The sequence below is a fragment of the Paenibacillus germinis genome, from assembly GCF_013141785.1.
In the GTDB taxonomy this organism is placed as follows: Bacteria; Bacillota; Bacilli; order Paenibacillales; family NBRC-103111; genus Paenibacillus_E; species Paenibacillus_E phytorum.
The window spans coordinates 1-57,671 of the sequence record NZ_WHOC01000061.1 but is presented as its reverse complement, the minus strand read 5'-3'; the positions used below and the strand labels follow the sequence as shown (position 1 = coordinate 57,671).

Sequence of the window (57,671 nt, the reverse complement as noted above, 5' to 3'; positions counted from 1 at the left end):
TTATCGGGTATACACCCAGGTGTCACGATGGAAGAGGTTCTCGCCAACACGGAAGCGCGTTTTACAATTAGTCCTCTTCTTCAAAATGAACTTCAGATGAGCAAAGGAGATCGTTATGAGTAGAGAAGTCGTCATCGTTAGCGCAGTTCGAACAGCCGTTGGCAGCTTTCAGGGAGCATTGGCGGACATATCTGCTCCGCAGCTGGGCAGTACGGTTATTCAAGAGGCTCTGAAGAGAGCTAATCTGGTTGACAGCCAAGTAGACGAAGTCATCATGGGTAACGTGCTTCAGGCTGGACTTGGGCAAAACCCAGCCCGGCAAGCTTGGCTGAAGGCGGGGTATTCGCAATTCGTTCCAGCGATGACGATTAACAAGGTGTGTGGTTCGGGCCTGAAGTCCGTCATGCTGGCGGCACAGTCTGTGAGCCTCGGAGATGCGGATATCGTGGTGGCTGGCGGTATGGAAAATATGACGCAGGCGCCTTATCTGCTGCCCGGGGCTCGTTCGGGCCTGCGGCTTGGTGACAGCACCATGGTCGATTCGATGATTAGGGATGGATTATGGTGCGCGATGTGCGACATTCATATGGGCATCACGGCTGAGAATATAGTGGAGCATCATAACGTTACACGTGCAGAGCAGGATGAATTTGCTGCGTGGAGCCAACTAAAGGCGGAGCAGGCGATTGCATCCGGAAGATTCAAAGATGAGATCGTACCTGTAGCCATCCCGCAAAGAAAAGGCGATCCGTTGCTATTTGCGCAAGATGAGTTTCCTCGGGCGGGTACAACAGCTGAAGTGCTGGGCAAGCTCCGTCCTGCTTTCAAAAAAGAGGGAACGGTTACCGCTGGCAACGCCTCTGGCATTAATGACGGAGCCGCTTCGCTGGTTGTTATGTCTGCGGATAAGGCTAAGGTGCTTGGGCTTAAGCCGTTAGCTCGGATCAAAGGCTATGCGAATGCTGCCTTAGATCCATCCATGATGGGAATGGGACCCGTTGATGCTGTTCGTAAACTGCTCCGTAAAACGGGAGTCCCACTCGATAGCGTTGATCTATTTGAGCTGAATGAAGCATTTGCTTCGCAGTCTTTAGCCGTTGGCCGCGAGCTGGGCATCCCACGGGAGAAATTGAATGTCAATGGAGGATCGATTGCCATTGGACACCCGATTGGTGCAAGCGGAGCCCGTATTCTGGTTACGCTGCTGCATGAGCTGGAGAAAAGAGATGGTAAGCTGGGGATAGCTGCTTTATGTATTGGCGGCGGACAAGGCGTTGCCATGTTGGTGGAGCGTGGATAAATGGAAAGAAGCAAAAGAGCAAGCTGCTGTGGCTTGCTCTTTTGCTATATAGTGGAGCTTTTGGATTCCGATTAAAAAACGAAAACTAGTTACTCGTTAACCATGCGATTAGTTAAGCTGCCTAATTTCTCGATAGAAATCGTCACGACATCGCCGTCTTTTAAGTATACGCGCTTATCAACTGGATCGCCTAGCACAACACCTTCCGGTGTACCTGTTAGAATGATATCTCCCGGATATAGCGTCATATGCTGAGAAATATAGCTGACAATTTCGTCACAGTGGAAAATCATATCCGCCGTGTTCGAGTTTTGGCGTACTTTGCCGTTGACCGTGGTGCTGATCTTGAGGTCATTCGGATTGCCAACTTCATCCGCAGTCACTAGATAAGGACCGAGTGGACTGAAGTCATCGCACGATTTGCCAAGCAGCCATTGCTGGGTCCGCATCTGTAAATCACGCGCAGAAAGGTCATTCACACAGCAATAACCGTATACGTGTTCCAAGGCTTGTTCTTTGGAGATATACTTGGCCTGCTTACCAATTACGATAACTAGCTCAGCTTCGTAATCGACCTCCTTGGTTACACGAGGTAGTGCAATGTCATGCCCGTGCCCAGTAAGCGTATTATTAAATTTGTTGAAAAGAATCGGGTATTGCGGGATCGGGGCATTCGTTTCTTCAGCATGCTTGCGATAGTTCAGACCTACGCAAATGATTTTGTTAGGATGCGTAACGCAGGGGCCGTAAATCATTGTCTCTTCGCTTAGCAGCAAGGAAGCACGGTCATCGCGCTCTAGGACAAGATTAACAAGGTTAAGTAATGCATCGGTAGCGGATGCCCCGCCATTAATGGCTTCGTGAACAGTGGTAGGGACTGTGAATGCTGGCGACAGCTGTTTGACAGCTTGAACGACATCTAGCACGCCAAACTCGGTTTGGACGCCAAGGGTGAATGTATCCTTATTTTTAAAAGTAAGCAGTTTCATTAGAAAACCTCCTGAATAAATGGATGAGTGAATGTTTAAATGAGTAAATAATTGAATAATTGCAGGCCGTCTACTTAAGCGTTCTTGCCGAAAGTCACGCCTCCGTCAATATATAACGGTGAACCCATCATGAATTTGGAATCGTCTGAAGCGAGGAACAATGCCGCTTGTGCGACGTCTTCCGGACGGCCCAATTCGTTGCTTAGCTGTCTAGTTTTTAATGAGGCGATGGCAGCTTCTGGGTCGTCATAGGAAGTGCGGAGATAATTTTCTACGAATGGGGTTAAAATGGTCCCCGGCAGCAGCGCATTCACCCGGATGCCATAGGCGGCATAATCCACCTGCATGGATTTGGTCAATGCGAGAACAGCGCCTTTGGTTGCTGCGTAAGATGCCCGGCGGGCCAGACCTATTTCAGCGATACAGGAAGACATGTTAATAATAGATCCGGATTTGCGCTCCATCATGTGGGGCACGACATACTTAGAAGGTAAGAATACACCTTTGACATTAACGCTCATGATGCGGTCCCAAGCGTCAGGTTCCAGCTCATGAAGCGCGCCTACGCCGCTAATTCCGGCATTGTTGAAAAGCACGTCAATACGGCCATGTGCCTGTATGATTTGATCTACCATCTGACTGACGGAGTCCGCTTGGGTAACGTCCGCTTGTATATACGTAGCAGCTCCGCCAGCCCCGATAATTTCATCCGCTGTCTCCTGTCCTTTGACGACGTCGAGATCGTTCACGATGACTTGCGCACCTTCTTGTCCAAATAAGAGAGCAGTACTTTTGCCAATTCCTGATCCTGCACCTGTGATGAGAATGACTTTGTCTCGTAATCGCATGAGAATTCTCCTTTTTATTCGGATAGTTTATGAGCCAGATTACAAATTTCTTCTATACAGGACTGCTTCTTTTGTTCCCATTGCAGAGACATCATGGAGCAGCTGACAGCAGCAATGACTTGGCCTTGGGCATTGCGGATCGGAGCCGCCGCGCAGCTAAATCCAAGCACGGCTTCCTCCAAGTCTAGTGCATAGCCTTGTTGTCGGATTTGCTCTAAACTTTGCTTTAATGCTTGTAAAGAGGTAATGGAATGAACCGTTAAATGTGGAAATGGTTCTTGGTCAGAACGATAAAGCGAATCCATTTCCTCATCGCTCAGATCAGCCAGCATGACCTTACCGAGTGCGGTAGCATGTGCAGGCAACCGCATGCCTGGTTCAGAAGCGAGCCTAACAGGTGTGAGCGCTTCCTCTTTGGCGATATAGAGGACTTCTTTGCCATCTAATTTGGCAAGTTGGAACGATTCGCCCAGCTTCAGCTTGGATATGGCTGCTTCCTTATGGAAGGACTCATTCAAGTCTCCCTGCTGCATGGCGGCATGGCCGAAACGAGATAATTCTCTTCCTAACCGGTAGGTTTCTCCGGTCTCCTTTTCGATCCACCCCAAGTTCTCCATAGTTAATAACAATGAGTACATCGAGCTTTTGTTAATGGCGAGCGTTCGTGACAAGTCGATGAGCTTCAACTCACCGGGATGCAGAGAGATTTCTTTGAGAATCAGGTGTGCACGTTCGATGGCCGGAACGCGGTATTTATCATCCAAGTAAGGGCCTCCTTGATCGTAAAGCGATCGTTTGAATACATTGCTTTTCTGTTGTGTGGTTTTTTATAAAAAACCAAGTTTACATGATAGAACCATTTTATCATAATATCATCAAAAAAACGAGAACCCCCCGTGAGGAATTCTCGTTTTTTTCAGGATAGATTATTTTACCTGCCTGAATGTTGTACAGCGTACAACAATTTTCTTATTTTCTTCCCTCAAAGCTGGAGATGTTGTATCTTGTACAACAATTTTGCAGGATTTCGTGCAAAACGGTTACTTTTAGGCAGAATTATTGTATGTTCTGCAACATTTGGACGAGCTAGCACGGATTTGCTTGAGTAAAGTTGTAGAAAATACAACACTCTGGGTGAGGATGCGCTGAATGAAATCAGGGATTCCAAATTACGGAGTTACTCCACTTCGATTTAGCTCTCAGTCTCAGGCCACCCAGCTTACAAGACACCATTATACTTATCTGCCACCTGGAATGAACTGCTTAATCCACCCGCCGAAACCCTGCGGATTCCTCGTTTGAATAAGCACGACACCCTCGCCGCGGAATCGGCAGACAACGCCCTCGCCGCTCGTCAAACTGGATAACCAGCCTTTGGCCGCTTTTTCAATCGTATACTGCGTATAATCCGGCCAAGCGACGAGATGTCCGTTATCGATGATTACTTCTTGCCCTGGAGCTAGATTAATGGCATGAATAGCGCCGTAGGAGGAAAGGAAGACCGTGCCTTTTCCGCTAATTTCAACGATGAAAAAGCCCTCGCCTGACATAAACCCACTCATCAAGTTTTGCATTTTCGTATTCACCTGAATGCCGGATGTTCCAGCAAGAAAGCCGTCTTTTTGCACATACAGCTTGTAGGATCCGTCTAGTTCTACGGCCTCAATATCGCCAATGACAGTAGGTGCCAGTAAAACCTCGCCCGAACCTCTGGTTGGTGTTAGTTCTTGGAAGAAGAATTTCTCGCCGCTCAGCATTCGGCCTAAACCGCGCATGAGACCGCCCTCTACGGTTCCCTTAAGTTCGATATTGGGGGACATAGAGACCATGGCTCCTGCTTCCGCCTTGATGTTCTCGCCCGCCTCAAGCTCTACCTTTAACATAGGAAATGCACCTTTATATAAAATTTCGTGTTTCATAGTCATCCTCCAATTTTAAATGAAATGGTTGTGTTAAGCCGTTTTTGAATGGTAATGACTGTCTAAACTGCGATTCGTATAAACGAATCCAGCACAGAGCAGTAGAATGCCCATCGTGACATAGAAGACGGATGTGAAACCGTACGCTGCCGCAAGATGGCTGCCAATTAAGGGGCCAATCAGATTGCCTAGGAACAGCGATGAGGTATTAAAGCCGTAAGCGGTCCCTTGAATCTGAGTAGGCGCTAGCTTCATGACCAGCGCGTTCAGAGAGGGAATCATGCCGCCGATGAACAGCCCGAGAAGGAACCTGCCGACTAGGAGCATAGTGATGCTAGTGGCAAAAGCCTGCGGGATGAAAGCAAGTGCCGCCATCGATAAGGCGATCACGAGTGTTTTGCGCTGACCGATACGGTCGCCGAGTCTCCCTAAGGATGGAGCGCCGAACAAGTTCGCGATGCCGGTAATCGCAACGATTAGACCAGCGAACAGCTCCAAGTGGCTGCCGGTATATAAGGTCTTCGCGTACACCGTCACAATCGGCTCGATGCTCATCATTCCGATCTGTGTGATCAGGGAAGCGGCGAAGACGGGGAGCAAAGGCCGAAACAGCCGCCAATCGGTGCGCTGTCGTTCTTTTTTCTTAGAGGGAGGCTTACGCTCCTCTTTAATGAAAATCATGACGATGATGCTCGCGCAGAGCATGAGCCCTCCAGTAAAGAAGAACACATGGCTGTAACCGAAGAAACCTGCCAGCAAGCCTCCAAGTAAGGGGCCGATGAGCGATCCGGCGATCGCTCCTGTTTGTAAGGTGCCGAGCGATTTGCCCGAATGCTCCGGCGGTGTAACGGAAGCTTGAAGAGACACCGCCATGGAGATGAAGCCGGAGAAGATACCGTTGAGCAGCCGCAAAGACAGCAGCTGCCAAGGTGACGTGACGATGCCCATGAGTGCCGTCACAATCGCCATCCCGAACCCGGCGCGAAGCAGCATGATTTTACGTCCACGTCGATCCGCAATTGCTCCCCAGAGCGGCTGAGTGAGAAACGATGTGATGAACTGTGCTGCGACAATCCAGCCTGTCCAACGTACAATTTCGCCAAGATCTTGAACCCCGAGTTCTCCGATGTAGAGCGGCAGAAACGGAAGAACGAGATTCATGCCGCACATAACGGAGAAATTAGCGCCCCATAGAATCCATAGTGACTTTTTCCAATGTAAGGGGGAAGCCATGTTCGTAGACTCCTTATCATTTTTTTCCAGTATAACATAAAAAGAGCTATCCCCAAGCGGTTACGGCCGCATGGAGGATAGCTGTGCAGGAGAAGGTTTTATTGATTCATATTCGACATCATTGCGCCGAAGAAGAGTACAAAGAAAATAAAATAGAGACCGATTCCGATGAGAGCCCAGATTAAGCTTGCTTTGGCATAATTAGATTTTGTAGGGTTTTCTCCTTTGCTGAATGCCCACACGAATAACATCACAATATTCACAAGTGGAATCGCAAGGAGCAGGATTGTAATCATCCAATCTTTTACACTTAGGACAGGCGCATTTTGTTGTTCTTCCAAATCAAGTCAACTCCCTCTAAGTTATATAAGTTAACTGTATTTAGAAGTTAGCCTATATATGCCTTCGAGTTGTTGGTTAATTACCCCCGCGAGAACCGCTGCCTGTACTTGCGAGGAGAGATACCTTCCATTTTGGTGAAGCAGGTGGCAAAATAGGCAGGCTGCTCAAAACCAACATCTTCCGCTATGTGCGCGACGGGAAGATCGGTTTGAAGCAGCAGCAGCTTAGCCTGCTGGATCCTTAACCTGAGCAGATATTCCGTCGGGGAACAACCATATTCCTTTTGCATGCAGCGTGCAATGTAAACAGGGTGGAAATTGACGTGATCGCCGAGCTCTTTGGCTGAAACAGACGATTTGTAATGCTGCCTTAAATAGGAGGCCGCTTTTTCCGCGCAGGCCGTGGAAGGTGATGGATGATCGCTGTCTGTGGTGGCGGAAAACTGGCGCAATAGCTCATGAAAAAGCTGCTGCTGCGCAAAACGGACACTGCTCATATGAGCACTTGGTTGCAGCTGCTGAAGCTGTTCAAACAGGGCATAGGTTTTTTCTGGCTGCAAAAGTGTTGTGTATTGAGGGATCCGAATCGTAAAGGGCTCTACAGCAAATGGCTCAATTGGGGTTTGAGTTGGATCTTCCAGAGGTATAGGTTGGACCGTATGGTCTACCATAGCCCATGGTCCACCTGCGTGGAAATGCATCCAATAAGTACCCGTCAGCTCGGAACAGACTTCTGTAGCGAAATGATAGCTGTCCGGCCTTAGAATAACGGCTTGTCCAGCTGCTACCTCAAACCTAGCATCCTCCTCGCCTATGTATAAGCAGCCCGATGTGGTGATTAGTAAGTCAAATACTTGGATATTGCGTCTGCTCGGATGTTTGCTGCCTTTGGAGATCGTGCTGAAACCGCTTGTAATGTAATGCGGCAGTGGAGGGACAGTCATTTCGATAAAAGCCATCGGTGTCACCTTTCATCTCATGAATGGAGGTTGGAATTTTGAAACTTTAAGTTGCAATACTCATACTTGGAGTCAACTATAGCATCTATAATTTGAGCAGACAACAAAGTTTCATTTATACAAAAAGAGAGATGATAATCGGATGGTGAAAAACATGGTCAAAGAGAAAAATAAGTTTACACTATGGCTTCTAGCTTGGCCTATTTTCGTCGAATTGCTTCTGCAATTGCTTTTAGGAGCCGTCGATACCTTAATGGTGAGCCGCGTATCGGATGATGCGGTGGCGGTGGTTGGTTTATCGAACCAATTGTTCCAAGCGATGATGATCTTATTTATGACGGTTGCGAGTGGAGCCGGGATTTTGATTGCTCAGAAACTAGGAGCCAAGCAGAATGAATCTGCGCGCACCGTTGCCATTATGGCCGTAACCGTCAGCGCAGTGATAGGCAGTGTGCTGAGTGTGATTCTTTATATGGAGGCTCGCCCTCTAGCTAATCTGTTCCACTTGGAGGAGCGGCTGCTTCCTCTGGCTGAAACCTATATCTCGATTGTGGGGAGCGGGATGGTTTTAACAGCTTTGACAGCGGCACTTAGCACCGTTATTCGGAATACAGGAAACACCAAGGGGCCGATGATTACGGCTATTGGTATGAATGTTATACACATCGTGTTTAACTACGGATTTATATATGGCGAGCTCGGATTTCCTCAACTGGGTTTAACAGGTGTGGCCATTTCTACCCTCGTAAGCCGGTTGTTGGCGACGTGTTTGCTGCTATTTATGTTCGTTTCCGCGTTCGAGCGGAGGATGGAGTGGCGGGATCTTATCGTATTCAATCGAAAGCTGTTTGGTGATATTTTGAAAATAGGTTGGCCGCTCGGCGTGAACATGTCCTCCTGGGTATTGACGCAGTTGACGATCTACACGTTCCTAGCCACGATGGGAGCTAAGGAATTGGCTGCGAGAACGTATATGAACACGCTCGAGTCGATTTGCTTTATGTTAGGCTACTCGATTGCCTTAGCTGTTCAAATTCAGATTGCTCATCTGTATGGAGCCGGAAATATCAAAGAAGCTTATAAGAGCGGATATCGAGGAACATGGATTGGACTCGGTTTGGTTGGATTCAACAGCATCATTCTCTTTCTCATCGGCAAAAGCTTTCTCGGCTTCTTCACCTCAGACGCGGATATTATTAAGCTGGGACTCTCATGTTTGGTACTGACGCTCATCCTGCAGCCAGGGAGAATGCTCAATATGGGCTTCGGTAATGCGCTGAGCGCGGTAGGCGATACCCGTTACAATATGATTATCTCGCTGTTCTCGATGTGGGGAGTGGCCGCGGGCCTTTCCTATGTCTTGGGCTTGCACATGGGCTGGGGGCTGGCGGGTATTTATATCGCTATGATCTGCGACGAATATTTGCGCGGCATCCTCGTTGTCATTCGTTGGCGCCAGCAGAAGTATTTGCGCCGGGCGGAGGCGCGGGATAAGAGCGCTGCTGCTTCAGGTAGCGCTGAGGCTCCTGGTATGGGCATGCATGCTTAGCGTGAGTATGACGAAGTTGGTTGGACAAACAACACCATTTGTTTCTGAAAGGCACGGAATTGCTCTTCCGTGTCTTTTTGTTTCGAGAATGGAACGAACAGGCAGGATACACCAATACACCAAATTTGAAATGCGGACAAATGGCTGCATATAATGATGACATGGATAAAGTATTTAAAGCTCTTGCTGATTCAAGCCGAAGACAACTCCTTGATGAGCTCTTCAAGAAAATCTAGCATCGGCTGACATCGTGGATAGAGAAGATACGTTTGAGGGATTAAATAATGGATGGCCAGCCATTTTGAGCAACTTAAAGAGTTTACTCGAAACTGGGAACACCTTGACGCCTATGTCCATTTAACCAATCACAATTACATTGAAAGAGAGTTGATTTAGTATGAACACCCTTACGAAATTTAAAATAGTTAAGCCCGTTAATGAAGTATTTGAGGCTCTTATAGACCCTGTGAAAATGTCTAATTATTGGTTTTCTTCAGGTTCTGGAAGATTAGAGCAAGGCAAGACGATTACATGGAGATATGATGAATATGATGCACAAGTGGATATAAAAGTATTGGAGATTGAGGAAAATAAGAAAATCGTTTTCCAGTGGGGTGCAACGGATGAAGGTAATGTTGTTACCATTACGCTGAAAGAGTTCGATCATTCGAGTACCGTTATTGAAGTTAACGAAGAAGGTTTTAATGAAAATGATGGGGACCTAATCAGTCAATTGATAGATAATAAAGAAGGTTGGGTCTATATGTTGACCTGTCTGAAAGGGTATTTGGAATTTGGTGTTAATGGATTGAGAGCAGCAATTGTGAGATGAGATAAAAGAGGGTCTGAAGAAGTTCAAGAGAAATCCAATAGAAGTTCAAGTTCAAAGAGCCTAGGGGCTCTTTTTTACATAGCGCGCCTAGCCAAGCTAGGCACAACTAATAGTGACGAGCTGCGGGAGGGAAGCCTGCGGGGGTTGTAATACCGATGAAGTGAGGACAACAAAACCTCAAGGGGGAGGAACCCCTACTTTGTTCAAGCGTGTGGAGGAGGAATGAGTAGTGCAGTCGAACCTGCTAGCTACGCCAAAGTAAAAGCTCAAGAAAGTCTGTCGAGAAGTCGATTTCCGGCTTCTCTGACTCAATGGGCGAACTTCGGCTCGCAGAGCTCTCGCTGTAAGCGCGTTTTTCGCGCTTATTTGTTCGAGCGCTCCAGAATAAGCGCGCTTTCCGAGCTTATTCTGCACCGACGCGCGGGAAAGTCTGCCGAGAAGTCGATTTCCGGCTTCTCGGACTCAGTGGGCGAGCTTCGGCTCGCGGAGCTCTCGCTGTAAGCGCGTATTTCGCGCTTATTTGTTCGAGCGCTCCAGAATAAGCGCGTTTTCCACGCTTATTCTGCATGGACGCGCGGGAAAGTCTGCCGAGAAGTCGATTTCCAGCTTCTCGGACTCTGTCAAAGAGCTTCGGCTCGCGGAGCTCTCGCTGCAAGCGTGTTTTTCGCGCTTATTTGTTCGGGCGCTCCAGAATAAGCGCGTTTTCCGAGCTTAATCTACATGGACGCGTGGGAAAGGTCTGCCGAGAAGTCGATTTCCGGCTTCTCGGGCTCAGTGGGCGATATGACTTAGGACGGCTCCCTATTCATACGTGTACACAAGACGCCCCCTACCTACGGTAGGTGCGAAACAGAATGTCACGGTTGTAGTTGCCAAACCCCTCACCGTATAAGGTCAACCCGCCGACATGCGCCGCATGGTTCGGCACTTCGAGCCGCAGTGTCCACTCGTTGCGGGACATGGGGATATCCTTGATGGAGACAGCCGATAGCTGCTGTCCATCAAGGAACGTTCCCTGCTCCGTGACGCGGATGATCTTCAACCAACCATATTGGTTGATTGAATCCGGCCACCAGGCAGGAGTGAGTTGGCCGCGGCCTTGTCCCGAATCACCGGGACTCGTCCAATAGCCGAGCAGCGTATCATTGACGTAAAAATGAATATCGGACGGCCAATTTGCTTCAATTCCTGGTGCCTCGGATCCAATTTCTAGCGAAATCTCGATTTCCTCTAGTGTCTGACCGGGCAGCATATAGTTCGGAATGCGATACTCCACGAAGCCGCTGCCGAACCAAAGAATCTTGGCATGCATCCGCTCCGGCTCGAAGAAGAAGCGCGGATCATCATACTGACCAATCACATGATCAGCCGTAGCCAAACCGCAGGTTGGATGCACATCGAAGTGTGTGTAGTGGCCGACCGGAATCGCAACTTCATCGAACGCTCGCAGCTGCTCGATTGACTGCGGGAGCCGCATTTCGATGCGAGAGATGGCCAATTTGCACATTTTGTGCGTGCCGCCTTGCTTACGAACTAATGCTGTCTGAATAAGCCCTCCAGCCTCGAGCTTTTTTACATGCATAGTTACGATGGCGCTGCTTAATTCGAGCATATGGGCTAATTCTTTGACATTCATCTCTTTCTCAGCGAGCAGCTCCAGTATCTTAAGCCGCACATCGCTTGCCAGCGCTTCATACAACGGCAGCCATTTGCGGTCTGTTGTCGTTTGGATCATCGGACAATCTCCTCATAAGTAGACTAATTAATGAAAATGTGAATTCAACAGAAGGCAGATAAAAAGCTTGAAATCATCTTCTGATTATTGTTTAATATAGTCAATAGCATTATAAATATATTAACTGATTCATATTTTTATTAATCATATCATACTACGAGGTGAAAGCAATGTCTATGAAAGCGAGCATGATTATCGACAAAGATTTTAAAATCGGAGAAGTAGATTCTCGTATTTATGGCTCATTTATTGAGCATTTGGGACGCGCGGTCTATGGCGGAATTTACGAACCTGGACATCCGCAAGCAGATGAGCAAGGCTTTCGAGCAGACGTACTGGAACTGGTAAAAGGTTTGGATGTTCCGATCGTTCGTTATCCAGGAGGTAACTTTGTATCCGGTTATAACTGGGAGGATGGCATTGGGCCGTTAGAAGGACGTAAGAAGAGACTTGATCTGGCTTGGCGCACCATTGAACCTAACTTGGTTGGTCTGAACGAATTCATGGCTTGGTGCCGCAAAGCAAATACAGAAGCAATGATGGCCGTTAATCTGGGGACTCGCGGTCCGGATGAGGCAAGAGATATCATTGAATATTCCAATATCAAAGGCGGTACCTACTGGAGTGATTTACGGATTAGTCATGGGTACAAGACGCCTCATAATATCAAAACCTGGTGCTTAGGCAACGAAATGGATGGTCCTTGGCAAATAGGCAGCAAAACAGCCGCGGAATACGGACGCGCAGCTTGTGAAACGGCCAAAGTCATGAAGTGGGTAGACCCTTCGATCGAACTTGTTGCTTGTGGCAGCTCAAGTCTGAATATGCCGACTTTCCCTGACTGGGAAGCGACTGTACTTGAGCATACGTATGATCACGTTGATTATATTTCACTGCATCAATATTATGGCAATCGTGATAAGGATTCAGCCAATTTCCTCGCACAATCTATGGGCATGGATCGGTTCATTCATACGGTGATCTCGACGGCGGATTACATTCAGGCCAAAAAGCGCGGAAAGAAGAAAATCAACTTATCCTTCGACGAATGGAATGTGTGGTATCACTCCAACGAGGCGGACCGGCGAATCGAGCCTTGGTCCATCGCGCCACCGCAGCTTGAAGACATCTACAACCACGAAGATGCTCTGTTAGTTGGTTGTATGCTTATCTCCATGTTGAAGCGTGCGGATCGTGTGAAGATGGCTTGTTTGGCACAACTCGTTAACGTCATCGCACCGATCATGACCGCGAATGGGGGAGCAGCCTGGAAACAAACGATCTACTATCCATACATGCATACAAGTGTGTTTGGACGAGGGACTGTTCTTGTGCCGCTGATCAAATCACCGAAGTACGACGCGAAGGATTATACGGATGTGCCTTACTTAGAAGCTGTTGCCGTTCATAACGAAGACAAGTCCGAAGTGACGATCTTCGCAGTTAACCGTCATCTGGAGGAAGCACTTCCGCTGGAGCTGGATCTTCGCAGTTTTGGTGAGTGCCGAATTATCGAGCATATCGTTCTGGAGAACGATGATCTGAAAGCTTCGAACACCATTGATGCCCAGGATCGGGTTAAGCCTCACACAGGAGGTAATGCGGCCATATCGTCAAACAGCCAGATCCAGGCGATACTTGGCAAAGCATCGTGGAATGTCATTCGGTTGAAACTAGCTTAAAGAGACAAGTAGACGAGATTACTACATTAAAAAGACATGGCCAGGGACTATCGTCCCTACCATGTCTTTTATTTTGCTCAGTCCGCATAATCAATTAACGTAAGGATTTTCCAGATGTCAGATCTGATTAATTGCCTCATTAAGTAACATAATAACGGTGAATAGCGCTACTCCTTTATTTTACAATCTATGCTCTGGTATGATGAGAGAAATACAACAGATTGAAGGAGTTTCGTGCGTATGAAATTAAAGCTGTTTAGTGTAATTGTTCTGGCTCTCGTCTTATCTGCCTGTGGAAATAAACAAAATGAGTCGCAGCCGGCGGCGGTCAAAGTGGATGTTCCTAAGCTTTATCAAAATTTCTGCATCTCGTGTCATGGTAATCAATTACAAGGTGGACAAGGCCCTAATATCCAAAAAGTGGGAGAACGTTTAGATGAAGCGGAGATCATAAAGCGTATTCAAAAGGGTGGTGGCGGGATGCCGCCGTTCCAAGTAACAATGAAAGAGGAAGAATTGAAGGCGTTAGCGTCATGGTTGGCAGGACTTAAATAATGGATATTTATGGTAAAACTAAGCTTCCTTTAAGGTTAGCTACATAATTTCTTCACAATTGGTGTTTATAATAGGGGCAAGAGGAGAGTGATGCAATATGCACTTGAATTTGAAGCCCCGGAACCATCTTCCTAAGAAGATGAGACCAAAACGTCTGGGAGCGACGATTTCGCTTTTATTATTTATGATATGCTTACCTATACTTTCTGTAGCGGGAATGGAACTTCTCGAACGTGGTACTTTGCATGAAACGGTCCAATGGATAACATCTAACCGATCACTTTTTTTATTAAATGTAGCCATATCCTTCTGTTTATTAGCTTTCATTTATGCGGTTGTAGGATCATTAGCAATTTCCGGATCCATCGCAACCTTATTGCTTGGCCTTATGGCACTGATCTCTTATATGAAAGTGAAAATGATCGGGGAGCCCTTCTTCCCGTGGGATATTTTGCTGAACAAAGAAAGTATGGATATAGCTTCGCTTGTAACAGGGAAAGCCGCACTTCTCCGAATCGGAGCTGTGGTCATCGCGGTCATCCTTGTATTTTTATTAAAATGGGTACTCCCGCGTGTATCTTTATCTATCGTCAGTCGAATTGGTTTAGGGCTGTTCTCGCTCTATGCCTTGTATGCATTTGCAATCAAAACACCGTTAGCTGGCAAAATTCTTGACCATATAGGTGTAAACGAAATTGTATGGAATCAGAAAGAGAACTATGCGAATAATGGACTAGCGCTAGCTTTCACCCTCAATGTCAAAAATTCGATCGTTCAAAAGCCAGAAACGTATAGTGATCAAAGTATTGCCACCGTTGCAGCTAATCTCCAAGAGGTAGGCATGCAGAAGGCAGGAGTGAAAAAGTCCGTAGATGCTGATTCTCTAAAAGGGAAGAAGCCGAACGTGATTTTCATTATGAGTGAAGCGTTCTGGGATCCAACTTTGCTAACGAATGTGAAGTTCAGTGAAGATCCGGTACCCACTCTCCACCGTTTACAGAAGGAGTCGACATCCGGATACCTGTTGTCCCCCCAATTCGGTGGCGGTACAAGCAATGTGGAATTCGAAGTGTTGACGGGGAACTCGATGAGCTTCCTGCCAGGAGGGTCCATTCCGTATCAACAATATATAACGAAACCTGTACCGAGCTTGGCGAGTTATTTTGCCGATCAGGGCTACAAAAGTATGGGAATTCACTCCTATGAAGGCTGGTTCTGGAACCGTAATTCGGTTTATAAGGAGTTAGGCTTCCAAAGCTTCAAGAGCAGTGAACATTTCGTAAATCCGGAAATGAAGGGTTACTTTATCTCGGACGCCGAAGTGTCTAGGAGCATTATAGACGAAGTAGATAAAACCCAAGATCCTATGTTTATGTACACGGTAACCATGCAAAATCATGGGCCCTATGATGAGCCTCGGTACGGAGAAAATCAGTTCAAAGCGCAAGGTGACTTGACGCCTGAAGCAAAAACGATTCTTGAGACTTACGCGCAGGGCGCGCATGATGCGGATCAGAGCTTGCAAATGCTGATCGATCACTTCCAGGAATCAGATGAACCGACGATGATCGTCTTTTATGGGGACCATTTGCCGATGCTGGGATTAGATTATCAAGTATATAAAGAAGCAGGTTTCATCCAAACGAGTAACGCGAATGATTGGTCGCTGGAAGAAGTGAAGAAGATGCACAGCATCCCGCTTGTTACTTGGTCGAACTTCGATATGCCGAAGCAGGACATTCCACTGCTCAGTGATTCCTTCCTTGGTGCCCACGTGCTGGATATGCTGCATATGGAGAAACCAGCTAATTTCAAGTTGAATGCCGAATTGGCGGCGCAAGTGCCAGGACTACTGAGTAATCTTGTCGTTGATGCGAACCAAGAACTCCATGCTGAAGTCCCTGAATCGGTGCAAGCACTCCGTGATGACTATAGGAATGTGCAGTACGATTTACTATTCGGCAAGCAATACTTGGCTGAACATATCGATCATGACTATTTGACGAAAACCATTCAGGATAGCTATAACGCAGAATTTGATGAAGAACATGTTCCTCCGCAAACACAAGGAGTGAGCAACAATACTCCCACTGAGAAGCCGGTGAGCGCGCAGTAAAAGAAGTCCCTATTTTGTTGCTTTGAGCGACGAGATGGGGACTTTTTTGTTTTGGTGAGGGTGGAAGAGAGAGCGAGCGTGAATGAGAGCGAGAGACCGAGAAACCGAGAAACCGAGAAACCGAGAAACCGAGACAGCAAGACAGCAAGACAGCAAGCGAGGGATGGAGCACATTAACGTTGATAAACAGGCTAAGTAAGCGGAATTAGTGCTGATTCGTTTGAGAAGTGAGCTGAGAGGATGTTTTTCATCGTTAAATGATTGGGAAAGAGGGGAAGCAGCATTTTAACGATGAAAAACATGCTTAAGTAAGCGGAATCGGGGCAGATTCGCATGTTAGGTGAGCTGAGAGGATGTTTTTCATCGTTAAATGATTAGGAAAGAGGGGAAGCAGCATTTTAACGATGAAAAACATGCTTAAGTAAGCGGAATCGGGGCAGATTCGCATGTTTCGTGAGCTGAGAGGGTGTTTTTCATCGTTAAGTGGAGTGGAAAGAGAGGAAGTAGCATTTTAACGATGAAAAACATGCTTAAGTAAGCGGATCAGGGTTGATTCGCATGTTTCGAGAGCTGAAAAGATGTTTTTCATCGTTAAGTGGAGGGGAAAGAGGGGAAGCAGCATTTTAACGATGAAAAACATGCTTAAGTAAGCGGATCAGGGTTGATTCGCATGTTTCGAGAGCTGGGAGGGTGTTTTTGATCGATAAGTGGAGTGGAGCAGCATTTTAACATGGTTAATTGGTGGCGCCATCTGCAACAAAAAATAATCATTGCCATGGTTAGGGGAATTTTGGTAATATAGACTTCCGTCTCTACGCGGCGGCTGCAAAAAAAGCTAGTTGATAAGGATCAGAACAGCTCAGGAGGTGTTTTATGCTTTTCGCGGTTTTGGCGCGCAAGGCGTATGCGAGGAATTTGCAGTATCGCGGTTCGCATCTGCTGCACAATGCAGTGAGTGCGGTGTTTGGCTTCATTTATGCTAGCATCTGGACCGGCTTGGGGAGCGACTCGTCACTCGGCGAATATGGTGCGAAAGGGATTGTCGGTTATATTGCTTTTAACCAAGCCATCCTTTGGATTACGCAGTTCACAACGAATGGACTCGGGCTCGAGCAATCGGTACGCACTGGACAAATTGCGGTCGATCTCATGCGGCCTGTACACTTATTCTATCAGGCGATGAGCCGGGAATGGGGCCAGGTATATTATCAGTTTCTTTATAAATTTATCCCGATTTATGCCCTCTACTACTTCATTTTCTCCTTACAGCTTCCACATCACGCTTCGGTTTATGGCTGGACAGCGATTGCGCTCGTCTTGGCGGCATATATCTCCATTTGCACAAATTATTTGATAGGCGTAGCAGCCTTGTGGACCACAGAATCTCGTTGGTTTTACTGGGTTAATTATTCCTTCAGTACACTGCTCTCTGGTTTTTTCATTCCTCTAGAATGGTTGCCAGGTTGGCTCCGCACAATTAGTTTTTACACACCATATCCTTATCTACTCTATTACCCAACTCGTATCTACATGCAGCTTGAACAAGGAACTGTTGTGCTCGGCGCTCTTGCTTGGGGCATCGGGTTTACTTGCGTCTGTCTGGCGGTTACGCAGGGGGTACGCAGAAAGCTGGAGGTGCAGGGCGGATGATGTCAGTGAGGCTCTATATGCTGCTGATCAAGGCGAGCTTGCGAAGCCGAATGCAGTATAAGTTTAATTTCTTTTTTTCGACTGTGATGGCTTCCTTTGTACATATCTCAGAATTTCTGATGGTGGCGTTGGTGATGATGCGTTTTGGCAATATCAAAGGCTGGACACTGTATGAGGTGTGCTATCTGTATGGAGTCATGATGATATCCAAAGCGATTTATCGCACGCTAGCTTCCGATGTGCATCATCTAGAGAAATATCTCGTTTCGGGTGATCTGGATGCACTTCTCACACGGCCTGTCCCTGTACTGTTAGCGCTGATGACACAAAATTCACGGCTCTTATTTGCCGAAGTTGGGCAAGGCATCATTTTATTGTTTATTGCTATGAAAGCTTTAATGGCTGATGGACAAATCGGATGGTCAGCCGTTCCTTTAACGGTGTTAATTATCATGACGGGTGCCATTATTTTATTCGCCATAGGCTTGGCAACTGCGGCTGCTGGCTTTTGGCTGACACGGATTGAATCCCTGCAAAATATGACCGAAGACGCTTCCCAAACCGCGGCGCGCTATCCGCTTTCTTTGTATCCAAAGTGGCTGCAGGGGGCGCTATTGGTGCTCGTTCCGGTAGGCTTCGTCAATTACATACCTACTTTATATTTGCTGAGACATCAAGGCGGCATAGGGATGCTGCTAGGAACCATTGCTGTTTCATTCGCTGCGCTCTGGCTGGCTATGCGTTTCTGGAAGCTAGGATTATCTCGCTATCAAAGCACAGGAAGTTAACCGAGGGCTTCATACAAGGAGGGATCACAAGAAACATGATAACCGTAACGAATTTACGCAAAACTTTCCAAACTCCGATAGTCAAAGATGGTAAGTTCTCAGGTATTCGAACGTTGTTCTCACGAGCCTATAAAGAGAAGGAAGCTGTACGCGATGTAAGCTTCGAGATTGAATCTGGAGAGTTCGTCGGGTATATTGGACCTAATGGAGCAGGAAAGTCTACAACGATCAAAATGCTCACCGGCATTCTACACCCAACCTCCGGCGAAGTGCTTATTCACGGCTATAGTCCTCAGAAGCATCGAAGACGAGTCGTAAAGCAGCTTGGCGTTGTATTCGGTCAGCGCAGTCAGCTGTGGTGGGATTTGCCGGTTAAGGATTCCTATGAAATTCTAACGGCGATGTATCGGGTGGAGGAAAGCACCGCACGCCGCAGATTAGGCGAATTGACTGAGCTTCTTGAACTGAAGGAGCTGATGGATACACCTGTCCGGAAGCTTTCCCTTGGGCAGCGGATGCGGGCCGATTTGGCGGCTTCGATGCTGCATGATCCGGATATTTTGTTTCTGGATGAGCCTACCATCGGGTTGGATGTTGTCGCCAAGCGAAACATTCGCGGCTTTCTTCAGACATTAAATCGAGATTTCGGTAAGACGATTCTGCTGACAACGCATGATATGGATGATATCGAGCAATTGTGTAAACGAGTCATCGTCATTAATCATGGGCAAATTGGCTATGACGGGTCGATCGATGAGCTGCGGGATCGCATTGGCTTACCGACGATGATGAAGGTCACTTATCGAGGCGATATTCAAGTCCCAACTAGTTGGGAGCTTCCGTTTCGTGTGGTGGAGCAAGAAGCGAATAGTCTCACGATCGCTTGCAACCGCCAGGAGCTGAAAGCGATGGAAGTGCTGCGTATCGTCAGCAGCTGGGGCGATATGGACGATGTACATATGGAAGAGCCTGAGTTTGAAGAGGTGATCCACGGGGTATATAAATAGATAGAAGTGGAGTGAGACCGTATGCCTATAGAGAACGAAGAACGGGAGAGGGAAACGCAGCGCGTTGCCTCTGTACGTGCCAATATACAGCAGCGAATTGAAGAGCTGCGCCAAACGGTGGATGAGCGCCGATCGGAAGCGACAGCGATTGGCCGCAGCTTTTGGGATGATATCTCAGTGAATGCGGATAATGCGGATGATTTGATTGAGACGGCAGCGAGTATGGCCCAGCAGGAGCATGTGCTGCAGGGCCAAGAACGCAGCTATCGCTTGGCGCAGGATGCGCTGCGTAAGCTGCAGCGTGTTGTCGATGCGCCGTATTTCAGCCGCATTGATTTCAAGGAGCGCGGGGAGCAGGAGCGCGAGAAGATTTACATCGGATTGACATCTTTTATAGATGCAAAGACGGATGAAATTCTTATCTACGACTGGCGTGCGCCCATAGCCAGCCTGTTCTATGATTATCCGCCGGGTCCAGCGACATATCGGACACCGGAGATGGATGTCAGCGGCGAGCTGATGCTCAAGCGGCAGTACATCATCAAAGCCGGCGTGCTGCAGGATGTGTTCGATACAGGGATCTCCATCGGTGATGAGATGCTTCAGCAGATGCTGAGCCGCAGTGCCGACGAGAAGATGCACAGTATCGTCACGACGATCCAGCGCGAGCAGAACCAGATCATCCGCGATGATCGGCACAAGGTGCTAGTCGTGCAGGGGGCGGCCGGCAGCGGCAAAACCTCCGTCGCGCTGCAGCGAATCGCGTATTTGCTCTACAAATATCGGACAACGCTTAGCGCCGACAATATGATTTTGTTCTCGCCGAACTCCTTGTTCAGCGACTACGTCTCTCACGTACTGCCGGAGCTAGGCGAAGCTACCATGCAGCAGACAACATTCCAAGACTATTTAACACATAAATTAAACGACATGGGTCTGACGCTGGAAGATCCCTACGATCAATTAGAGTTCATCCTTACGGGGACGGATCAAGATCCCGCCTATGCAGCGCGGCTGCAAAGCATTCATTACAAAGCATCCGCTGCTTTTCTCAGCGTCATTGAGGCCTACGGAGAGAAACTGAAAAATGGCGGAATTCGTTTTCTCGATTTATCCGTAGGTAAGAAAGTGTTGATTACTGCGGATGAGCTTAGCGAACGGTTTTACAGCAAATCCTCTATTCTTGCTCTGGGTGAACGGATGGAACAATTATCGGAGTGGATGCTGGAGAAGCTGGATGAGTTTCAAGCGGATGTACAGAAGAGGTTTTATCGTAAAATGGTGCGGGAACCGAAATATTTGGGCACCGAGACAGAGATGAAAAAGATGAGCAAGGTCAAAGCGCATAAAGCGATCGCTCCACTTAAGGAGAAGGCGCGAAAGCTCGCTTATGTGGACGTGCTCGGGATGTATCAAGATCTTTATACGAATAGTGAACTACATCAAGAGCTTATGCGCCATTCGGAGCAGCGTCTACCCGCAGCTTGGGATACGATAAGTACCTTCACGGCTGATGCGCTTGCTGGGGGAATGCTGCATTACGAAGATGCGACACCTCTTGTCTATTTGAAGGGCCTTGTTGAGGGTCAACTGCGTGTAGGTACCATCCGTTATTGTCTCGTGGATGAGGCGCAGGATTACTCGCCATTTCACTATGCGTACTTGAAAAAGCTGTTCCCACGTGCTCGGTTCACCCTGCTCGGGGACTGGAATCAAGGGATCTTCACGCATGCAAACGCGAGCAGCAGTACGGATGGCGAGGGGCAAACGAGCGAGTACAGCTCCATTAGCGAGCTGATGAAGGAAGACGAGACGGAGACAATCCGCCTCGTCAAGAGCTACCGCTCGACGCGCGAAATCGTCGATTTCGCTAGTCGTGTGCTGCCGGGCGGCGAGCCGATCGAGCCGTTCAGCCGCAGCGGCGAGGCGCCGCGTGTACTGCGCGCGGCGGACGAGACCGAACTCAGCCGCCTCGTGGCTGAGGCGGCCAAGGCCAGACGCGACGGCGGCGCAAGCTCCGTCGCGATCATTTGCAAGACCGAGCGCGAGACGCGGAGTGCGCACGCCAGCCTTAAGCCGCTGCTGCCGGGACTCGCGCGGATCACCAAAGAGACGCTGCACTATGAGGCAGGCGTCATGATCCTGCCGGCGTACCTCGCCAAAGGGCTCGAGTTCGACGCCGTTATTCTCTACGATGCCGGGGCGGCTGTCTACGCGGAAGCGAAGGAACGCAAGCTGTTTTACACCGCTTGTACCCGCGCACTTCATCACCTAGACGTATTCTATCTAGGTGAATTGACACCTTTTCTCCTGAACAAATAGACATACGTCCATACCTATCTGCCCTGCCCGACATAGGATATATCGAGCAACAACAAAGAAAAGGTTCTTGCAGGCAGAAGGGAGGAAGCACCATGTCAGGCGTAGGATATTCTAGCACAGCTGTCGTATTGGTACTGTACATTCTGTTGGTCATCATTCTTGCAACATTCTAATATAAAAATAGGATGCACAAAGCCGCCTTCCGATTAATCGGAGGGCGGCTTTTCTTGATAGATAAGATCCGATTTTAGAGTCATTCAGCTTTCGTTAGGGCAAATGGGCTATAGTGGTTACAAATGTTGTATTTTATACAACAATTTGCACGCCTAAAGGCTATTTTGCAACTTGAAGTTGCAGTTTGTACAACATTTTTAGCCCAAGTTGTTGCGAAATGGCCTTTATAGGACCAAATTGTTGTTGTACATAATGCAACAACTAATGGAAAAAGGCGAGATGTAGGTAGCAATTGTTGCACTTTCTACAACATCATTCATCCGTGAACATGGATTTATTCATCTAGCAACCTCAATTGAGCATAGTTGCAACATTCGGTTGGAATACGCGGTTTAGCTTGCTTAAAGTTGTACAAAGCTCAACTTTACACGGATAAGTATGCGAATGCTTCAGGCGCAAGCCGTGTTTCTTATTTTAGACCTCATTACTGGTCAACTTTTTGAATTTCCCCAAGTCTCGCTGAATATCAAATTATTCAGGCTCCTGCGTTTTTCCCAGTTGGCTGTCTCCAAAATGGGCTTCTCTGGATAATTTTCTGTGAATCCAATGGATAGCAATGCTACAGGATCAATATGAGGAGGTATTCCTAGGATATCTCGCACATCATTTTTCTTATAGAAGCTTACCCAGCCCATAGCTAATCCCTCTGCACATGCTGCTAACCACATGTTTTGAATCGCGCAAGCAACAGACATGATATCGGTTTCTGGTATAGAATTTCTTCCTAGCACATGAGAACCGCCGCGTGTTGGGTCACAAGTAACACAAATCGTGATTGGGGCTTGTTTGATGCCTTCGATCTTGAGATTTAGAAATTCGTCTTGACGTGTATCTTCATAATGAATAGCCAAAGCTCGTCTCTCTTTATCTGCCGCCCAAGCCAAACGCTCTTTCACTTTATCCGTAGAAATGATTATAAAATTCCAGGGTTGCATAAATCCAACTGAAGGACCATGGTGCGCTGCATTTAACAATTTCATTATTGTTTCTTCCGGGATAGGATCCGATAAAAATGTTCGTACATCTCGTCTTGTATAAATGCTCTTGTACAAGCCTTTCTTTTCTTCTTCCGTAAACATCCTTTCACCCCACCCCTTCACCAAGCTCACGTACGATGTAATTATTCATTAAATTTACACCCTCTCTTCTCTTTTTGCAATCGATTGAAGACCTAATTTCGATAGGCGACTAAATCTAATTTGTCGCACCGCATAATTCCACATGAATAGGAAATCTTAACTTATAAAAAGTTTCCACCTAATACCAATGCGGGAGAATAGCTTATGTCTGGAACCAAGAAAATTACCGCGCTTCAATTATATTATATCTTAATCCTATCCATTGGCATTACGAACCATGTCTTATTAATTCCGGTGCTGCTGCATTTTGGTAAGCGTGATTCCTGGTTCGGCGCAGCGGTCGCCTTGATTCCTTTGCTCATATGGGTATGTCTACTTTATATCGTTGTTAAACGTGTGAAACAGCAGAATATGATGGAGTGGATCAAACAAAAATTTGGAAAAGTGGTCGTTTTTCCATTCAAACTAGGTCTTATTGCCATTTGTTTTGCGCATTCGATAATAACGATAAAAGATATGGTGACATGGACACATGTGACCTATTTACCTCGGACACCGCCATTTATGATTAGTCTTCTGTTTATGATCTTTTGCTTTTTCGCGGCGAGATCAGGGCTGCGAGCGATTGCAATCACCTCAGGCATATTGCTACCGGTTGTAGCTCTTCTTGGTTTTTTTGTGATGGGAGCTAATTTCCAATATAAAGATTACAGCCTTCTTACGCCTTTATTTACACACGGTTATGGACCTACACTTACATCCATCATGCTCACTTGCGGCGCCTCCTTCGAACTGCTAGTTATCGTATTCCTCCAGCATCATGTCGATACGCGCATCCGGCTGTCGGCTTTATTGATTCTTGCAGCATGTATGATTGGACTTACCATAGGACCGTTAACGGGCTCCATTGCCATATTTGGCCCCTTTGAAGCCGCGGATTTAAGATATCCAGCTTTTGAACAATGGCGTATGGTGACCTTGGGAAAATATATTTCCCATTTGGATTTCTTGTCTATTTTCCAATGGATATCAGGGGCTTGTGTCCGGACGTCGATACTAATGTTTCTTAGTGTGGATCTAATTGGTATTCAAAAGAAGCGCACACGGACTCTAATGCTGATAGGGATCAGCCTGTTGTTGCTAGCGGCGAGCTTGTACCCAGTTACAGACAACCAGATGGTGCATCTAATTCAAAATAGATATTATCCCATTATGTTTGGAATAGGCTTAAGCTTGCTTCTTGTCTTGCTTGTGATGTCTATCCTGCCGGGGAAACGAAAGGAGAAGAATGCCTAATGCATGAGCAGGATTTACGGGATTGGTTTGCGTTGTCTGATGATGTCATCGTGAAATCTTACCGATTATCGGAAGCTCATCCGAAGGGGCGAGTGTTACTCATGTACTGTGAGGGTATGACCAATATGGATCATATCGAGAATCTCGTACTGCCTAAGCTTGAAGGTTTATTCAAAAATGAAGTTGATGCTAACGCCTCTAAGCTAGATGTGAATACGATGCTTCAATTGATTGAAATTACGGGTCCTAATGCCATGGAGTCAATGACAGTTTCATTGTATGCAGGATCGCTGATCTTATTTTTCGAAGAGACGCAATTGCTGTATGCACTGGATATTTCTGCGCCTCCCAATCGCTCACCAGAGGAATCAAGTACAGAGACTTCCATCAAAGGTCCGAGAGATGCCTTTACAGAAAGCATAGTTACGAATATCGCGCTCGTTCGCAAACGCTTGCTGACGCGCAGTTTTTGCGTTGAAAAAATGCAAATTGGAACGAGAAGTAACACCTCGTTAGCTCTCCTCTATATAGACGATGTAATAAATGCTAATATCCTCCAGGAAGCAAAGCAGCGGCTTCAAGCTATTAACGTTGATGCCCTGATTAGCAGCTCGCAATTAGAAGGTGAGATGTCTGGGCGCAAATACCCATTCTTTCCTCTATTGGATTATGCGGGAAGACCCGATTATATAGCGGATTGTTTGCTGCGCGGACGATTCGCGGTCATCGTGGACGGTTCCCCCATGGTTGTTATTGCGCCGGCGAATTTGATGTTTATATTGAAATCCCCTGAAGATGTGCATGCCCCCTACTATTATGTCGCGTTCGAACGTATTTTGCGTATAGGCGGGTTGATCGTTTCAGCCTTATTGCCTGGTTTTTGGATTTCACTATCCGCCTTTAATCTGGACCAAATCCCGTATCCGTTAGTAGCTACTATCGCTACATCCAGGTTGGGTTTACCCTTGTCAGGTCCGATGGATTTTATTATCATGCTGCTGCTGTTCGAAATGTTTCGTGAAGCGGGAGCGCGGCTGCCCAAGGTGGTAGGTCAAACGGTCACTGTCGTTGGCGGGCTTATTGTTGGGGACGCCGCGATACGTTCGGGAATTACGAGCCCTACAACATTAGTGGTGACCTCCATTTCGACGATATCGATGTACACCCTAGTGAATCAATCGCTAGCGGGAACGATTACCGTGCTGCGGATCATAATTTTAATCATATCCACAATTTTTGGTATTTACGGGTTTATGGTATCCCTCATGGGGCTCGTTTTATATTTGTCAACATTAGAATCATTCGGAGTGCCTTACTTATCGCCCTTGTCGCCACCTCAGTTCAGGGATATTATCTCTTCCGTATTGGCCAAGCCGTGGAACAAAATGAAGCGAAGACCGAAGGCATTACATACGAAGGATGACACACGCCAAGGCGGGGAGTCCTCATGATAACGAAAGGGTTAGGGCGACTGGTCTTCGGAATGCTGCTTCTGGTAAGTCAGACAGGCTGTTGGGATATAAAGACGATCCAAGATACGAATTACATTACTGCGATAGGCTTCGATTATCAAAAAGGGCGCTATGTCGTATACTGCCAAATGTTAGACTTCTCCAGCGTGGCTAAACAGGAGGGCGGTAAAGGAGGACCTTCCATGATTTGGGTTGGACAAGAGGAAGGGGACACGGTTGATGATGCTTACACCCGTTTGTACAAAACAACACAGCAGCGAGTCTTTTGGGGACATGTAGGAGCTTATGTTTTTACAAGAGAGGCACTTAAGCAAGGTGTAGGTAATTTTACTGATAGTTCCGTACGTTATGGTGAAACGAGGTATACCCAATGGGTTTATAGTACGGATGAGCCTATAGAGACGATTTTTTCGGTCATCCCTTTTTTTAATGTCTCCCCTCTGTCTTCTATTCTTATGCAGCCTGTAGAAAATTACCTTCAACGTTCTTATATTCGACCGCTCAAATTGTATAGGGTTGCTGCCCTAACCAGAGAGCCTGGGAACACGGTGATGATGCCCACCTTGGCCATTCGTAAGGACGTGTGGGTGAAAAATAAAAAAACAGATCCTAAATTAGAAGTCAGCGGTGTTTATGCAATTGCTAAAAAAAATCATGTGGAATGGCTGTCAGAGGATGAATTCAAAGGTGCGCGTTGGTTAGAAAAAAGCACCGTCCGTACACCTTTAGTCGTTTATATAAATGGGAAAGCTGGACTATCTGTTTCTATTCAGAAGCCTGAAGCCCGCATTACATCTCGAATGGAAGGAGATCAACCTTTATTCGATATTCATATCGAAGCCAAGGCAATCGTTGCCGAATTGCTGGAGAACGTTGATGAAGATACGCTGAAAAAACAGGTTGTCAAACAAATCGCAGAGGAAATCGAACAAACGTTTAAGCAGGGAAGAAGCCGTGATACGGATGTCTATCAGCTAGAACATGTATTATATAAACAAGCTTTTCCTGAGTGGTCTAAGCTTACAACTAACGGAGAGAAACCGCTGGAAAATTATCAATTAGGCGATATAAAAGTAGATATCCAGCTAACCCACTCCGGGATGCTTATGATGAGAGAAAAAGAGCAGCAATACTAGCTATTGACCCATATTTGAAGCCTTCATATCCGCAGATATCGCGGTTTTGGAGGCTTTTTTTAATAAAGTTTTAAGAATTGTTTTAGGCACGGTTAATAGGTGATTTAGAGGCAGTTAATGCGGAGGGGATAAGATGAATACATGGAAGCGAGGAACGCATCCAAATTAGATAAAGCGTATGAATACGCGGAGGAAATAAGATATGAATAAGAAGTTAGCGATGATGGGATTAGGCGTTGCGGTAGGCAGCATGATGCTAGTGACCTCGGTATATGCAGGTGTGGGAGACGCTCCCGGGTATGAAACATTCAAATCAGCATTCAAAAAGACAGCAGCAGTGGAGAATGTGACTCGCCAGGTGAACGTATCTCTACAGGACAATGGAGCTTCATTACTCAATGTGAAATCAACGATTAAGAGCACAGGTGTCGATCACGCCGGCAGCGCAGTAGTTACAGTGAAAAGTGGAACGGATGAGCAAACCATTCATTTCTATAGCCAAGATGGGAAGCAAATTGTAAAGACAGAAGATTCCGAGGTGTATAAAGTGCTGGAAGGTGAGGGCATGCCGGACAAATTCAAAGGGCATGAACGCGCAAACCACACACCTGACCCACAAGTGATTAGCGAAGTGGAAAATGTAGTCGATGCATTGGTTGGTAACCTGAAGAACTATGTAACTATGAGTGAAGCGCCTGGTAACGTGAAGGACATTCATTTCAAACTGTCCGGTAGTCAGATTTCACCTGTTGTGAACACAATTGGCTCGCTGGTTATTAAACACGGCACTGTTGAGAACAGTCACCGTCCTCTACCGGCTAAAGCGGATACCCTTGGTGTAGATGTAACAACACTCAAAAACAGCCTGCCTCAGCTTGTAACAGACATCAAAATGGATGAGGTCGAAATGAATGCAAGTGTGGACGCGGATAACCACATTACGAATCAAACGGCACAAATTCATATTTCCGGTAAAGATGCTCAGGGGGCAGCGCATGATGTGGTCTTGAGTGTTGATATGACACTATCTAGCCTGAACTCGACAACGCCGGATACGATTGATTTGAACGGAAAACAAGTGGAAAATGTGAAGTTTGATGAGAATTCCCGCAAAAACTGGGGAGAGAAGCATTAATAGAAAGACGAGAGGAGGACTCAACGATCGTTGACCTCCTCATTCATCCTGAAAGGCGGCCCGTTCATGAAGCCTGTAGTAGAAATTAAGAACCTCACGAAAACTTACAAAAATTTGCGCGGCATCCATCAAGTGAATATGACCGTGCAGCAAGGCGATATCTATGGTTTCTTCGGACCCAATGGCGCCGGTAAAACATCAGTGATGAAGATCATGACTGGTTTAACCAGAGCACAGCAAGGCGAAGTAAAGCTGTTCGGCCATGATGTGTCTACGCATTATGAGCAGGCAATGGCGAAGGTTGGCGTGTTGATTGAAACTGCTGAAGCTTATACCTATATGAGCGGGAAGCGGAATCTGGAGCTAGCGGCGCGCTTTTATCCTGGAATCGGCAAGCACCGAGTGGATGAAGTGCTGGAGATCGTTGGACTCACCCCTTTTCAGCACGAAAAGGTTGCGGGCTACTCACTGGGCATGAAGCAGCGGCTCGGACTAGCGGCAGCCATGCTATCGAAGCCTGAACTGCTAATTCTCGATGAGCCGACCAATGGCCTCGATATTGAAGGGATGGTTCATATTCGTGAAATCATCATGCACTTAGCGCGTGAAGAGCGAATTACTTTCCTTATCTCCAGCCATCTCATTCATGAAATGGAGCTGATGTGCAATCGCATGGGCATCATTCACCAAGGACGGCTTGTTCGCGAGGGACTCGTATCCGAATTATCCAAAGGCAGCGCGACGCTGGAAGAAGCGTACTTGCGCGAAATCAATGAAGTCAGGAGGCTCGCTGCCCATGCATAGCTTAACCGCCAACGTCTGGAACGAAACGATCAAACTCGTATCGAAGAAGAAAACCATTTTCTTCCTAGCTATTACGCTGCTTCTTCCGGTTATTGCAGGCTTATTGCTTGCACGCTTTCAAAGCGGCATCGGCATCGGAGCCATTGCATCGGGTGATTTCCCTATCGTCATGCTTGGTTTGTTTACGAGTATATTCTTGCCTTTGTTCGTATTCATGGGAGCCGCGGATGTATTCGCTGGTGAGATGGGTGAACGCACGATGAAGAATACGCTCACTCGGCCCATCACTCGGTTTAAGGTCTTTGCATCCAAGCAAATTGCGCTGGGCGTGTACATTGCACTTTATTTAATTGCAGGTTTGCTGGCTTCGATCGTATCCGCCTTATTTTTCCAAGACTTCGGAGGCGTAAGTACAGTACTTACTTGGTTCCTCGCCTATGGCTCAGCATTCATTCCTCTGCTTGTGCTCAGTATTGCAGCCGTGCTTCTCGCGCAGTTCTTCTCCAGCAGCAGCTCCGCATTGACCGTTAGCATTCTTCTTTATTTGGCGTTTAAAGTAGCTGCTTTTTTCATTCCGCAGATTGCAACCTACTCGCCAACAGCTTACACAGATTGGCATATGCTCTGGATTGGCAGCTCCATGGCCATTGGCAAGATGAGCAGCATCTTTATGTTTTTGATGGCGTGTAGTATATTGTTTTTTACAGCAGGATTTTATTTGTTTGATAAAAAGGAGATTTGATCCGGATGTCGATTCGTTTACGGCTGGTACTTTCTTATATAGCCATGCTGCTTGTACCACTAGTGCTCTCCGTACTAGCCGTGATCTTAATCAGCGTCGCAACGTTTGGGAATCTGAAGTCCGTCTTTCAGGTTGATTTCTCCCAAGGCAATCCGATCAAGCGTGTTGTTGATCAAGAGCTTGAAAATGTCGCTTATATGAAAGCGAAGACGGATACGGAACCGGAGGTTTTTCTGGATCCTGTTTTTGTGAAGGATCTAGAAGAAAGATTCCACAAAATTAATATGGGCATTATCATCCGGAAGGATAAAGAGATTACGTACGTTTCACCGTATATTAAGCAGGGTGAGGCTGAGGACACCTCCAAGCTGCCTTCTTTTGGCACATCTAAGGGTGAGTTTCAGCGCAATCATGGTTCCCTGTGGATAACTAGGCAGCAGGATTTTTTATTTTCAGATAAAAGTAAAGGCTCTGTATTCGTTTTTCTCGACGGCGGTCCCTTTCAAAAGTATCTTCACCAATTTTCAAAATCTGTCATTGTTACGTTTATTCTCATTCTTGTATTGACGAATGGTGTCCTGACATATTTCGTTTCTCGCAGTATTATTAGGCCTCTAAGAGCGCTCAAACGTGCAGCGGAGGAGATCAAGGAAGGCAATCTCGACTTTGAGATTGTACCGCATTCCGATGATGAAATCGGTGAGCTTAGTACGGCATTTGAAGAAATGCGGCGTAAGCTTAAGAAATCCGTGGAGGTTCAGCTTCAATATGAAGAGAACCGCAAGGAGCTTATTTCGAATATTTCCCACGATCTCAAGACACCAGTTACGGCGATTAAAGGATATGTTGAGGGGATAATGGACGGTGTATCGAATTCCCCAGACAAGCTGGATCGGTACATTCGAACCATCTATAACAAAGCAGCTGATATGGATCGGCTCATTGATGAATTATTTTTGTTCTCCAAGCTGGATTTGGGCAAAGTGCCCTTTCAATTCGAGAAGGTTGATCTCGGTCAATACGTGTTGGATTGCGCGCAGGAATTGCAGTTCGATATGGAGAAAAAAGGGGTTCAGTTCGCGCTCACCGAGCTGCCGAAGTCACCGCTATATGTAACGGCAGACCGTGACAAGCTCAGACGCGTATTGCTGAACATTATCGAAAATGCGATAAAATATAGTGAAGAAGGTAAGTGTCATATTACCTTAACGTTGAGAGAGATAGACGGCAATGCCGTCATTCAAATAAAAGATAGAGGTCAAGGCATATCAGAGGAGTCGCTTCCTCATATATTTGATCGTTTTTACCGGGCAGATCCTTCACGTAACACAGCTACCGGAGGAAGCGGGCTTGGACTGGCGATAGCCAAACAAATTATGGAAGAGCACGGCGGGAGAATCAGCGCATCCAGTATCATTGGACGGGGGACGACTGTGTACATGGCATTACCGCTTAGTCAGCAGGGGGAGAGCGAAGAATGAGTCGAATCTTAATTATTGAAGACGAGCAAAGTATTGCCGAGCTGGAGCGGGATTATTTGGAGATCAGCGGCTATGAAGTCGATATCGAAAATAGCGGGGACAAGGGGCTCCAGCGAGCCCTCTCCACGGAGTATGATCTCATTATTCTCGACCTTATGCTGCCGAAAGTGGATGGCTTCGAAATCTGCCGGCGTATTCGCAGTGAGAAGGACATTCCCATCGTGATGGTCTCCGCTAAAAAGGAAGACATCGATAAAATTCGCGGCCTCGGCCTCGGCGCTGACGATTACATGATCAAGCCCTTCAGCCCTAGCGAGCTGGTAGCCAGAGTAAAAGCCCATTTAGCTCGCTACGAACGGCTGATGGGACGGCGCGAAACGCGGAATGACGAGGTCCGCATTCGCGGTTTGATGATCGATAAAACAGCACGCCGTGTTTTTGTAAACGAGAAAGAAGTCGTCTTCACGACGAAAGAATTCGATCTGCTCACCCATCTCGCGATGAATCCGAATCGGGTGTACAGCAAAGAGCAGCTTTTTGACCTTCTATGGGGCATGGACGCCATGGGGGAAATCGCGACAGTGACAGTACATATTCGCAAACTGCGCGAGAAAATCGAACAAGATCCGTCCAACCCGCAATACATCGAGACGATCTGGGGCGCGGGATATCGGTTTCGGATATAACGGGAAAGCCTGGGAAGAGTGTAGACTCTTCTTGGGCTTTTTGTTTTGTGGGGTTTTATTGCCCACGCCAGCCGAAAGCGCGTTTTTAGCGCCTAATCGTCTAAGCTCCATTGCTCACACCCGCCAAAAGCGCGGAAATCGACTTCTCCGGCTCCATATTGCAGCCTCGCGCTGGAGTCGCAATGAGATAAGCGCGTTTTCGGAGCCTATTTCGGTAAACGCCAGCTGAAAGCGCGTTTTTAGCGCCTAATCGTCTAAGCTCCGTTGCTTAGAACCGCCGAAAGCGCGGAAATCGGCTTCTCCTGCTCCATATTTCAGCCTTGCGCCGGAGTCGCAATGAGAAAAGCGCGTTTTCGGAGCCTATTTCGGTGGACGCCAGCCGAAAGCGCGTGTTTAGCGCCTAATCGTCTAAGCTCCGTTGCTCACATCCGCCGAAAGCGCGGAAATCGACTTCTTCGGCTCCATATTTCAGCCTCGCGCCGGTGTCGCCTTGAGATAAGCGCGTTTTCGGAGCCAATATGATGATTTTTTAATTAACAAATGGTCATATACTCCATTTGAATGTTAAGATATTGTAAAGGTAATTTAGATGGAGGAGAAACTTACAATGATGCTGTCCGTGGATGTAAACATTTTAATGAGATTAGGGATATCCGCTATTTTCGGTTTAATTATTGGTCTTGAACGAGAAATCAGGAATAAACCGCTAGGTCTGAAAACTTCTTTAGTCATTTGCTTGAGCAGTTGTTTGTTGACGATAGTTTCAATCGAATCAGCAAATAAATATGCGGTTATGGGACTTCATGTCATGGATCCGATGCGGCTTGCTGCGCAAGTAGTCAGCGGGATTGGTTTCCTCGGGGCAGGGGTGATTCTTCGTAAGCATAATGATGTCATAGTCGGGTTAACAACGGCTGCAATGATCTGGGGAGCGGCTGGACTTGGCATCGCGGTTGGGGCAGGTTTCTTTGTAGAAGCCTTTTTTGGACTCGTATTAATCATGATTAGCGTCGTTCTCTTGCCTTATTTTATTAAGAAAATGGGTCCAAGACCGCTGATTATGAAAGACCTACGCGTGAGGCTCGTCGTCTCCCATGACGGCAACTTAACTACGATTATCAAAGCGATCATTGCCAAAGGCTACAAGATGAAAAGCGTTCACATCAAAGAGCTGAACAAGGAGCAGCAAGAGCTGCATTTCATCGTGTATATTGATAGGAAATATGCTTCGGAAGTGTATGATGAGTTGAAAAGTATGGATTATATTGAGATTGCGGAAGTTGAGACTTTGTAGGAGACGAAAGAGATTGAACCGGATTGTGGCCTTTGGGCTGTGGTCCGGTTTTTTTAGTTTAGATTGAAACCCCTAATGAATCCGCGAATTTTGCTCCGAGTTCTTGGCAACTTTGCTTTTTTGGCAAATCAGACAGAATAACCAAAAACATTTTGTTGCTAATCGAAATAATGTAAGACCCGGTGGTATATTTGTAGGGGAACCTATTAGCTCATTTGTTGCAAAAAGTAGAATGGTATTAGGGACTGACAGTTTAGTGCTTCATATTCTGATGCTGCAAATGCAGGAGCTAACAGCAAATTAGGCGGTTATCTTAAGATGCCTAGGGATGTCGAATAGCGGCGTCTTCTCTAGGGCTTGCTGATACACGTAAACGATGACCTGCCCAAAATACTCCTGCCGAATTCGATACACCACATCTCCAAGAGTGAGATGCTTTTCGTTCTTCAGCCAGTCCTGACGCTGTGATTCTAAAAAGTTCTGCGTCAGATACTGAATGGCCCAATACCGCTGAATGCCTTCAAATGATAGCAACTGATATTGGTCAAAACCTAGCAGTTCTTTGAAATAGCGTTAGCCGGTTTCAATGTTCCAGCGCACGTGATAATAGCGTTGGATTGTAACGAGATCCAGAACCGCATAAGGAGGCTATACGTATGTTTATTCAAATCATTGAGTCCATTCTTGTATTAATTGGCCAATGACCAGATTGCTGGATATTTTGAAGGAAACCAATTTACGTATTTCGTTTACAGAAATGTTAAAGACGGTGGCACATCGAGAGATATTGGACAGGTATACAATGCGAAAACGGTTGATCTTATCTCTTTACGGTTTGGGAACGAACATCGGTTTAAAGCGTGACAGCGCCGGTGATCACGGTGAAGGCTATAAAGATCTCCTTACGTCCGACGTAAATTCATTCACAAGGATAACCTTTGCAAAGCGATTTCCGAAGTGTTGAACGCTATTTTCAAAATACGGGGCGTGGGACCAGAACCTCATGACGGAATCCGGTACCACGGCCGCGGTGTTAGGATTTATTGGCACGTAGAGAAAAATTCGACTTGCATCTATTCGCAGCTAAAGAGCACCTACAAAGAATGATTAATATTTTCATACTATGTGCTTTTTGGGTAGTTCTAATCCCCTTATCGCCTCATATTGGAAAATGTCCAACAGCATTCCTCGTTTTTGATAGACTTGCTATTTGGTGATGCCATAACGGCTGCAATGGCTTGATTCGTTCGCTAAAAAGAGCAATAATTATCAACATTTCCAGTTGAAAAAGACAAAAACGGTTCAATTTGTTGATGTTTATTCGTACTTATTTAATTGCGGGCGTTATTCTATAATGACTATGAAATCACTAAACAATAGGGGGGCAAGCAATGAATAGAATAAAAGGATCGGGACTGCTGGTCTCGACCGCGCTTGTGATGACAGCGCTTACAGGATGCGGGGAAGGCGGCGCCGAAAAAGAAAAAACCGCGGACAGCAAACCGGCAGTCAAAATGGAAACGGTCAAGGTATGGACGAATAGCGGTCACTCGAAAGAGCTGGTTACGCAAATGGTGGACCAATTCAATAATTCGACTGGGAAAGAAAAAGGGATTCACATTGAATATACGGTTCATGGAGGCGACTACGCCAAAATGCTGGAGGTGGCCATTACTTCCGGCCAAGCCCCCGAATTATTCAAAGCTACGGGCGTGTTGGGAGACAACGTCAAGAAAGACGCGCTGCTTGCCATCGAAGACATGCCGGGAGGCAAAGAATTCCTTAAAAATTATGAGGGGCTGCTGAACAACCCCAGCTTTACTTATAACGGCAAAACGTATTTGGTGCCTTCTTACGTAAATACGATCAAGCTGCTCTACAACAAAGAGATGTTCAAGAAAGCGGGAATCGTTGACGCGAACGGAGAGGCGAAACCGCCGGCGACATGGTCGGAGTTGGCGGGATACGCGAAGAAGCTGACAAATCCGGCAGAAAAAACGTATGGAATCGCTCTTCCGATGAAATGGTCCGGATATTTCGATTCGGAGCTGCTTCAGCCCTTCGTTTCCTCTGTCGGACATGAAATTTTCGATTATAAGTCGGGTACATTCCAATTCGGCGCATTCAAACCGGCGGTTGAATGGCTGATGCAAATCAAAGAAGACAAGAGCTTCTTTCCGGGCGCGGAAGGGCTGGACAACGATCCGGCAAGGGCTCAGTTCGCGGAAGGCAGAATCGGCATGAAGCTCGGCGCTTCATGGGATGTGGGCGTGCTGAACGATCAGTTCCCGGCGAAGATGGATTGGGGAGTTGCTCCTATTCCCGTCGTCGACCCGAACATCAAATATAAAGAGTTTACGCAGCCTTCGGGCTGGACGCATATTTCTAAATCGGCAAGCAAGAACAATCTAGATAAAGTTATGGAAGTGTTCAAATGGTTCAATTCCGACGAAGTGCTCGTGAAGCTTTACGAAGAGTCTAAGTTTATTCCTTATAAAGACAGCATCGTAAAAATGGCGAAAAAACAGCCGGAGAAAAAGGGCTGGAAGGAATTTGCGGACATCTCGAATTCATACCAGACGCTGACAGCGCCATCCGTTAAAATCGAGGGCGAGGATTATAAGCAGGTATTGATGAAAATTTGGGCTGGCGCAACGACTGTCGAGAAAGCGATTGCCGATCTTGATGCCCGGTACAACAGCTCATTAGAGAAAGCCGTGAAAGACGGCTCGCTCGATCTTAAGCCGTTCAAAAATGAAAGCTTTTCGATTAAGGTCAAGTAATTCGACGGGGGGACGGTCAGGGAAGACCGGGCCCCTGTTGCATCACGGAAGAAGGTGCCGCAATTGTTTTTTCGCAAAGAAGCGTTTCAATCGTATTTGATGCTTTCCCCTCAGTTGATCGGTTTTTTCATTTTCGCGATCTATCCGATCATCTGGGTTTTCCGCTGGGCTTGGTTCGACTACGACGGAATCGAGGTCACATACATCGGCTTTGAGAATTTCGTCAGACTGTTTACGAGAGATCCGAACTATTGGGACAGTCTCCTGAACACGTTCATCCTGTCGTTCGGTAAGCTAATTGTCGAAATTCCGCTCGCGCTTTTCCTTGCGGTGATGCTGCATGGAAATATACGGGGACGCCATTTTTTTCGCACGATGTTTTTCATGCCGAATATCGTCAGCGTAGCGATCATAGGTCTGCTCTTTTACTTTATGTTCGCGTCTTTTGAAGGGGTCGTCAACAATATGCTATTTGATTGGAAGCTGATCGACGAGCACGTAAACTGGTTCGGCAACAAGTGGACCGCTATGCTGGTCATCGCTATCGCCTCGGTCTGGCAAAATTTCGGCATTAACTTGCTGTTCTTCTTATCTGGCTTGCTGAACATCCCGGCCGACTTATACGAGTCCGCTCAAATCGACGGCGCCAATAAGAGACAGCAGTTTATGCAAATTACGCTTCCGATGCTGGCGCCGGTTATGCAGGTCGTCTGGATGCTTGCGATTATCGGAAGCTTGAAAATGACCGATCTGGTGCTAGTCCTGACGAATGGGCAGCCTGCCGGACAAACGGAAGTCGTCATGACGTACATTTTCAAGTACTTCTTCCGTTACGGTGAAGGCTCAGCGGTTGCGCAAATCGGTTACGCTTCGAGTCTCGGCCTCGTTACAGCCGTCATTATCGGCATCATTACAATCATTTATTTGGTCTTGACCAGACGAATGAGCAAAGTTTATTGAAGGCGGGATCACTTTGGACAGAGGATGGACGAAGGCTGCGAACAAGGCGCTCGCATATAGCTTTTTGCTTGTAGTATTGATTTTTACGGTATTTCCTTTACTGTATGTTTTTCTGGCATCGTTTAAATCGAATCAGGAAATATTGGCTTCCGGTTCGACGCTGCTGCCCCGGTCGTTCACCCTGGACAATTTCAGGCAGGCATGGGAATTGGCAGATTTCAAGCGCTATACATGGAACAGCATCTACTTTACCTTTTTTATCGTCATCGGTGTGTTGTTCAACTCCACTATGGCGGGATACGTATTTGCCCGCGGCAGATTTGCCGGGAAAAAGCTGATTTTCGGTCTCTTCACGAGTACGATGTTCCTTTCCTTGGGAAGCATCACACTTTACCCTCAGATGGAGATCGCGAAGCTGCTGCATATCCATACATCGTTGTGGGGAGTTATCATCATTCAAATTTTCGGGTTGCATATCGCCAATGTTTTTCTCGTTCGGAGCTTCGTCAATTCGATTCCGCATGAAATCGACGAGGCGGCCAAAATTGACGGCTGCAGCTTCTTCCGGACGTTCTGGAACGTCATTCTGCCTTTGCTCAAGCCGATTATTGCGACGATCGGACTCATCACGTTCAGACAAGCGTGGAACGAATACTTGATGCCTATGATATTCACCATTTCGAATCCGAAGCAAAGCACTCTGACCGTTGGGGTTGTAGCGCTGAAAAGCACCGGGGAGGCGGCAAGCTCCTGGAATCTGATGCTGGCGGGAACGATGATTTCGATTATCCCAATGCTCGCCGTATATTTGTTTCTTAACAGGTATTTCATCGCTGGTATGACGAGTGGGGCTATTAAGGGCTAACATTCAAGGAGGGACTTGGGATGGGAAAACGGATATGGGTTGTCATCAGCATGTTCGCGTTAATTTTTGGTTGCTTGGTTCCAACCGCACTGCCAAGCAAACGGACCTACGCCAACGGAATCAATATCGCCCCTCAGGCGACGGCGGCAGCCAGCTCGGTATCCACGCTAGGGGCCTTCGCTCCGGAGAAGGCGATTGATGGGATCCGCAATCTGAACGACAGCAGATGGGTTTCGGCAAGCGGAGGGCCTCATTGGTACGAGCTGGAATGGCCGAGTGGCGTAACGATCGGAAACGTCAAAGTGTGGAGCGGGAACATGAACGTGCCGGGATGGCATATTTCCGCTTACGATATTCAAGTTTGGGACGGCGGCGCGTGGAAAACGATCGGCTCGGTAAGCGGCAACAGGCAGGACGGCTATGCGGGGAAATACAACGACATCGTATTCTCGCCTGTTGTTACAACCAAGCTGAGAATGATGATTACGGGCCCATCTGCTTATCCGATCGCCACGGATGCAAGATTGCTTGAGCTCGAAGTCTACAGCGAAGAAGGAAGCATTTCTGTAAATACGGCTGTCTATGGGCAGACCATCGAGGGCTGGGGCGGCAATCTATACACGCTGTGGATGCGCGGGTTTGCTGCAGCGGATGCCCAGTATTACGATAAGATGTTTACGGAATTGAATACGACCCATATCAGGGTCCGCAACTATTGGTATTTGCTCGAACGGTCGAACGACGACAACGATCCCGCAACATTCGATTGGAGCGCCTTCGCGGCGGGTGATCAGGGCGATATGCATGAGGAGTTTCTCGCTCTTCGGGAGCTTGTGGACCGCGGCATCAAGCTCTCCTTCAGCCCATGGAGGATTCCGAGCTGGATGGCGGGCAAGCCGTTCGATTATGACTGGAGCAATAAGGTGATGGAGCTGCCGGCAGGCATGGACGACGAGTACGTGGAAAGCCTGGCCGCTTACTTCCTGTATGCCAGAGATCAATACGGCGTTAGTTTCGATTATATTTCCGTGGCGAATGAGCCGAATTACAAATATTTGACGAACGGCATCTTCTCGGGGACATATATTTACGGTATGTCGCCGGCCCGTTATTCGAGCATCACGGCCAAGCTGAAGCAGAAGCTGGAAGCCAACGGCTATTTCGCCGAATATATCGCAGCGGAAACGAGCCCCGGCAACTATACTTCCGTCAAGTATGCCAAAGAAACGTTGGAATCGGCGGATCCCGGCGTGTACGATATATTGGCTTATCATGCTTATGATAGGACGGTCAAAGGACTGAGCGCTTTTACGGATCTCGCCGGTCAGCATAACGTCCGGATTCACGTAGGAGAACAGGAGAATGAATCCCATATCAATCTGCAGGGAAAAGAGACCTGGCATCACGCGATTCAGAACGCTGTAGCTTTGCACGATACGCTCACATATGGCCGCGCGAATTTGACACTCTATTTTTCGTATTCCGCATCTCCCGGAGGCATTCTCGTTCTCTATGACGAAGTGAACAAAGTGTGGTATCCGACATATGACATGCTTAAGCATTTTTATAACGGAGTTCCGCAAAATTCGGTGATGCTGGAAAGCCTTCCGTCCAGCTCCTACGGAGGAGACGTGTATACGCTCGCTTTCCTTAAGCCGGACGGCAATTTGGAAATCATTCTGATCAACCGCTCCGAAACGGATAGCCACACGATCACCCTAAAAGCGGGCGACCGGGATTTCTCGGTTATCAAGAGTTATGCAGCAGCCAAGTACGTCGCAGACGGCTTTGCTTCCAGCACCGAAACGGGCGGCATGTCCATTACGTTGTCTCCGCAAAGCATTTACTCGCTGTCCGAAATGGAGGAATCGCATGAAGCAGCCTTTGATACGTTAGTAAATCTTACCATGCAGTTTATCGAAGGCCCCGGCTCCCAAGGGTTAGCAGAGTCGCTGCTGAAGAAGCTGGAGCACACCCGCGAGAAGCGTGATAAAGGGGACGAGGCTGGAGCGGTTAAACAACTCGACGCGTACATCAATGAAGTATCGGCGCAGCAAGGCAAGAAGATCACAGAAGAGCGCGTTCGCATTCTGGTCAACATAGCAGAATGGCTTAAAAACGTCATATAAAATAAACGATGGAGCCGGCCGCGATTACAGGCGGCTCCGTTTGCTTTTTGCGAACGGGGCGGACAGCAGGGTTTTATTGTGCCTAGATAAATACCGGATGACAGCCGGCCTTTTTCTTGCTAGAGTGAATTTGAAGGAAGTTTGTCCAAGGAGAATCGCCGTGATTTATACCATTTTTCTGTTAACGCTGTTTTCGGTATTTTTGATCGTACGCAGCTATAAAAACCGCTATGCCTGGCTGCTCGTCATGATGGTCATCGGATTGAACCTGATCTTTCTTGGCATAATTCTTAACGTCGTGAAAGGAGGTACCTACAAATATCCCGAGAACGCCCTGTTTTTTCTGGACTATAAAATGTATTTGTATTTAAGCTCCCTGAAAATCAACTACTATGATACGTTCCGGCTGCAAAACTGGGGGACAGCCGTTTATTTGTTCAGTATTCCGCAGTTCGTTTTTACGTTTATCGTCAGTTCCTACCGCTCTTCAGGAAGGTTCAGCAAATGGCTTCGCTACGTGGCTTTTGCGCTTCCTCCGCTGTTTTACGTATGGTGCTACGATCCGGACACGAGATTTTTGGCATATATTTGGATAAAAGACCCCTTTTACCGGAATCACGACTTGTCCGCGGCTCTATACGGGATGGACGCATTGAACTTAGTCTGGGTGGCGTTGTATTTGTTTTATCCGATTTATTTGTTGTGCAGGCATATGGCGAGGACGAGCATTACATTAAAAAGGAAGCAAATTGTTTCGCTCGCCGCGAATTTGGGGCTGATGAACGTCTTGTTCGTATCGGTCTTCGCGGTGGGTCCCTTCAAACAATTTTACTTGTCAGCGGGCGGTTCGAACATGCTGTTCTTTCCGGCGCAGCTCGCGATTCCGGCTTTCTATTTTCAAGTGATGCCTGCCGTGATGCTGCTCGCCGTGCAAGGCATGATCGTGATCCTGGTCAAGTTCAAGGGGATCGATGCGACCAGTTTTTTTATGAAGCGCCAAATCAACCGCAATGTGAGCTCTTTGAATGCTAATTTGAAGGGCGTTTTCCATTCGTTTAAGAACACGATGTTTACCGTGAAAATATTGGCGGAGCAGGCCGAAAATAATTTCGGGAACGAGGACGGTCTGAAGGCCCTCAGGCGGCTTCAGCAAGTCAGCTTGACTTCCCTCAATCATATGGCTAAGGTACTCGATTCTTTGAAGGAAATCAAAGTGAAGCCGGCCAAAGTCAATGTGTCGGCATGCGCGGATGCAGCCTTTGAAAAGGCGAGGATCGGCGACGATATCGAGGTACGCAGAAAGTACCGCGCCCGCGACGTGTATGCTTATGCCGATCCGTACCATTTGACGGAGGCGCTAATCAATCTGCTGGTCAATGCCGCCGAAGCCATTAAGGCCGCCAAAAGGGAAAATGGCTTTATTTCCATCGAAATCGCTGCCGAACAGGAATGGGTGCTGATTAGGATTACCGATAACGGTACGGGCATCGACAAGAAAGAACAGAAAAAAATATTTAACCCGCTGTATTCCACGAAATCCAAACACGAAAACTGGGGAGTCGGACTTTCTTACGTATTCCGGGTCATCGAGGCGCATTTGGGCTTTATAGCGGTTGAAAGTGAGAAGGGGCAGTACACGGCATTTGACGTTATTTTGCCGATAGCAGGCGCAGGAAGGGGGGATGGGAAATGGAAGAAATCCGCATCGTCGTGACCGATGATATCGAAGATATCCGCGATTATTTCAAGATGATACTCGACAGGGAGGCCGACATCGAGGTTATCGGCATGGCTGCCAGCGGCGAGGAATCCGTCCGTATCGTATCCGCCTGCAGTCCGGATATCGTGCTGATGGATATCGAGATGGAGTCCGCGATGGCCGGCATCGAAGCGATCGCCCGCATTAAGGCGGAGAAGCCGTATGTTAAGATCATCGTGCTCACCATTCACGAGGAGGACGAAGTCCTATTTAAGGCTTACGGGGCCGGAGCGGTCGATTATATTGTTAAAACGAGCTCCATCGCCGACATTTTGAATTCGATCCGCAGCGCCCATCAAAACCGGTTGTATATGAGGCCTGAAATAGCAGGCAAAATATTGGGTGAATTCACCAAGCTCCAGAACGAAAAAAACAGCTTGATCTACACGTTGAACATCGTTTCCAAACTGACCGATACCGAATTCGGCATCCTCACGGCCGTCTACAAAGGGTTCACTTACAAGGAAATCGCCAAAGAGAGGCATGTCGAAGAAGTCACGATTCGCACGCAGGTAAACAAAATTTTGAAAAAGTTCGAGAAAGGCAGCATGAAAGAAGTGGTTTCGATACTGCGGGAGCTGAAAATACTCGATATTTACTCTCGGTGAGGGCAGGTAATAGGGGCATTCATGGTAATATCCCCTTTAAGTAGACACTCAGAAAAAAACCTTATGGTACCATGAGGAATGAGTGCAACTTGAAGGGGATTTTTTATGGCTAAAAAAGGACAGACATTTAATCAATATACAGAGGAATTTAAGCTAGTTGCAGTTCAGGAATACATGAAGGGATCATCCTACCAATTTCACCGGTAAGTACCCCCAGAAAACGATGCTCCACCGCAAGATGCAGACGAGCGAAGGCTTCCTGGTGTGCTAGGAATTCAAAGCAAGCCATACGGTCCAATTCACGTGTAAAGGGACGGACGACTGTCATCTCCACATTCATCATTCGTCTTCACCTCCTTGGGCAAATTGCAGGCCTTCATCCTGCCGACCAGCTTCTCGCCGCTTTTGCGCAAGGTCGGCGTTTGTCAAGCAAGTTGTCGTAGACCCCTAAAAATATGTATAGCCTAAGAGTATCGGATATGTTTGGTTAATGTCTTGCTGATGCGTTCAGGGTTCAGGGTTCAGCCATGCTTCAAAAAGATTGATAGACCTCAATCCTCGCATTGAGGGAAACGACCTACCCACATACCGCAAGTTTGCTTTTCAAAGGTTGTTAAAAAGGAACTACTCTAGGCATGGCAAAGCACCTCACATCTACGTAGTGAATGGAAGAAACAGAAAGAAATATTGACAAATCAAAAACAAGGCGGTAGGATTCGGCGCAACATGTGAGCAGGAGGTGGAGGTGGGACTAGAACTAAGTGTCTACACGACTTAAGAGATAAAATCATGGTACAATATGGCTCAAGAAATGATATCGGTTAATGAAAAGGGGAGCTTACATGGAGGATGTTCTGTTGCATTTAAAAAATCTTGGCTTCACGGACCTTGAAGCTAAGTGCCTGCACGTGCTCGCCGAAAGCGGCACGCAGACGGGCTACGAAATCGCCAAGCATCTTGGCGTTTCGCGCTCGAATGTTTACTCTGCGCTGCAGAAGCTCGCGGAGAAGGGGGCTGTGCTCACTAGTCACGGTGAGCCGACGCATTATCAGAGCGTGCCGATCGAAGAGATCGGCGAGCGAATTGAAGCGGAGCTGCAAGCCTCGATCCGCTACGTGAAAGCGCACATGCCCAAGCAGGATGCGCACCGCTCCGAGTACTTCAGCTTGGAGGGAGACGCGAAGGTCATCGAGCGTATACGAACTGAGCTGAAAAAGGCGAAGGAAGAGGCGCTCTGTGAGCTATGGTCGGAAGAAGCGCAGCTTCTGAAGGAAGTTCTTCGTCAAGTGCCTGCGCAAGGCGTGCGCTTGCTGGTTTCGACGATTGGCGAAGCGGAGCTGCCAAGCGGGGTTCATCAATTCCGGCACGGACGCGAAGAGGGTTGGCAGAAGCGCAATGGGCGGAAATTTACGCTGCTGATCGACCGTAAGCTGGCAATTGTTGGAACGCGGGGCGGCGATGAGCCGGCTCTGGCGATGATGACAGAGCATCCAGCGATGGTGGAGCTGCTGCTGAACAATTTTTTTCGCGATGTGGTGATCCACGAGCTGCAGCAGGATATGGGCGCAAAGCTGGAAGATAAATATGGCAAGAACTTCAAGAAAATTATTCAGAAGTACACCGAGGTGAAGGGGATAGATCCCCAACCGGCAGGAGTAGGGAAGTCGTTGGAAGGCAAGTCTAGTGAAGGAAAGTCTGCCGAAGGAAAAAGGAGAAAGAAGAAATGAAGCAGCATGACGGGGAACAAACGAAGATAGAGGGAATTCTACTCGCAGCGGAGGCACTCGTGAAGGAGAAGCTGGAGCGCGATAGCAGCGGCCACGACTGGTGGCATATCTATCGCGTCGTGCAGACGACGAAGCGCATTGCTGCCCAGGAGGGCGCCGACGGCTTCGTTTGCGAGCTTGCGGCGCTGCTTCACGACGTCGTCGATGAGAAGCTGAACGCTGATCCAGCCGCAGCGCAGCGCGAGCTGGAGGCGTGGCTCGCTGCTAGCGGCACGCCAGCGGAGCAAGTGCAGCACGTGCTGGAGATCATCAGCACGATGTCGTTCAAGGGCGGCGCGCGTCTACCGATGCGCACGCTGGAAGGCCAGGTCGTGCAGGATGCCGACCGGTTGGATGCGATAGGCGCGGTAGGCATCTCGCGCGTATTCGCTTATTCGGGCTGGAAAGGCCGCCCGATTCACGATCCTACCGTCATGGCACGTGAGCATATGACGGAGGAGGAGTATCGCGCTGGAAAAGATACCGCGATTAATCACTTCTATGAGAAGCTCCTGAAATTGAAGGAGCTTATGAACACAGCCTACGCCCGGCAGCTGGCAGAGGAGCGGCACCGCTTCATGGAGCAGTACCTCCAGCAGTTTTATGCGGAGTGGGAAGGCGAGCGATAACAAACGAAAAAGAGCCAATGATGGCTCTTTTTTTGGTGAGATAGGCTGATCTTTTCGCGGTTGCAGATAAGATTGTTGTACAGCGTACAACATATTTTTGGATTTCACGGTTCCAAATGAAACCTGTTGTACGTTGTACAACAATTTGTTCTAATTTGTTTCAAAAATGCCCGATTTGAAGGGAATTGCTGCACTTTATACAACAATGGAGTGGATATCCTCGCCTTCAGGGGCAAATTGTTGTATAAAGTGCAACTTCGCTTCTCTTTCGGTTATTAAGGTTTGATTTGGCCATCACTCAAAAGACGGCTTAGTTAGCGGACAATTCGGCAGCCCCAGAATCTCAACATTATACTCCGCCAGCTTGCGCAGGAAATAGCACGATTCGGGTATATGATGCTCAAGGAACCGTAGTGTCAACCGGCTAAGCAGTTCGGTTTCCTTATAATCCCGAATGACACCCTCGACGACATGGTAGAAACTGATGACGGTTTCGGCCACCTGCCGGGCAAACTTTTGCTGAACAGGAAAATTAGGCGCTGTGAAGCGGAGGAACCCGCGGATGGCTGTGTTTTTGACGATATGTGCGCCAAATTGTTGGCCGTATAGCTGTGTGGTTTTGATTAGCTCCATTTCTGTTGGGTCCAAATGATTGCCAAGAAGTACAGCGTGACCGAGCTGATCCTCAAGCCACATTTCCACCAGCGTAACGAGCGGAAGGGGCTCATAAGGGACGCCGTTCATCCAATAGTGCAGAATGCGTATGTACTCTCCGTTTTCCAAAAGGGTCCCATTGAAATAGACGGGAGTTAAGGAGACAACGATTTTATTTTGAATGCGCAGATGCTGCAAATAGCCCTCGAATTGATAGTATCCTTGAACAACAGGGTAAATATCGTTTGAGAGCTGAATCATCGTTGCCGAGGAGACAGGCAGTGCGGGGTCTGTTTTCAAAATACGGTTCCGCAGTTCTGTAAAAGCACCGATGTAACGTTTGGCGATCGTAATCCAATGCACCTCTTCATTTGCTAGCGCCTCGTCCACAAAGATGGCATGATCCTGTAAAATTTCGACCCAGAATAAATGCTCCTGCCAGGGTGTTATTATCCCATTAAGGCTCATGGAAAATTTCCTCCTATAACTAAAACTTTACGCCATCACATTCATTTATTACGCATCAACGAAGTGTATTCAACAAAAAAAGGTTCGAGAACGGTTTTCGTCGCATTTTGTGATAAAATAGAAAGAATGATTTATTAACTTCGAGCAGAAAGAGATGTTATGACAATGAAAAGAGAAGCAAAGTATATAGCGACGGTTTCCTTAGGGGTTATGGGAGCAGGTTTTCTGGCTACGCTGCCCACAGCGGTATCTTCAACCATATGGGGAACCTTTTTGCAGGGCGGTTTTGAGGCCGGAGTTGTAGGCGGCTTGGCTGACTGGTTTGCGGTTAGTGCCCTGTTCCGCCACCCTCTTGGCATTCCGATTCCGCATACGGCTCTATTGCCGAAGAATCGTGAGAAGATTACGAAAGCGCTTGTCTCGACGGTTGAAAATGAACTGCTTTCCAAAGAAACCATTCGTGTTCGTTTGCAGCAAATTCGTTTCTTAGAACGTGGACTTGAGCTGGCGGAGAGCCATCTGGACAAAGCGGCGCTTCACAAAGGACTTTCGACACTTGCCAAACAGGCTCTAAACGCGATTGATCTGGACAAATTGACGCCGCTTTTAGCGGAGGAAATTCATAAAGCACTCCAAGACGTGGATACGAGTCGACTCGTTAGTACGATTGTGGACAGCATTGTAGATGGCGGTTATGACGGCAAAACGTTTGATTTTGTTATCGATAAAGTGGAAGCATGGGCCGTTAAGGCGGATACGCGCGATCAGCTGGGTGCTATGGCGCTCAAAGCGTTCGAGGGTTTGCAGTCGAATGGCTTCATGGCATTTGCCGTTAATGCGTTCATCGGTATGGTGAATGAAGAGAAGATCGGGGGCATTATCCAGAACTTCGTTCTTTCTTACATCGAGCAAATGCGAACGAAGAATCATCCACGCAGGGAAGCGGTTCTTACTTTTATTCGGAATGAACTGAACAAGCTTGAGCGGAATCCAAAGCTTTTGGCTGAACTAGAAGGTTTGAAAGCGAAGCTGCCGGGCCTATTTGATCTGGATGAGAAATTATCGGGGCTGTTAGGGAGGTTGAAGGCGAAGGCAGAGGATTTCGTGGATCAGCCAGATTTTGTGCCTCAGCATGTGGTTCCGGTGGTTCGTAAAATGTTGATTTCAGTGAAAGAAAACGAGGATATGCTGCAGCGCGGCGAGAGCTGGATTCAAGAGCAAATCGCTGCTTATTTGGAGCAAAATCACAGCAAAATCGGTCTACTCGTCAAAGAAAATCTGGATAAGCTGACGAACGAAAAGCTGACCCAGTTGATGGAAGATAAGCTCGGCAATGATTTGCAGTGGATTCGTGTCAACGGTGCGATATGCGGATTTATTATCGGACTTGGCTTGGCAGGGTTAAAAATGCTGTTTTAAATGGAAAACGACGGGACATGCCCGAGTGGAGGTAGGCATTTTGATCGAGATTAAGGGAGTCAGTAAGACGTTTGTTCAGCGATTAGGCGGCAGCTATCAGGCGCTGGATAATATCACTTTAACGATTGGAAAAGGGGAGTTCGTCTCCTTGCTGGGCCCGTCTGGATGCGGGAAATCGACCGTGCTGAATTTGGTCGCAGGCTTCGATACGCAGAGCGATGGTATTATTCAGGTGAATGGGAAAAAGGTGACCGGCGCTGGAGCGGACCGTGTCGTCGTGTTCCAAGAGCATGGTCTATTCCCGTGGTTGACGGTGCTGGACAATGTGGCCTTCGGTCTCAAGCAGAAGGGCATTGGTAAAAAAGAGCGATACGAGCTGGCGATGGAGCAGATCAAAGCTGTGCATCTCAGCCGTTTTACAGATCGTTATCCGCATGAGCTTTCGGGCGGGATGAAGCAGCGGGCCGCAATTGCCCGTGCGCTTGCCATGGACCCAGAGATTTTGCTGATGGACGAGCCGTTCGCCGCTTTGGATGAGCAAACACGCCTTATTTTGCATAAAGAACTGGAAGAAATCTGGATGCGTACGCGCAAAACGATCCTCTTCATTACCCATAACATTCGTGAAGCCGTAATCCTCTCGGATCGTGTATTCGTGATGTCCACGCGTCCCGGAACGATTAAGAAGGAGTTCGCCGTGAAAGCGGCGAGACCTCGGGATAGCGCAGACACCGTCCTCCATCATGTGGAGAATTCGATCATGGACGCGCTGGCAGACGAGCTGGAGAAAGTGGTAAGGGAGGAGACTGGCGATGAGTACAGCATCAAGAAGAACGATTTTTCTGGTACTGCTTCTGATAGCTTGGGAGGCGGGATTTAGATTATTCGGATGGGGATGGAAGTTCCCTTCGCCCACCCAAACCTTGCAAGCCTTCTATGATGGATTGGTGCATGGAGAACTGCTCCAAGCGACATTTGCGAGTATGGCGAGGTTATTGGTTTCCTTTGCTTTGTCTTTGCTGATCGGTACAACACTTGGGTTCCTATTCGCACGTTACAGAATGTTGGATGATACACTTGGATTTCTGGTTGTTTCTTTGCAGACCATTCCGAGTATTGCTTGGCTGCCTTTTGCAATTATATGGTTCGGTCTTAACGAATCATCTGTTATTTTCATTACGACACTCGGAGCAACCTGGACGATGGCATTGGCCAGCCGCACAGGGATCAAAAACATCCCCCCTATTTATTTGCGCGCCGCGCAGACGATGGGGACGGGCAATGGGTTTAATTTATTCGTACAAGTTATGATTCCTGCCGCTTTCCCGCATCTGATCAATGGTGTTCGTACGGCTTGGGCTTTCGCATGGCGCGCGCTTGTTGCAGGTGAGCTTATTGCCAAAGGGGCTGGACTAGGCCAGCTGTTGCAGGATGGAAGAAATCTGGGCGATACATCACTGATGTTGTGTATTGTCATTATTATCGCGGTACTGGGCACGGTATCTGATCACTTCTGCTTTAAGAAACTCGAAGATAAAGTACTAGAGCGATACGGCCTCGCGGGCTCGAAGTCTTGAGCAGGGGGTGGGTCGGATGAGAAAACGTGCATGGCTGCTGATGCTGCTTATAGTTGTGGTTGCGATGTTGAGTGCTTGTGGTGAGAAGCTGACTCCTACAGGCAAAGCTCAAGTGGTACGAGTCGGCGTATTCAAAAATGTCACACATGCCGCAGCCTACATCGCGTTGGAAAAAGGTTATTTCGCCCGGGAATGGGGCAACGAAGTTAAGATTGAGGTTACAGCCTTCGATAACGGCTCTGACCTATCTATCGCTATGGCAACAGGGGATATCGATATCGGATTCGTTGGTCCTGGACCTGCGACAACCTTCTTTTTGAAAAGTGAGAACTATCGGGTCGTTTCCGGTTCAAATAATGGCGGTGCTGTATTAGTTGCGCGTAATGGCTCGGGAATTAATACCGTTAAAGATTTAGTAGATAAAACGATCGCGATCCCGTCCAAAGGAAACACGAACGAAATCTCGCTTCGAATGCTGCTGCAGCAAGAAGGTGTGAGCCTGGGCAGAGGTGCTGAGAGTGCGCACCTAATCGTGCGCTCCCCGTCGGATGCGCTGATCTCCTTCCGCCAGAAGGAGATCGATGCTGCGCTCGTCCCTGAGCCATGGGGGACACAGATCGAGAAGGCCGGACTTGGCAAAGTCGTCGTCGACTGGAAGGCGATCCCGCCGAACAACGGTGATTATCCGACGGTCATCATGGTCGCGAGCGACAAGTTCATTGCGCAGCACCGGGATATGGTGAAAGGCGCGATCAAGGCGAATAGGGATGGCATCGCGTTCATCCAGAACAATCCCGAGCAAGCCTATGATCTCATCAACAACCAACTGAAACAATACAGCGGTAAAGGGATGGACAAAGGCTTGATCAAAGCCTCGCTGAGCCGTTTGAAACTCACCACTGACGTTGACGTCAAGGTGATGGAGGAGATGGCGAAGGTGTCCATCGATGCACGCTATATTAAGGGCATTAACAAAGAGGAGCTCGATCTAAGCAAGTTCGTCGATCTATCGATGCTCGAAGAAGTAAAGAACGGGAAGTAAAAAGAAGAGCCTGATTCATCCTAGTGTAGATGAATCAGGCTCTTCTTTTCTTTACGTGCAGCACGAATAAGCGCGTTTTCCGCGCTTATACAGTACGGACGCGCAGGACGGTCAGCTGAGAAGTCGATTTTCGACCTCTCAGGCACTGTCGACGAGCTTCGGCTCGTGGAACTCCCGCTGAAAGCGCGTTTTTCGCGTTTATTTGTACGGGGCTGCAAGAATAAGCGCGTTTTCCGCGCTTATGCAGTACGGACGCGCAGGACGGTCAACTGAGAAGTCGAATTCCGACCACTCAAACACTGTCGACGAGCTTCGGCTCGTGGAACTCCCGCTGAAAGCGCGTTTTCGCGTTTTTTTTGTTTTTTGCTGCACGATGATCCTGCTGTCATTTACAGAAAATTAAGAATATTAAATGAAATTTTGTATTGTCAAATGAAGATTATGGATTTATACTAAAGGCAGATGTATATGGTAGCGATTTCAGAAAACGCTTACCTTGCGATTATTCAACAGAATTTTCTTTATTCATGTGCATTATGGAATCGGTACCAGAAAGGTTTACAGAAACCCAAAGGAAGGTGGTCATAACATGGAAACGAATCTGCCGCAAGCTAGAATTGGCGCTGCGGTGAAGAAGAAAAATGCTGATCTAGGGAAAAGAATACTACAGCACAAGCAATTATATCTCATGCTCCTTCCCTGTATTGTATTTTTCGTTATTTTTTCGTATATCCCGATGGGTGGACTCATGCTAGCCTTTAAGGATTACCAGTTTAATAAGGGAATCCTTGGTAGTCCTTGGGTGGGGGTGACGTATTTCAAAGCCTTTTTTAATGACTATCAAAGCGGGAAGCTGATTACAAACACATTGATTATCAGCAGTATCAAAGTATTTCTGGGTCTGCCTTTTCCGATTCTGCTTGCGCTGATGTTCAATGAGGTCAGAAGCCGAAGATTTCGCGGAATCACACAGAGCATTTCCTATTTGCCGCATTTTCTTTCCTGGGTTATCGTCATTGGTCTTATGCAGCGGGTGCTTGCTCCCGAAACGGGGCTGCTGAACGAGGCAATCCGATTCTTCGGTGGAGACGGAAGTACATTTTTCATGATGGAGAGCAAGTACTTTTATCCACTCATGTTTGGAAGTCATATTTGGCAAAGCATAGGCTGGGATTCCATCATTTATTTGGCCGCTATTGCTAGTATTAATCCTGAGCTGCATGAAGCCGCTAAGATTGATGGCGCTAATAAATGGCATGAAATCTGGCACGTTACCTTGCCGGGCATACGGTTAACGATTTCGATCCTGTTTATTTTGTCGCTGGGCAGCATTCTGCAGGCGGGATTTGATCAAATTTATCTCATGAGAACACCCGGGAATATGGAGTTAGCCGATATTCTTGACACCTATATCATTCGTGTAGGCCTTCAAAATGGACAATACGGCTATGCGACTGCTGTTGGTTTAATGCAGGGTGTTATTGGACTGATTCTTGTTGTAACTGCTAATAGAGCCTCCAAAAAGTTTTTTGACGAATCAGTATGGTAACGTTACCATGATTTCCGCTTTTCAACTGTTGAAGGACGCCTTCGGGTGTTGTTCATAAAAATTGAAAGATAAGGGGAGTATTGTATGAGCAAAAGATGGGTCAAATGGGTTACTATGCCTTTGGCAGCAAGTTTGCTGCTTGCCGGTTGTGAAAGTTCCAGTCAACCAGCAGGTGGAGGGGACAATGCGAGCTCAACACCGTCAACCACAGCCAGCAGCGGCAAGCCCGCAACTTGGATTGCAGACCGAACAATCAAGGGGCTTCTGTTTATTGACAGCGATGATATAACGAAAGACATCAATCCGGAGATTGCCAAGAAGCTGAAAGAAATGACAGGGATTACTTTGCAAATGGATGGTGTAAACTCGCAGCATGCGATTGACGGTCTGATTGCAGGGTTGGCTTCCAATGATTTACCGGACTTCATCGTGTATTATCTGAATAACAGCGGTCGTCAAGAAATGCCAGTCATTCTGAAAGCTGCCAAAGAAAACATGTTCACTGACCTGACTCCTCTTATCAAAGGTACAAAGATATACAGCAAATATTTGGATGATAAATATTTGCCGATTGATACGAAGAATGGTGTCATGTTCCGTCCGGAATTTAACGGCTCCAGTTACTTTGTCCATATGAACATTCAAAGAGAAGGCGGCTACGAAGAACGCAAGTATGTCGGAGGTCCTTTTATACGTAAAGATATTGCCGAAGCACTGAAGGTTGATCCTCGAACGATTAAAACAACGGATCAAGTGTATGAATTGGCCCAGAAGATCAAAGATGGCAATTTCAAAGATAAAAACGGAAAAGTGATTACCCCTCTTGGACCTAGATATTGGGGCAATAGCAATCACGAGAATGGCCCCCTGTTCAATGATATGACCTGGGGTGCGACTGACCAACACTTTGAAAAGAACAAGGAAGGTAAAATTGTTCACGAAAGCAAGACGGAATATCCGATGAAGCGTATTGAGTTCGTTCAGAAGCTTTTGAAGGATAAACTAATGGCTCCTGATTATTACGCGATGCAGGAAAACAAAGCGACTGAAGGAGCTATTAACGGTTCATTTGGCATTATCGGCGATATGCATAGCTATTTGGACTTCAATAAAGATATGAGTTATCTTCCGCTTGGACCTATTAATTCTGTGGATGGAAGCTACCGGATGTCTGTTGACTATAAGAGCGGGTCCTTGGCCTGGTCGATTCCGAAAACAACGAAAAATCCGCAGGATATCGTCAAATTGGCTGATTTCCTGGCCAGTCGTGAAGGCAAGCTGCTCTGGCAGTACGGTTTAGAGGGAAGAGACTTTACGCTGGATGCCAAAGGCAATCCGTTGGTCAAAAAAGAAGTATTGGAGCTACGGAACAAAGATCCGAAAGCGGCTATGGAGCTTGGCTTTGAGGGAGTAGGGAATAGCTGGGGAGGCTATCTCGGCAGTACGGATATTAACAGGCTGGGCGATTTCGGCGAAATGCAGTATGGCGATGCTGTTTCACCGGAAGCCAATGCAACACCGCTGAAAGTTGCTGAATACTGGGGCTATGACGAGAAAAAGAAAAACGCAATCATTAACGACGGCTATCGTCCGCTTTCATTTATTAACGAGCTAGCGACAGGCAATGAATTAAAAACAGCCTTAACGAACTACAATGAAAGCGTCATTCGCGCGTTCTATGCCAAAAGCATGGATGAAGCGCAAAAAATTCTAGATGCATCGAAGAAACAATTGCAGGCAGCTGGCTTGGACAAATTCGAAGAATTGCTTATGAAGAAGGATAGTGATCCTAAAACAAAGGTTATTCTCAAATAATGAATGGATGAGTAGGGAAGCGGGCGCTTCCCCCAGATCATGGCGGGAGCGCACTTCTTAGTACGGGGAGAGATTAACGTGGGAAATGAATTTTATAAGCTCTCAGCAGGTGAAAAAATATTCAAGTTCGTTAATTATGCACTCATTATTCTCCTGTGCCTGTCTATCATATTGCCTTTTCTAAATATACTGGCACTTTCCTTTAACGCAGGTAAGGATGCGGAAAGAGGAGGAATCTATTTCTGGCCTCGCGTTTGGACACTCGAAAATTATCGTGAAGTGTTTACATCGGCTAATATCGGCAAGGCATTTGCCATATCCATATTTCGTACGGCTCTAGGCACCATCGCAGGCGTGTTTTTAGCAGCTATGGCTGCTTATACGCTAAAAAGCAAGACGATGCCGGGCGTACGATTTTTTACGCTTATGATCTTTTTTACGATGTTGTTTTCTGGCGGCATTATTCCTTATTATATGCTGCTCAAAAGTCTGCATTTGACCAATACGATCTGGGTCTATGTCCTTCCGGGACTATACAGTGCGTGGAATTTGATCATCATGAGGACGTTTTTCCTGCAAATCAGCATCAGTCTAGAGGAATCAGCAAAGCTGGATGGCTGCAGCGACTTTGGTATTTTTATGCGGATTATCATGCCGCTCAGCAAGCCTGTGCTGGCAACGATCTCATTGTTTACAGCCGTGACTCATTGGAATGATTGGTTCACAGGTGCATTTTTTGTCCGAACCGCTTCGCTTAGACCTTTATCTACCCTGCTGCAAGAGATGTTGACCAAACAGGATGCGATTCGGGAATCCTTGATGCAGGCCGCCGGTACGACGCAATATCAAATGCTTGAACGCATGCAGCTTACGGGGGATTCCCTGAAGATGGCGACGATCATCGTGGTTGTGGCACCAATTATTGCTGCCTACCCTTTTATTCAGAAGTATTTTGCCAAGGGTGCGATGATTGGATCGGTCAAAGAATAAACGCTTAAAAGGAGAGGTTGTAAGTGACTGTAATAATAAATCCTTATGACAGAAAAGGTATCTGGCTGCGAGGCAGCTTTCACAACCACACGACCAATAGTGACGGGCATCATCCACTTTCAACCGTGTACCGCATGTATCATGATTATGACTTTCTAGGCATATCCGATCATGATCTGATTACCGAGCATGAGGGTGAGCACACGATTGGGACTGTATTTGAAGCCATTGAGGTGAGCAGTTCGCAAACGCACATGCTGCTTGTCCACCCTCCGAGATCTCTCATGGACGACTACTCCAATGAATTTTCGATAACCAATTATCAGAGACTTTCTGATATATGCATAGAGAACGGCGGCCTATCTATACTGGCTCATCCGAACCGTTTTTTCTCCCATTATTGGCGGCATGAGGATATGCTCAGCATGCAGCGGTACAATGGCATTGAGGTTGTGAATGGGGACGGAAATCCAGAATACGATATCGCGTTCGATAAATGGGATTACCTATTGTCCGCAGGACGCAGGGTATGGGGATTCGGAAATGATGACTCACACGTCTACGGGCAGGAGAAACGGGCCTGGAATATGGTCCTCACCGAAGAAAATACGAACGGAGCTATTCTTACCGCGATTCGGGAGGGCAGCTTTTATGTTTCTACAGGCTATGGCTTTGATGGAATTCGGGTAGAAGACGGTCAAATTATTTATGATCTTCGGTCGAGCCCATTATATGATAAAATGTATAAATATGTGACATTGATCGGTAAAGATGGCTGTATCCTTCATGAGGAAACAGGAAGAATCAACCAGGTGAAGTATACGGTCAAAGGCGATGAAGGTTATATCCGCATCGCTGTCTACTTGGAAGGTGGATTCGGGGCATTCGCTCAGCCGATTTTTGTCGAATAACAGAGAAAAATGTTCATGCTGCAAGCAAGGAAGGATGATAATCATGGCGCCCAAAATTAAAGATGTAGCCAAGAAAGCGGGAGTATCCGTAACCACTGTTTCCAGAGTGTTAAACGGAGAAAAATACGTGAAGGACGATCTGAAGGCCAAAGTGAAACGCGTGATTGACGAGCTTGGTTATGCGCCAAGCCACATCGCGAGGAGTTTGGTACGGAAGAAAACGAACCTGATTGGCGTCATTGTTCCCGATCTGACATCCAGCTTCTATTCCACTATTTTGAGCAGCATCGAGGAAACGGCGAGCTTGAATGATTACAACCTACTTGTCTGCAACATAATCGAGGATACGAATAAAGAGCTGAAATACTTGAATGTGTTTAAAGAGATGCGTGTAGACGGCATTATTATTATGCATGAGAAATTAAGCGATGAGATTCGCAGTTTTATTAATAAATTGGATATCCCAGTCATCTTTTCAAGTGTAAGACCCCTAGATCATAAGTTCGTTTCTGTCATTATCGATGATTACGAGGCGGCCTATGATGCGACCCGTTATTTAATTGAGCTCGGACATGAGCGAATTGCCTTTATCGGCGGGGATATGAGAGACATCACCTCAGGGCAGAACCGTTATGTAGGCTACCGGAATGCCCTCAAAGATAACCGGGTCAAGATTGTGAATGACTATATCCGGTTCGGCGACTATAAGACGCAGAGCGGATACAATCTGATGAAGGAACTGCTTGCCTGTGAACCTCGTCCTACCGCTTTATTTGCAGTAAGTGATGATATGGCGGTTGGAGCTATGAACTGCATTCATGACCATCAGCTAAAAGTTCCGGACGATATATCCATCATCGGCTTTGATGGAAGCCAACTGACGGAGCTCGTTCGTCCACGCTTGTCCTCCATGGAGCAGCCTATTCAGGACATGGGGAAAATTACGGTGGATACGCTGATTGAATTAATTTCAGATCCTACATTCAGTCCGAGGGAAGATTTGATCTTGGGACATAAACTTGTCGTGCGCGACAGCTGCAGGGCCTATCAAACTGAGAGATAGGACAGAGAACGGAGCGGGAGAGGAAGTGCGGAATGAACAAATTTGATGCGGTTGTCATCGGCGATGCCAATATTGATTTAGTAGTGGTGGGCTGTAATCAGATTCCTCTGCCTGGACAAGAAATTTTTGTTGAAGATATGTTGATGCATGTAGGCGGAGGTGCGGCTCTATTCACGATCTCGTTAGCCAAGCTAGGGCTGCATGTAGCCTTTAACGGTGTTCTTGGAGATGATGGCTACGGTCATTATATCCGGGAACAGTTTGGTCGATATGGTATCGATACCAGTCTGATCCTGACTAGCCAAACGAGTCGTACAGGCATAACGATAGCGATTAATCCGGAACAAGATCGTTCTTTCATTACCTATGCAGGATCAAACGCCGAGATGCAAGTAAGCGACCTGGATTTAGCTCAAGTAGCGTTAGGCAGACATGTCCACGTGACCGGTTATAGAGGGCGACGCAACCATGACGAATTCGTCGCAATGGCGAAGAAGTTGAAAGAGATGGGAGTCACACTATCTTGCGATGTAGGCTGGGATGATACCGGAGAATGGTATTCCGGGGTGTTTGAATTGATGCGTTATGTAGATGTCTTTCTGATGAACGAAACCGAGGCGCATCACTATACGGGCTTCGAACACATAGATGACAGCTTAAGCTATATGTCGGGCTTCTGCAAGCATGTTGTAATCAAGCTCGGACCTCAAGGAGCCGTAGCGATGAAAGACGGTTTGCAAACGTCTTGCCCCGGATTCTCGGTCAAAGCCTTAGATACGACAGGAGCAGGAGATTCATTTAATGCCGGTTACATGTATGGGTTCTTAACGGGGTTAAATGTCGAGACTTGCCTGTTATATGGCAACGTTTGTGGAGCCATGTCCGTCGGAGCTTATGGCGGCAGCACCGGTACCCCGGATCGGGAAGGGCTGGAAGCTTTTATTAGGCAAAATAAAGAACAGGGATCTGACCATTCTGAGGTGGTATAACGACTAGTCGCTGAATAGTTTGGAAAAGAGGATATGCGAGGCTTATCCTATATTCAGCTTGATTAGCTATGAATGATGCTAGTCATAACTCGAAAATTCGATTTTAGAGTCGTTCAGCAGCTTTGCGAGGGTAGTTGGGGGCAATGGTGGCACCAATGTTGCAGTTTCTACAACAATTCTCACGCCCAAAGGCTATTTTGCAAGTTAAAGTTGCAGTTTGGAGACTGTCGATTCATTCGACCAATCTTGCTCAACGTTGATTTGTCTTAAATCGGATCAATCGTCATATATGTAGAATTTAGGTTGCTGGATGAACGAATTCATATTCGCTGTTGAATGATGTTGTAGTAAATGCAACAATTTATGCCTAAATCTCGCCTCTCTACCTTCATTGTTGCATCATGTACAACAATTTAGCCCAATATAGACCACTTCGTAACAAATGTGCTCAAAATGTTGTGTGAAATGCAACTTCAAGTTGCAAAATAGCCTTTTGGTGTGTGAATTGTTG

Annotated in this window: 52 protein-coding genes and 1 pseudogene (1 of these 53 running past the window's edge); 41 read left to right on the top strand and 12 right to left on the bottom strand. The window is 47.2% G+C overall.

The annotated features are described in order from the left end of the window. Positions 1–123, top strand: partial view of a 3-oxoacid CoA-transferase subunit B gene (locus GC102_RS11705; RefSeq protein WP_171689690.1) — the 3' end only. The gene continues 558 nt to the left of window position 1, outside the view; only the last 123 of its 681 coding nucleotides appear in the window; its start codon lies off the left edge, out of view; the stop codon is at positions 121–123. After that, positions 116–1,300 (top strand): acetyl-CoA C-acetyltransferase, encoded by a 1,185-nt coding sequence (locus tag GC102_RS11700; protein WP_171689689.1) that lies wholly within the window; start codon positions 116–118, stop codon positions 1,298–1,300. The genes GC102_RS11705 and GC102_RS11700 overlap by 8 nt, the downstream gene beginning before the upstream one ends. 89 nt (positions 1,301–1,389) lie before the next feature. Here the strand turns inward: GC102_RS11700 and GC102_RS11695 are convergent, their stop codons facing one another. The 7 genes from GC102_RS11695 to GC102_RS11665 form a co-directional block, all read right to left on the bottom strand. Beyond that, entirely contained in the window at positions 1,390–2,289 is a 900-nt protein-coding gene (locus GC102_RS11695; protein ID WP_171689688.1) for a fumarylacetoacetate hydrolase family protein, read from the bottom strand. Positions 2,290–2,363: 74 nt separating this feature from the next. Further along, complete coding sequence (locus GC102_RS11690; RefSeq protein WP_171689687.1) at positions 2,364–3,137, bottom strand: SDR family NAD(P)-dependent oxidoreductase; 774 nt, start codon at positions 3,135–3,137, stop codon at positions 2,364–2,366. A gap of 14 nt (positions 3,138–3,151) precedes the next feature. After that, positions 3,152–3,901: an IclR family transcriptional regulator gene (locus tag GC102_RS11685; RefSeq protein WP_171689686.1), complete on the bottom strand. Its 750-nt coding sequence runs from the start codon at positions 3,899–3,901 to the stop codon at positions 3,152–3,154. A 474-nt stretch (positions 3,902–4,375) separates the two neighbouring features. Further along, on the bottom strand, positions 4,376–5,056 hold the full coding sequence (locus tag GC102_RS11680; RefSeq protein WP_171648161.1) for a TIGR00266 family protein: 681 nt from the start codon (positions 5,054–5,056) through the stop codon (positions 4,376–4,378). Between the two features lie 33 nt (positions 5,057–5,089). Then, entirely contained in the window at positions 5,090–6,289 is a 1,200-nt protein-coding gene (locus GC102_RS11675) for an MFS transporter (RefSeq protein ID WP_171689685.1), read from the bottom strand. A gap of 98 nt (positions 6,290–6,387) precedes the next feature. Continuing rightward, the gene (locus GC102_RS11670) at positions 6,388–6,630 is read right to left on the bottom strand and encodes a hypothetical protein (protein ID WP_171648157.1); all 243 of its coding nucleotides are present in this window, start codon (positions 6,628–6,630) and stop codon (positions 6,388–6,390) included. Positions 6,631–6,710: 80 nt separating this feature from the next. After that, positions 6,711–7,589: a helix-turn-helix transcriptional regulator gene (locus GC102_RS11665; protein ID WP_171689684.1), complete on the bottom strand. Its 879-nt coding sequence runs from the start codon at positions 7,587–7,589 to the stop codon at positions 6,711–6,713. 142 nt (positions 7,590–7,731) lie between these two features. Between GC102_RS11665 and GC102_RS11660 the strand changes: the two genes are divergently transcribed. From GC102_RS11660 to GC102_RS11645, 4 genes are all read left to right on the top strand, one after another. Beyond that, positions 7,732–9,138: an MATE family efflux transporter gene (locus tag GC102_RS11660; RefSeq protein ID WP_246320870.1), complete on the top strand. Its 1,407-nt coding sequence runs from the start codon at positions 7,732–7,734 to the stop codon at positions 9,136–9,138. Between the two features lie 20 nt (positions 9,139–9,158). Continuing rightward, positions 9,159–9,374, top strand: a complete 216-nt coding sequence (locus tag GC102_RS11655; RefSeq protein ID WP_171689683.1) for a hypothetical protein — start codon at positions 9,159–9,161, stop codon at positions 9,372–9,374. Positions 9,375–9,535: 161 nt separating this feature from the next. After that, positions 9,536–9,970, top strand: a complete 435-nt coding sequence (locus tag GC102_RS11650) for an SRPBCC family protein (protein WP_171689682.1) — start codon at positions 9,536–9,538, stop codon at positions 9,968–9,970. Positions 9,971–10,192: 222 nt separating this feature from the next. Next, positions 10,193–10,471 carry a hypothetical protein gene (locus GC102_RS11645; RefSeq protein ID WP_171689681.1) on the top strand — a complete coding sequence of 93 codons (279 nt, stop codon included), beginning with the start codon at positions 10,193–10,195 and terminating at the stop codon, positions 10,469–10,471. A 328-nt stretch (positions 10,472–10,799) separates the two neighbouring features. Here GC102_RS11645 and GC102_RS11640 read toward each other — a convergent pair whose 3' ends face one another. Then, entirely contained in the window at positions 10,800–11,705 is a 906-nt protein-coding gene (locus tag GC102_RS11640) for an ArsR/SmtB family transcription factor (protein ID WP_171689680.1), read from the bottom strand. Between the two features lie 170 nt (positions 11,706–11,875). On the opposite strand from GC102_RS11640, the gene arfA reads away from it, so the two are divergent. From arfA to helD, 7 genes are all read left to right on the top strand, one after another. After that, positions 11,876–13,387, top strand: coding sequence for an arabinosylfuranosidase ArfA (arfA, locus tag GC102_RS11635; protein WP_171689679.1), 1,512 nt, complete (start codon positions 11,876–11,878; stop codon positions 13,385–13,387). A 240-nt stretch (positions 13,388–13,627) separates the two neighbouring features. Continuing rightward, the gene (locus tag GC102_RS11630) at positions 13,628–13,942 is read left to right on the top strand and encodes a c-type cytochrome (protein WP_171648144.1); all 315 of its coding nucleotides are present in this window, start codon (positions 13,628–13,630) and stop codon (positions 13,940–13,942) included. Positions 13,943–14,039: 97 nt separating this feature from the next. Beyond that, on the top strand, positions 14,040–16,058 hold the full coding sequence (locus GC102_RS11625; RefSeq protein ID WP_171689678.1) for an LTA synthase family protein: 2,019 nt from the start codon (positions 14,040–14,042) through the stop codon (positions 16,056–16,058). A gap of 873 nt (positions 16,059–16,931) precedes the next feature. Further along, positions 16,932–17,708, top strand: a complete 777-nt coding sequence (locus GC102_RS11620) for an ABC transporter permease (RefSeq protein ID WP_171689677.1) — start codon at positions 16,932–16,934, stop codon at positions 17,706–17,708. Further along, the gene (locus tag GC102_RS11615) at positions 17,705–18,496 is read left to right on the top strand and encodes an ABC transporter permease (protein WP_171689676.1); all 792 of its coding nucleotides are present in this window, start codon (positions 17,705–17,707) and stop codon (positions 18,494–18,496) included. Before GC102_RS11620 ends, GC102_RS11615 begins: the two co-directional genes overlap by 4 nt. A gap of 35 nt (positions 18,497–18,531) precedes the next feature. Further along, on the top strand, positions 18,532–19,503 hold the full coding sequence (locus tag GC102_RS11610; protein WP_171689675.1) for an ABC transporter ATP-binding protein: 972 nt from the start codon (positions 18,532–18,534) through the stop codon (positions 19,501–19,503). Positions 19,504–19,524: 21 nt separating this feature from the next. Continuing rightward, positions 19,525–21,825, top strand: coding sequence for an RNA polymerase recycling motor HelD (gene helD, locus GC102_RS11605; RefSeq protein WP_171689674.1), 2,301 nt, complete (start codon positions 19,525–19,527; stop codon positions 21,823–21,825). Positions 21,826–22,490: 665 nt separating this feature from the next. Here the strand turns inward: helD and bluB are convergent. Beyond that, complete coding sequence (gene bluB / locus GC102_RS11600; protein ID WP_171689673.1) at positions 22,491–23,138, bottom strand: 5,6-dimethylbenzimidazole synthase; 648 nt, start codon at positions 23,136–23,138, stop codon at positions 22,491–22,493. A 204-nt stretch (positions 23,139–23,342) separates the two neighbouring features. Between bluB and GC102_RS11595 the strand changes: the two genes are divergently transcribed. The 9 genes from GC102_RS11595 to GC102_RS11555 all read left to right on the top strand — a co-directional run bounded on the left by GC102_RS11595 (position 23,343) and on the right by GC102_RS11555 (position 33,184). Next, positions 23,343–24,434, top strand: coding sequence for an endospore germination permease (locus tag GC102_RS11595; RefSeq protein WP_171689672.1), 1,092 nt, complete (start codon positions 23,343–23,345; stop codon positions 24,432–24,434). Next, positions 24,434–25,885 carry a spore germination protein gene (locus tag GC102_RS11590; protein WP_171689671.1) on the top strand — a complete coding sequence of 484 codons (1,452 nt, stop codon included), beginning with the start codon at positions 24,434–24,436 and terminating at the stop codon, positions 25,883–25,885. Before GC102_RS11595 ends, GC102_RS11590 begins: the two co-directional genes overlap by 1 nt. Then, positions 25,882–27,042 carry a Ger(x)C family spore germination protein gene (locus GC102_RS11585; protein ID WP_171689670.1) on the top strand — a complete coding sequence of 387 codons (1,161 nt, stop codon included), beginning with the start codon at positions 25,882–25,884 and terminating at the stop codon, positions 27,040–27,042. Before GC102_RS11590 ends, GC102_RS11585 begins: the two co-directional genes overlap by 4 nt. A 202-nt stretch (positions 27,043–27,244) precedes the next feature. After that, positions 27,245–28,177, top strand: a complete 933-nt coding sequence (locus GC102_RS11580) for a hypothetical protein (protein ID WP_171689669.1) — start codon at positions 27,245–27,247, stop codon at positions 28,175–28,177. Positions 28,178–28,243: 66 nt separating this feature from the next. Then, complete coding sequence (locus GC102_RS11575) at positions 28,244–28,981, top strand: ABC transporter ATP-binding protein (RefSeq protein ID WP_171689668.1); 738 nt, start codon at positions 28,244–28,246, stop codon at positions 28,979–28,981. After that, a complete protein-coding gene (locus tag GC102_RS11570; protein ID WP_171689667.1) occupies positions 28,974–29,723 on the top strand; it encodes a DUF2705 family protein in 750 nt (249 codons plus the stop codon). Before GC102_RS11575 ends, GC102_RS11570 begins: the two co-directional genes overlap by 8 nt. Positions 29,724–29,728: 5 nt before the next feature. Beyond that, entirely contained in the window at positions 29,729–31,204 is a 1,476-nt protein-coding gene (locus GC102_RS11565) for a sensor histidine kinase (protein WP_171689666.1), read from the top strand. After that, entirely contained in the window at positions 31,201–31,890 is a 690-nt protein-coding gene (locus GC102_RS11560; protein ID WP_029194561.1) for a response regulator transcription factor, read from the top strand. Before GC102_RS11565 ends, GC102_RS11560 begins: the two co-directional genes overlap by 4 nt. A gap of 610 nt (positions 31,891–32,500) precedes the next feature. Beyond that, positions 32,501–33,184, top strand: a complete 684-nt coding sequence (locus GC102_RS11555; RefSeq protein ID WP_376769363.1) for an MgtC/SapB family protein — start codon at positions 32,501–32,503, stop codon at positions 33,182–33,184. A gap of 300 nt (positions 33,185–33,484) precedes the next feature. Here the strand turns inward: GC102_RS11555 and GC102_RS11550 are convergent, their stop codons facing one another. Then, the gene (locus GC102_RS11550; protein WP_171689665.1) at positions 33,485–33,718 is read right to left on the bottom strand and encodes a hypothetical protein; all 234 of its coding nucleotides are present in this window, start codon (positions 33,716–33,718) and stop codon (positions 33,485–33,487) included. Positions 33,719–33,878: 160 nt separating this feature from the next. Here GC102_RS11550 and GC102_RS11545 point away from each other — a divergent pair. The 7 genes and pseudogenes from GC102_RS11545 to GC102_RS11515 form a co-directional block, all read left to right on the top strand. Beyond that, positions 33,879–34,276: pseudogene (locus GC102_RS11545) on the top strand (Tn3 family transposase); the annotation flags it as partial. Between the two features lie 299 nt (positions 34,277–34,575). After that, positions 34,576–35,967 carry an ABC transporter substrate-binding protein gene (locus tag GC102_RS11540; RefSeq protein WP_171689664.1) on the top strand — a complete coding sequence of 464 codons (1,392 nt, stop codon included), beginning with the start codon at positions 34,576–34,578 and terminating at the stop codon, positions 35,965–35,967. A 63-nt stretch (positions 35,968–36,030) separates the two neighbouring features. Then, positions 36,031–36,927, top strand: coding sequence for a carbohydrate ABC transporter permease (locus GC102_RS11535; protein ID WP_216628030.1), 897 nt, complete (start codon positions 36,031–36,033; stop codon positions 36,925–36,927). A gap of 13 nt (positions 36,928–36,940) precedes the next feature. After that, on the top strand, positions 36,941–37,792 hold the full coding sequence (locus GC102_RS11530) for a carbohydrate ABC transporter permease (protein ID WP_171689663.1): 852 nt from the start codon (positions 36,941–36,943) through the stop codon (positions 37,790–37,792). Positions 37,793–37,812: 20 nt separating this feature from the next. Continuing rightward, positions 37,813–39,921, top strand: a complete 2,109-nt coding sequence (locus GC102_RS11525) for a galactose-binding domain-containing protein (RefSeq protein ID WP_171689662.1) — start codon at positions 37,813–37,815, stop codon at positions 39,919–39,921. A 160-nt stretch (positions 39,922–40,081) separates the two neighbouring features. After that, complete coding sequence (locus GC102_RS40315) at positions 40,082–41,635, top strand: sensor histidine kinase (protein WP_171689661.1); 1,554 nt, start codon at positions 40,082–40,084, stop codon at positions 41,633–41,635. Further along, positions 41,611–42,288, top strand: coding sequence for a response regulator transcription factor (locus GC102_RS11515; protein ID WP_171689660.1), 678 nt, complete (start codon positions 41,611–41,613; stop codon positions 42,286–42,288). The genes GC102_RS40315 and GC102_RS11515 overlap by 25 nt, the downstream gene beginning before the upstream one ends. Positions 42,289–42,436: 148 nt before the next feature. On the opposite strand, the gene GC102_RS11510 is transcribed toward GC102_RS11515, so the two are convergent. Then, the gene (locus GC102_RS11510; RefSeq protein ID WP_171689659.1) at positions 42,437–42,631 is read right to left on the bottom strand and encodes a hypothetical protein; all 195 of its coding nucleotides are present in this window, start codon (positions 42,629–42,631) and stop codon (positions 42,437–42,439) included. Between the two features lie 481 nt (positions 42,632–43,112). On the opposite strand from GC102_RS11510, the gene GC102_RS11505 reads away from it, so the two are divergent. Then, positions 43,113–44,015, top strand: coding sequence for a TrmB family transcriptional regulator (locus GC102_RS11505; protein ID WP_312883234.1), 903 nt, complete (start codon positions 43,113–43,115; stop codon positions 44,013–44,015). Beyond that, positions 44,012–44,683 carry an HD domain-containing protein gene (locus tag GC102_RS11500; protein WP_171689657.1) on the top strand — a complete coding sequence of 224 codons (672 nt, stop codon included), beginning with the start codon at positions 44,012–44,014 and terminating at the stop codon, positions 44,681–44,683. Before GC102_RS11505 ends, GC102_RS11500 begins: the two co-directional genes overlap by 4 nt. Positions 44,684–44,977: 294 nt before the next feature. Here GC102_RS11500 and GC102_RS11495 read toward each other — a convergent pair whose 3' ends face one another. Then, entirely contained in the window at positions 44,978–45,805 is an 828-nt protein-coding gene (locus tag GC102_RS11495; RefSeq protein ID WP_171689656.1) for a DUF2935 domain-containing protein, read from the bottom strand. A gap of 165 nt (positions 45,806–45,970) precedes the next feature. On the opposite strand from GC102_RS11495, the gene GC102_RS11490 reads away from it, so the two are divergent. From GC102_RS11490 to GC102_RS11445, 10 genes are all read left to right on the top strand, one after another. Next, entirely contained in the window at positions 45,971–47,224 is a 1,254-nt protein-coding gene (locus GC102_RS11490) for a DUF445 domain-containing protein (RefSeq protein ID WP_171689655.1), read from the top strand. 40 nt (positions 47,225–47,264) lie between these two features. Then, positions 47,265–48,104, top strand: coding sequence for an ABC transporter ATP-binding protein (locus GC102_RS11485; RefSeq protein ID WP_171689654.1), 840 nt, complete (start codon positions 47,265–47,267; stop codon positions 48,102–48,104). Next, positions 48,037–48,801 (top strand): ABC transporter permease, encoded by a 765-nt coding sequence (locus tag GC102_RS11480; RefSeq protein WP_047687173.1) that lies wholly within the window; start codon positions 48,037–48,039, stop codon positions 48,799–48,801. Before GC102_RS11485 ends, GC102_RS11480 begins: the two co-directional genes overlap by 68 nt. 16 nt (positions 48,802–48,817) lie before the next feature. Next, positions 48,818–49,843, top strand: a complete 1,026-nt coding sequence (locus GC102_RS11475; protein ID WP_171689653.1) for an ABC transporter substrate-binding protein — start codon at positions 48,818–48,820, stop codon at positions 49,841–49,843. Positions 49,844–50,432: 589 nt separating this feature from the next. After that, on the top strand, positions 50,433–51,392 hold the full coding sequence (locus tag GC102_RS11470; protein WP_171689652.1) for an ABC transporter permease: 960 nt from the start codon (positions 50,433–50,435) through the stop codon (positions 51,390–51,392). Between the two features lie 84 nt (positions 51,393–51,476). Then, positions 51,477–53,207 carry an extracellular solute-binding protein gene (locus GC102_RS11465; RefSeq protein WP_171689651.1) on the top strand — a complete coding sequence of 577 codons (1,731 nt, stop codon included), beginning with the start codon at positions 51,477–51,479 and terminating at the stop codon, positions 53,205–53,207. A gap of 78 nt (positions 53,208–53,285) precedes the next feature. Further along, on the top strand, positions 53,286–54,197 hold the full coding sequence (locus GC102_RS11460; RefSeq protein ID WP_312880483.1) for a carbohydrate ABC transporter permease: 912 nt from the start codon (positions 53,286–53,288) through the stop codon (positions 54,195–54,197). Between the two features lie 23 nt (positions 54,198–54,220). Next, complete coding sequence (locus GC102_RS11455) at positions 54,221–55,108, top strand: CehA/McbA family metallohydrolase domain-containing protein (RefSeq protein ID WP_171689650.1); 888 nt, start codon at positions 54,221–54,223, stop codon at positions 55,106–55,108. A gap of 43 nt (positions 55,109–55,151) precedes the next feature. Beyond that, positions 55,152–56,171, top strand: coding sequence for a LacI family DNA-binding transcriptional regulator (locus GC102_RS11450; protein WP_171689649.1), 1,020 nt, complete (start codon positions 55,152–55,154; stop codon positions 56,169–56,171). Positions 56,172–56,203: 32 nt separating this feature from the next. Then, the gene (locus GC102_RS11445; protein ID WP_171689648.1) at positions 56,204–57,160 is read left to right on the top strand and encodes a carbohydrate kinase family protein; all 957 of its coding nucleotides are present in this window, start codon (positions 56,204–56,206) and stop codon (positions 57,158–57,160) included. The last annotated feature ends 511 nt before the right edge of the window (positions 57,161–57,671 follow it).

What these genes read in the sequence shown, in the direction of transcription:
- GC102_RS11700 (WP_171689689.1), top strand. Translation starts at nt 116, where the DNA reads ATGAGTAGAGAAGTCGTCATCGTTAGCGCAGTTCGAACAGCCGTTGGC.
- GC102_RS11695 (WP_171689688.1), bottom strand. Translation starts at nt 2,289, where the DNA reads ATGAAACTGCTTACTTTTAAAAATAAGGATACATTCACCCTTGGCGTC.
- GC102_RS11690 (WP_171689687.1), bottom strand. Translation starts at nt 3,137, where the DNA reads ATGCGATTACGAGACAAAGTCATTCTCATCACAGGTGCAGGATCAGGA.
- GC102_RS11680 (WP_171648161.1), bottom strand. Translation starts at nt 5,056, where the DNA reads ATGAAACACGAAATTTTATATAAAGGTGCATTTCCTATGTTAAAGGTA.
- GC102_RS11675 (WP_171689685.1), bottom strand. Translation starts at nt 6,289, where the DNA reads ATGGCTTCCCCCTTACATTGGAAAAAGTCACTATGGATTCTATGGGGC.
- GC102_RS11665 (WP_171689684.1), bottom strand. Translation starts at nt 7,589, where the DNA reads ATGGCTTTTATCGAAATGACTGTCCCTCCACTGCCGCATTACATTACA.
- GC102_RS11660 (WP_246320870.1), top strand. Translation starts at nt 7,732, where the DNA reads ATGGTGAAAAACATGGTCAAAGAGAAAAATAAGTTTACACTATGGCTT.
- GC102_RS11650 (WP_171689682.1), top strand. Translation starts at nt 9,536, where the DNA reads ATGAACACCCTTACGAAATTTAAAATAGTTAAGCCCGTTAATGAAGTA.
- GC102_RS11645 (WP_171689681.1), top strand. Translation starts at nt 10,193, where the DNA reads ATGAGTAGTGCAGTCGAACCTGCTAGCTACGCCAAAGTAAAAGCTCAA.
- GC102_RS11640 (WP_171689680.1), bottom strand. Translation starts at nt 11,705, where the DNA reads ATGATCCAAACGACAACAGACCGCAAATGGCTGCCGTTGTATGAAGCG.
- arfA (WP_171689679.1), top strand. Translation starts at nt 11,876, where the DNA reads ATGTCTATGAAAGCGAGCATGATTATCGACAAAGATTTTAAAATCGGA.
- GC102_RS11630 (WP_171648144.1), top strand. Translation starts at nt 13,628, where the DNA reads ATGAAATTAAAGCTGTTTAGTGTAATTGTTCTGGCTCTCGTCTTATCT.
- GC102_RS11625 (WP_171689678.1), top strand. Translation starts at nt 14,040, where the DNA reads ATGCACTTGAATTTGAAGCCCCGGAACCATCTTCCTAAGAAGATGAGA.
- GC102_RS11620 (WP_171689677.1), top strand. Translation starts at nt 16,932, where the DNA reads ATGCTTTTCGCGGTTTTGGCGCGCAAGGCGTATGCGAGGAATTTGCAG.
- GC102_RS11615 (WP_171689676.1), top strand. Translation starts at nt 17,705, where the DNA reads ATGATGTCAGTGAGGCTCTATATGCTGCTGATCAAGGCGAGCTTGCGA.
- GC102_RS11610 (WP_171689675.1), top strand. Translation starts at nt 18,532, where the DNA reads ATGATAACCGTAACGAATTTACGCAAAACTTTCCAAACTCCGATAGTC.
- helD (WP_171689674.1), top strand. Translation starts at nt 19,525, where the DNA reads ATGCCTATAGAGAACGAAGAACGGGAGAGGGAAACGCAGCGCGTTGCC.
- bluB (WP_171689673.1), bottom strand. Translation starts at nt 23,138, where the DNA reads ATGTTTACGGAAGAAGAAAAGAAAGGCTTGTACAAGAGCATTTATACA.
- GC102_RS11595 (WP_171689672.1), top strand. Translation starts at nt 23,343, where the DNA reads ATGTCTGGAACCAAGAAAATTACCGCGCTTCAATTATATTATATCTTA.
- GC102_RS11590 (WP_171689671.1), top strand. Translation starts at nt 24,434, where the DNA reads ATGCATGAGCAGGATTTACGGGATTGGTTTGCGTTGTCTGATGATGTC.
- GC102_RS11585 (WP_171689670.1), top strand. Translation starts at nt 25,882, where the DNA reads ATGATAACGAAAGGGTTAGGGCGACTGGTCTTCGGAATGCTGCTTCTG.
- GC102_RS11580 (WP_171689669.1), top strand. Translation starts at nt 27,245, where the DNA reads ATGAATAAGAAGTTAGCGATGATGGGATTAGGCGTTGCGGTAGGCAGC.
- GC102_RS11575 (WP_171689668.1), top strand. Translation starts at nt 28,244, where the DNA reads ATGAAGCCTGTAGTAGAAATTAAGAACCTCACGAAAACTTACAAAAAT.
- GC102_RS11570 (WP_171689667.1), top strand. Translation starts at nt 28,974, where the DNA reads ATGCATAGCTTAACCGCCAACGTCTGGAACGAAACGATCAAACTCGTA.
- GC102_RS11565 (WP_171689666.1), top strand. Translation starts at nt 29,729, where the DNA reads ATGTCGATTCGTTTACGGCTGGTACTTTCTTATATAGCCATGCTGCTT.
- GC102_RS11560 (WP_029194561.1), top strand. Translation starts at nt 31,201, where the DNA reads ATGAGTCGAATCTTAATTATTGAAGACGAGCAAAGTATTGCCGAGCTG.
- GC102_RS11555 (WP_376769363.1), top strand. Translation starts at nt 32,501, where the DNA reads ATGCTGTCCGTGGATGTAAACATTTTAATGAGATTAGGGATATCCGCT.
- GC102_RS11540 (WP_171689664.1), top strand. Translation starts at nt 34,576, where the DNA reads ATGAATAGAATAAAAGGATCGGGACTGCTGGTCTCGACCGCGCTTGTG.
- GC102_RS11525 (WP_171689662.1), top strand. Translation starts at nt 37,813, where the DNA reads ATGGGAAAACGGATATGGGTTGTCATCAGCATGTTCGCGTTAATTTTT.
- GC102_RS11515 (WP_171689660.1), top strand. Translation starts at nt 41,611, where the DNA reads ATGGAAGAAATCCGCATCGTCGTGACCGATGATATCGAAGATATCCGC.
- GC102_RS11510 (WP_171689659.1), bottom strand. Translation starts at nt 42,631, where the DNA reads ATGATGAATGTGGAGATGACAGTCGTCCGTCCCTTTACACGTGAATTG.
- GC102_RS11505 (WP_312883234.1), top strand. Translation starts at nt 43,113, where the DNA reads ATGAAAAGGGGAGCTTACATGGAGGATGTTCTGTTGCATTTAAAAAAT.
- GC102_RS11500 (WP_171689657.1), top strand. Translation starts at nt 44,012, where the DNA reads ATGAAGCAGCATGACGGGGAACAAACGAAGATAGAGGGAATTCTACTC.
- GC102_RS11495 (WP_171689656.1), bottom strand. Translation starts at nt 45,805, where the DNA reads ATGAGCCTTAATGGGATAATAACACCCTGGCAGGAGCATTTATTCTGG.
- GC102_RS11490 (WP_171689655.1), top strand. Translation starts at nt 45,971, where the DNA reads ATGAAAAGAGAAGCAAAGTATATAGCGACGGTTTCCTTAGGGGTTATG.
- GC102_RS11480 (WP_047687173.1), top strand. Translation starts at nt 48,037, where the DNA reads ATGAGTACAGCATCAAGAAGAACGATTTTTCTGGTACTGCTTCTGATA.
- GC102_RS11475 (WP_171689653.1), top strand. Translation starts at nt 48,818, where the DNA reads ATGAGAAAACGTGCATGGCTGCTGATGCTGCTTATAGTTGTGGTTGCG.
- GC102_RS11470 (WP_171689652.1), top strand. Translation starts at nt 50,433, where the DNA reads ATGGAAACGAATCTGCCGCAAGCTAGAATTGGCGCTGCGGTGAAGAAG.
- GC102_RS11465 (WP_171689651.1), top strand. Translation starts at nt 51,477, where the DNA reads ATGAGCAAAAGATGGGTCAAATGGGTTACTATGCCTTTGGCAGCAAGT.
- GC102_RS11450 (WP_171689649.1), top strand. Translation starts at nt 55,152, where the DNA reads ATGGCGCCCAAAATTAAAGATGTAGCCAAGAAAGCGGGAGTATCCGTA.
- GC102_RS11445 (WP_171689648.1), top strand. Translation starts at nt 56,204, where the DNA reads ATGAACAAATTTGATGCGGTTGTCATCGGCGATGCCAATATTGATTTA.